The sequence below is a fragment of the Sphaerospermopsis aphanizomenoides BCCUSP55 genome, assembly GCF_001586785.1.
Lineage (GTDB): Bacteria > Cyanobacteriota > Cyanobacteriia > Cyanobacteriales > Nostocaceae > Sphaerospermopsis_A > Sphaerospermopsis_A aphanizomenoides_A.
The window spans coordinates 1-50,819 of record NZ_LUFH02000037.1 but is presented as its reverse complement, the minus strand read 5'-3'; the positions used below and the strand labels follow the sequence as shown (position 1 = coordinate 50,819).

The window sequence follows — 50,819 nt, the reverse complement described above, 5'->3', positions numbered from 1 at the left end:
TAATCACCTCCTTAATGTTTTTAGATATTGTTTAATATACACTATCTATATATACCAAGCAAGGGTAATTTCTAGAATGGCTAAATTTTCTCCAGATGAATACAGGCACGAAGGCAACGCAGTTTCACTACTTAACTACCACTTTGTTTTTATACCTAAACGCCGAAAAAAAGTTCTCACCGGAGTAATAGCCGAAAGACTCCAGCAGATCATCTGTGATGTTTGCAATGAAACCGACATTCCGCACCCCCCAGTGTCACAATCGGTAATTTCGGATTTTTGAATACCTTTGATGATAATTTTGATACAAAATCGTTGAAATCTTAGGTGGCGATCGCCAATCTCAAATCGCCAAACGACCATTTTTCGTTGTGTGACAGTTTAGGGTGCGGAAGGTGGGATGAAAATAGATGGAGAATCATTGCGATGGAAATAATGCCAGACCATGTACACCTGTTTATTAACGCTAAACCAACTGATAACCCATCTCAAATCATGAACAGAATCAAGGGAAGGGCATCTCATTTCTTGAGAAAAGAATTTCCTGAGTTGCTAAAACTTCCTCCAGCTATCGTCTAAATTTTGAATATTGGAATTAGGATGAATAACCTGAATAGTCTGAGGCCAGGTTACAACTACAGAATTAACAAAAATAAGCAAGAGTTTTATTCATATTCAATAATTTTAATACAATCTCAAATACATTCTTCTCTTCCTCCAACTACTAATTCCTATGCAATTTGCTCCTCTATTCCCAACTATTTATCGTATTCTCCAACCAAGTTTTCCTAACTGTCTTTGGAATGGCGATAGTAATAGTAATAAGATTGCTATCACGTTTGATGATGGACCACATCCCCAATACACATCTCAAGTATTAGCAGTTTTAGACAGTTACAATATTAAAGCTAGTTTTTTTTTGTTGGGTGCTTGTGTCAACCGTTCACCACACATTGCTAAAGCGGTTAAAGATGGAGGACATTGGATAGGGCTACATGGTTATGAACATCAATCTTTTCCTCTACTTTCTCCCACTAACCTCAAGTTGAGTTTAGAAAAAACCCAAGCTGCTATTTACAATGCTTGTGGTTTACAACCTGAACAAGTGCGCGATGTTCGTCCTCCTAATGGTTTTTTCACACCCAAGACTTTAAAATTATTTCGGCAGTGGAATTATAAACCTGTGATGTGGAGTGTTGTCCCAGAAGATTGGGTGCGTCCTGGTGTATCTGTTGTTGTTCAGCGCGTGCTTCGGCAGGTAAAAGGTGGTTCCTTAATTGTCCTGCATGATGGGTTTTTTGGTGGACAAGATGTGGCAGAAACTATGCAAATTTTAATTCCGCAGTTATTACAACAAGGCTATGAATTTGTTACTGTTGATAGGTTATGGGAATTAAAAATTAAAAATTAAAGATAACAACAATAATATGAATGATTTTCACACAGGAGAAATAGCACAAACTTGTAATCCTACAGGAGTCTGAATAATTAAGGCTTCTACACCAAATACTTCAGCAATAATATGAGGTGTTAGCACAGTCTCTGGTGTACCAACTTCCCAAATCTGACCTTGTTTTAATAAAGCAATGCGGGAACTATAACGGGCTGCTAAATTTAATTCATGTAATACTGTGACAATGGTTAATTGTTGCTGTTGATTGAGATTTTTGAGTAATTCTAATAATTGCAATTGATAATTTATATCTAAATAAGTTGTCGGTTCATCTAATAATAATACCTTTGGTTCTTGTGCTAAAGCTAAAGCTAAAAAAGCCCGTTGTCTTTCTCCACCAGAAAGTTCTTCAACCAAGCGATCGCTAAAATCTTCTAATTGCGTTTTTTTAATTGCTGTCTCAACTTTCTGTCTATCATTACCAGTCAATTCCCATTGCCACCAAGGTTGATGAGGTGTTCTACCTAAACTCACTAATTGACGTACAGTTAAACCAGGAGGAATGGGTTGTTGTTGTGGTAAAAGTGCTAATTTTTGAGCTACTAAATTGGCAGGTAGTGAGTGAATTTCTTTCCCATCCAGTAAGATTACTCCTTGCTGAGGGGAGAGAATCCGACTAATTAATTTAAGTAAAGTAGATTTACCTGAACCATTAGCACCAACTAAACTCAACCATTCTCCTGTTTGCAAAGATAGATTGACATTTTCAATAATTGGTGAAACAGCATAACCACCCGTAAGATTTTGTAATTCAAGAGGCATTGTTAATAATTGAGAAAAACAATTTTTATGCTTTTTGCATTTTACCAGATAATACGAATTTTTTCCACATAATTACTATTTAATAATATCATCGAAACATGACTTTGGTCATGATTAGATAATGACTTTTTACCTACATGAATATGCAACGATAATTTTATGCTTTAAGTAGGTTGAATAAAACAACCCTCAAACTAATTTCACTGTCAAGAATACTTATTATGAATTTGCACAAATCTCTCATCTTGCTTGGTACACTTGGTTTAGTTACACTAGGTAGTATAGGAATCTCCCCCGCATTAGCTGATAATCCCAACAATTCTAGAGATCAGCGCCAAGAAACTCATCATAGACAAGATAACAACTATAGAAGAGACAACCGTCGAGAAAGAGAATATCGTCATAGACAAGACAACCGTCGAGAAAGAGGATATTGTTATAAACAAGAATCTCGCTCAGGAAGACGATATTAAAATAAAATCCGGGTCTGAGTATTCTTGTTAATTGTTGCAAATACCATCTCATATCAACTTGATTTAAGGAGATAGAGATGGTAGTTTTAATTTGTTAACAGCAACTATAATTTTTGGTACTATCCCCAAAATAACTGATATAAAAATAGTATATCTCTGTTAGATTGATATGTATTTATGGAGTATCAATTCATGAAAAATCAACGGATGTTGAGTATTTTTACTCTACCTGTTGTGGGTTTAGCCATTGCGCTTCTTACTACTGGATGTCAATTATCTTCTCCTAATCGAGTTTCTGTTCCCAATAATTCTACCGAAAGTGGAACAAATCTTCCGTCATCTGAAAATGGCACAAATTATCCATCATCTTCAAGAGATATAAATCAAGCTTCCGAGAAAATGTCAGAACTCAATTTAACTGACACTCAAAAAGCAGAAATGAAACGAATTAGAGAGGAAAGTGAAGCCAAAATATTTGCACTCTTATCTCCTGAACAGCAACAAGAATTACAAGCTAATAGTAATGGCCGCAATAAATTGTCCATGAAGAAACTGCGATCGCTAAATCTGTCAACAGAACAAAAACAACAAGTGAGTGAAATTACCCGCGAACAACGCCAAAAAATTCAGGCAATTCTGACCCCAGAACAACGCGAAATGATTAAACAACGGCGGAGATCTCCCAGCGAAAATAAAGAAAATTAATCCTACTAAGAGTCACTTAACAAAGGCAGGAGGCAGGAGTCCGTTTTTGGAACGGGGATTTATACCCCGATCTAACAACTTTGAACGAAGTCCGGTTTTAGAACCGATTGTTTCCATAAAATTGAGTGTGTAATTATCTCCCTTAATTGGTGATTCAAAAATCTCTGCGTCCGTCCTCATCATCAGTATTTAACTAGATATTAAAACTTATTAACATCACTAGAACGACGATAAAGCAACCAAATAAACAAAGGAGAACCTAACAAAGCTGTCACTGAACCTACAGGAAGTTCTACTGCACCTAATCTAGAAAGTAAATCAGCAAATGTCAGTAACCATGCACCAGCCAAAGCTGATAATGGTAAAACAAATCGGTTATCTGTACCGACAATTAAACGCACACCGTGAGGAACAACTAAACCAACAAAACCGATTAAACCACCGATGCTAACAGCACTTGCAGCTAATAAAGTGGCAACACCACCAATTAATAAACGCGATCGCACTAAGGAAACTCCTAAGCCTACAGTTAAATCATCACCTAAAGCTAAAACATTGAGCGATCGCGCCAACAAACACCCACATAATAAAGCCAAAATAATATAAGGACTAGCTGTAGAAATTTCCGTCCAACCACGACCATTTAAACTTCCTACCAACCAACTCAGGGCAATTTGAACTTGTCCATCTTCTGCCATTAATAACAACGTACTCTGCACAGAACCAAATAAAGCACTAACAGCAACTCCTCCTAAAATTAATCTTTCTACAGAAATTCCCCCACCAGCACGACCGAGAAAAATCACTATAGCTGAAGTTAAAATTGCCCCCAACCAAGCAGCTACAGGAATCGCTATCGGGAAGACTTGCAACACAATCATAATAATCACAATTAGTCCTGCACCAGCGGAAATTCCCAAGATAAAAGGGTCAGCTAAACTATTACGTAACATTCCTTGTAACAGTGCGCCAGACATTCCTAAAGCTGCACCAACAATTAAGGCTGCAACAATGCGAGGTAGCCGTAAATCCCACAGAATTGTTTGTTTAATTGGGTCGCCTTGGCGTGTCAGTGCTTGGTAAAATTCGGACATATTTAAAGGAACTGCACCTTGAGAAAGGGAAACGAAAAGAGTTATTGCCAAGGCGCTAACTAGAAGTAAAATTGCCCAGATTAGGCGATGTTTGGTGAAAACTTTCTGCATTGGTTATTTGCAGTAGAGGCGTAACAGTAAAGAAATTAAGAATTTGGTTTGGTTTCAGGAATCTAAAAGATGCGAATAAAGATTTGACTGTCTTTGATTTCTGAAAATCCCATTTATATTTTAATACAGTTTAGGTATAGCAGGTGACAGGTGACAGGTGACAGTGGTAAAAGCCTTGGAGTGTCTAAGTTTTAGTTTTGGTTAATTTCCTAACCGCTTTGTCTACAGCTATATTGCCGGAAAAAGAATGAAAGCAAAATAAAAATAAATAAAATTTTAGTTTAGTGTAGGTAGTAACAACCCAACAAAAATTAATTGATGTTGGGTTTAATTTATTCAACCCAACCTACATAAATGTGATAAATATGAAAATTACGCCACCTTTAAAGACTTACCTAAAACCTGCGGTTCGGGAAGAGGTTCACCATCTGCCAAACAAGACTCAACCAACATTTCTAACACCTCCTGAGCATTTTTTAAAGCTTCCTCGTAAGTTTCCCCATGAGTATGACAAAACTCTCCCCATTCAGGAAGACTGACAACAAAACATTGATCTTCATCAGACCATTGAATAATTATTGTGTAATGATAATTCATTCTTCTTCCTCTTGAGATTTTTTAATTTCCTCTAATTTTTTGAGTGCGTTACTAACGTCTTTCTCTTGGTATGTTTTAGCATCATTTCCATCTTTACCTGATATAGTCACTCTCCCAGGTAGCAAAGGATGATACCAGTTAGTATGGCTACCTTTACCTGTACGACAAGTAAATCCAGCTTGCAACAATAAACTTTTCAATTCTCTAATTTTCTTGGGCATATCTGTTTCTTATTTTCCCTGAATTCCCTTAATCTTTTCGCTTTCATAAAACCTTTTTACTCCAATACTGAAAACCAAAACCTGCTTAAATATAAAAATTACACAACTTGCAAAGACTTACCTCAAATTTGTGGTTGGGTAAATTGAATGACTATTGTATCTATCATGACTGTGATTTCTCAATGAAGAAGCAATTAAAGAAACTCACGCAAGAACTCAAAGGGATTATCTTCCCAACATGGTTCAGGTACTAACCAAACCAATTTACTTTTAATTTCCTCTTCAATTTCATCGCTGTCGTCTCTTTCAAAGAGGGATATTAAAGCTTCCCAGTCGCGTTCTCTCAGGGTGCTATATGGAGAAAAGTTTACCTGTAGATTATTGGAGTAATTCACAAGCACGTTTTTAAGTTGAGTGATACAAAAATTGAACATATAACATTTGGGTAATCAGCACAGACTTGGTATACTCAGATCCTGAAAGACCTGCACTAAGCTTTGCTATCAGAGAAGAGATTTAAAAAGCTGACTACTGATCACTGATTGCTGATTGCTATATTTTCTGACAAACGAGCCTATTGTAATTTGAACACTGTGATTAATAAGTGACCTAGCTCACAATCTTATTGAAAAATTTATGTAATTCTTCGAGAATTTAACCAAGATTATATATCTTCGTAAAACTGAGATTTGACTAGCTTTACGCCAAATACCTCAGCGAAGCACTCTGCTATACAAGAACGAACTTCTAGACATTGGATACCAGGAATCCAGTTAGCTAGACTACCGACTGCCTTATCAGCAATACCACAGGGAACAATGCGCTCAAAGCCTGTCATATCCGGACAAACATTTAAAGAAAAGCCGTGCATAGTCACCCATCGACTCACTTTAATGCCTATAGCAGCAACTTTATAGCCTTCTAACCACACACCAGTAAAACCAGGAACTCGTTCTCCCTGTAATCCATAATGTGCTAAAACGCGAATGAGGACTTCTTCGAGTTGCCGCAAGTACCAATGTAAATCTTGACGATAACGTTGCAGATTTAAAATGGGGTACCCTACCAATTGCCCAGGACAATGGTAAGTGACTTCGCCACCCCTCTCAACTCTATGCACATCATACTCACTTTTGTCAAGGTCAAATTTAAGAAATTCTAGGTTAGCACCTTGTCCCAAAGTGTAGACGGGGGGATGTTCCAGCAAGATGAGTACGTCTTCTAGGTTCGGGTTGTGGATGCGTTCTATGAGGAGCGATCGCTGCCATTGCAGAGAATCTAAATAGGGCATTAATTCTTTGTTAAATAACAAACAAGGGTGTTGTTGGGGTGCTTTACTATAGATCATGCAAAAAATCAATTGGGTAAATGACCAAATATTTTAAAGAAACCAAGCATTGAGTCAACAAATGTCAAGCTATGCAAAGGATTTTAAAGGAACGTCAAGGGAATTAGCTATGTAAACAACAAAGTGCTAGTTTGAATATATAACCTCAAAGGTGTTAGGAGGAATTCTCTACAACCAGCATCAAGCCAAGACAAGAGAAATAAATAAAATGGCTGATGGAATCTTCAGAAATTGTTGACATTTATCAGAATTAAAACTGCTGCTCCAGGCTTTGATTCTCTATCAACAGTGAGCCATCCAACAGCAGGATATTAAGAGCAACTACTCCTAGATTTGTAAAGGTTGCTCCCACTGAAAAATCAGTTACAAAACAGTTAAGATTAATTGATGGAGGACTTTTCCTAGGACATCCAATTGTATAGTAATCAGTTGGATAGCCACACAGAGTTTAACAAGGTAAATCAAGGCTAGAGGTACTTATCATTAAGATGCAGCAACCTGAGAGCAGATGCTACAGCCGTACATCAAAAGAAGTTAATAATTTGTATTGGCGGCAGTGATAGACCTTACCGCAATCTCTGTTCATAGATAACACATACACATCAAATAAATATTGAGCGGGAGAGTTTACATGAAGCTTGTCATCCACGGCAAAAATATAGAAATTACCGATGCTATACGCGAATATGTGCATCAAAAAATTGAAAAAGCAGTTAATCATTTCCAGAACATCACAAACGAAGTGGATGTCCATTTAAGCGTGGCTCGCAATCCCCGAATTAGTACAAAACAAGCAGCGGAAGTAACTATTTACGCTAATGGTAGCGTCATCCGTGCGGAGGAAAGCAGCGAAAACTTATATGCCAGTATTGACCTAGTGGCGGATAAAATAGCTCGTCAGCTGCGTAAATATAAAGAAAGAAGACAAGATCACAAAACCCAACCCATACCAACTAATGAAGCGGTAGTTCCTGAACCAGTAAACGATTTAATAGGCGATCGCACCCCCGAACTACCAGGAGAAGTTGTCCGCACCAAATATTTTTCCATGCCCCCCATGACCGTTGCAGAAGCCCAAGAACAACTGCAACTAGTAGGACACGACTTTTATATGTTCCGTAACGCTGAAACAGGAGAGATTAACGTTATTTACGAACGCAACCACGGTGGTTACGGCGTAATTCAACCCCGCAATGGTAACGGTTATACCAACGGCAAGAACGGCAAAACAGCTAACGTTGCTCTACCAGAGAAGTCTAAAGCCTAATTAAAACGCAGAGGAACGCTGAGTAAAACGCAGAGAAACGCGGAGAATATACTCTGCGAACCTCCGCGTAAACCTCCGTGTCCCTCTGCGTTGGAAATCCTCTTATTTTGCAGCCAACTGTTGCAACGTTTTCAGGGTTTCCTCAACGTGACCTTTAAAGTTCAACATGGAATCAAACACATATTGAACTACACCATTTTGGTCAATCACATAAGTCACCCGGCCGGGAATAAAACCAAACGCGGTGGTTGCACCGTAAACTTTACGTACTTGATCGCCTTGATCACTCAACAGTGTAAAAGGTAAATTGTGCTTGGCTGCAAATTTTTGGTGCGATTCCCTAGAATCACCACTGACACCAATAACTTCCGCACCAGCAGCTTTAAACACTTCATATTGATCTCGGAAAGCACAAGATTCCGCAGTGCATCCTGGTGTGTCGTCTTTGGGATAAAAGTAAAGGACGACAGCCTTTTTGCCGCGAAAATCTCTCAGGCTAACTGTAGAACCGTTTTGGTCGGGTAGGCTAAAATCAGGGGCTGTATCTTTAACTTTGATAGACATAGTAAAAAATTCACAATTCCAACATTACTTAACAAAAGTTTACCTTGTAACTTAGTCTATACATTTTTCTTGATAACGTGCATCGGCTGGAGTAGGGTAGATATTTATCAAAAAAACTCTTCTGCTTATGCGTCTAACTTCCCTGGATGTGTTTCGTGGTATTACCATCGCGGGTATGATTCTTGTCAACATGGTAGGAGTCGCAGATGATAAATACGCACTCTTAGACCATGCTGAATGGAACGGTTGCACACCTACTGATTTAGTATTTCCATTTTTTCTGTTCATTGTTGGTGTAGCAATGACATTTTCACTATCCAAGTACACCGCCGATAACAAACCTACTCAAGCGGTTTATTTACGTATCCTAGGCCGCGCTGCTATTCTTTTTGTCTTAGGATTACTACTTAATGGTTTTTGGAATAAAGGTGTTTGGACTTTTGACTTTAGTAGTCTGCGAGTGATGGGGGTATTGCAAAGAATTAGTATTTCTTACCTGTTTGCATCTTTAATAGTTTTAAAATTACCGCGCAGAAGTCAATGGATATTAGCAGGGGTTTTACTCATTGGTTATTGGTTAACAATGATGTATGTTCCTGTTCCCGGTTATGGTGCAGGAATTTTGACAAGAGAAGGTAATCTTGGCGCATTTATTGACAGATTAATTATTCCCCAACCACATTTATATAAAGGTGATGGTTTTAATTTCATGGGAGATCCAGAAGGATTATTTAGTACAATTCCCGCTATAGTTAGTGTATTAGCTGGTTATTTTGCAGGAGACTGGATCAGAAATAAAAAACAGGCTAATTCACAAACCAGCATGGATTTAGTTTTATTTGCTTTGTGTTGTTTGGTAATTGGCATTATTTGGGATGTAGCATTTCCCATTAATAAAAAATTGTGGACAAGTTCCTATGTTGTCTTTACCTCTGGCTGGGCATTAATGTTATTAGCAGCTTGTTATGAATTGATAGAAGTCAGGTTAATAAAACGTTGGAGTAAACCTTTTGAGATCATGGGATTGAATGCGATCGCACTTTTTGTTGCTTCCGTCTTGTTAATCAAAATCACAGCCAAAACCCAACTCGGTACAGGTGACAGCGCCATCAGTATTTACAATTGGATTTACCAAAACATTTTTGCATCTTGGGCGGGTAATTTCAATGGTTCGTTTTTATTTGGTTTAGTTACTGTATTTTTATGGTACGGTTTTGCAGTTTTAATGTATCGCCAAAAGTGGTTTATTAAAGTTTAGATCAATAACCCAATTTGCTAGTGATCATCCTGCAAAGTACAAGCAATTGCTAATTCTGCATTCTTAAGGAAAGCCTCTTTTTCTAGTGGATATACTGGATACTGGGGAGTCAGCGCCAATAATTTCTCAATTCTCTCCCTTGCTGTGGCTACAACATTTTCATCTAAGCTACCGTTACTCAAACAAGCAGCAAAATCTTCAGCTATTTGATATGTTCTTTCAATTGCCGAAGAATTGATATTGCGAGAAACAATAAATAAGTCGCAACCAGCATGAAAAGCACGGGCTACTGTTCCCGACTGCATAAACATCTCAGACACAGCTTTCATATCTAAATCATCGGAAACAACCACACCCTGAAAATTTAGTTCTTCCCGAAGAATGTGATTTAAAATTGTTTTTGATAATGTAGCTGGAACTTCAGGATCTATTTGTGGAAACAAGATATGGGCGGTCATAATGAGCGGTATTTGTTCTGCAATTAATGTTTGAAACGGTATCAATTCTCGCTGTCGTAATTCCTCCACAGTTAAATAGAGAACTGGTAACTCAACGTGAGAATCTTGACTGGTGTCTCCATGTCCCGGAAAGTGTTTTGCACAACCGAGAATGTTTCCTTCCTTGAGTCCCCGATAATATTCCCGCGCCAGTTGACCAGCGGTTTCAGGAGTAGTTCCAAAAGCACGAGATCCAATAATTGGATTTTGGGGGTTGGAGAAAATATCAGCAACGGGAGACCAAGAAAGATTGATTCCTAGAGATTTTAATTCTAAAGCTGTTGCTTTTGCTACTTCTTGTGCATGAGATTGTAATAAGTAAGCTTGAGGAAACCGAGTAATTGGTAACGGTGTTCTGACAACTCTTCCACCTTCATGGTCTAGGGTTGTGAAGAGTAAATCGCGTTCTGTATATTCACGAATACTGTGCTGTAATTCTTTAAATTTTTCTAACCAAACCTGATATGGTACACCATCGAGAAAATTTTTGGCGAAAAATATCACCCCAACAGGTTTTAACTCACTCAATACCCGTTTATCCTCATCACTGAGGGTTGTTCCAGAAACACCGAGAATCAAGTGATTACCAAAGCTTTGGATATGTTGTGATCTTGACATAACTTTAAAAAATAACAATTAAAATTCTCTCAGAAGCATTAAGCATTAAGCATTGGGCATTGGGCATTGGTTTATTAACGTCTTCCTACACCCCACGCCCCACACCCCACACCTTACACCCTCTTTTTCCAGAAACAAGGTCAAATGTAACAGAACGCAAAGTATAATGAGAACGACAAAACAATTAAGAAATATTGAAAAACAGTAGGTTTAAATGCTAGTAGCGAACACGAAGTGCAGCGTAGCTATCGCTGGTGCTGGTCTAGCAGGGCTTTCCTGCGCGAAATATCTCGTAGATGCAGGTCATACTCCCATTGTCTTAGAGCGTCGGGATGTATTGGGTGGTCTAGTGGCAGCATGGAAAGACTCTGACGGCGACTGGTACGAAACCGGGTTACACGCCTTCTTTGGGGCATACCCCAATATGCTGCAATTGTTCAAGGAGTTGGGCATTGAAGACCGACTCCAGTGGAAAGAGCATACACTGATTTTTAATCAACCAGATAAACCCGGAACACTCTCACGTTTTGATGTTCCAGATATTCCCTCTCCGTTTAACATCATTGCCTCGATTCTTCGCAACAACGATATGTTGACTTGGGAGCAGAAGATCCGTTTCGCTATTGGGTTGCTTCCAGCCATCGTTCGCGGTCAACAGTATGTTGAAGAGATGGACAAATACAGCTTCTCGGATTGGTTAAAAAGGCAAGGTGTTGGTGAGCGGGTAGCCAGTGATGTGTTTATAGCTGCTTCCAAGGCACTAACCTTTATCAACCCCGACGAAGTTTCCTCCACAATTTTATTAACTGCTCTCAATCGTTTTTTACAAGAACGATATGGCTCCAAAATTGCCTTTTTGGATGGTTCTCCCACAGAACGACTTTGCCAACCCATAGTTGATTACATTACCGAGCGGGGTGGACAAGTCCGACTGAATGCACCCTTAAAAGAGATTTTGCTCAACCCAGATGGTACAGTAAAAGGATTCTTGCTACGCGGGTTAAATGGAGAACCAGATGAAGTGGTGACAGCAGACTTTTACGTATCAGCCATGTCGGTTGACCCATTAAAAGTCATGTTGCCAGAACCTTGGCAGCAGATGGAATTTTTCCAAAAGCTGGAAGGGTTAGAAGGTGTACCAGTAATTAACCTCCATCTATGGTTTGATCGGAAGTTAACAGACATTGATCACCTACTTTTTTCGCGCTCTCCCCTCCTCAGCGTTTATGCTGATATGAGCAACACTTGTCGTGAATATGCTAACTCCTCTCGCTCAATGCTGGAATTAGTTCTAGCTCCCGCCAAAGATTGGATTAGTAAATCCGACGAGGAAATCGTCTTTGCTACTATGGCCGAGTTGGAAAAACTCTTTCCCGACCACTTTACAGGAGACAACCCAGCAAAACTGCTGAAATCTCACGTTGTCAAAACGCCACGTTCAGTTTACAAAGCGACCCCTGGTCGTCAACAGTATCGTCCACTCCAACAAACTCCTATAGCCAACTTCTTTTTGAGCGGGAGTTACACCATGCAACGCTATCTAGGCAGTATGGAGGGAGCCGTACTTTCTGGTAAGCTAACAGCACAGGCGATCTCCGATCGCATAGCGCCATCGGTAGCAAATTCTTCCAACCTGCAAACGCTAACTCGACTGCCCGCAACGAATGCTGCAACTGCCTGATTCCCCCCCGCGCATGAAAACGCTGGTCTCTGTAGACGATTCCTACAAACTTTGTCAGGAACTCACAGCTAAGTATGCCAAAACTTTTTACCTGGGTACATTGCTGATGAGTCCGGCAAAGCGTCAATCTGTTTGGGCCATATATGCTTGGTGTCGCCGAACAGATGAATTAGTAGATGGCCCCGCATCTGCTATAACCACGCCAGAAACCCTAGACCTATGGGAAAAGCAGCTGGAATCAATTTTTGCAGGACACCCATTAGATAATTACGATGTAGCTTTAGTAGACACACTCCAAAGCTTTTCCCTGGACATTCAACCCTTTCGGGATATGATTGCCGGTCAGCGCATGGATTTATATCGCAGTCGTTATCAAACCTTTGAGGAGTTATATCTCTACTGCTACCGAGTGGCTGGGACTGTGGGATTGATGTCAACTACAATCATGGGCATAGATACCAGTATCTATACAGCACCCTGGCATCAAAACCAACAACCTTATGTTCCCACCGAAGAAGCGATCGCTTTAGGCATTGCCAATCAACTTACCAATATTCTCCGGGATGTGGGGGAGGATGCACGTAGAGGCAGAATCTACATTCCCCTAGAAGACTTGGCAAGATTCAACTACACCGAAGAAGATTTTTTTAAAGGTATTGTAGATGACCGTTGGCGTTCCCTAATGCGCTTTGAAATAGAACGCGCCCGCAAATTTTATACCAAAGCCGATAGAGGTATTAGTTACTTAGCGGCTGATGCCCGTTGGCCTGTATGGTCTGCATCCATGCTCTATGGACAAATTTTAGATGTGATTGAGCGCAATCAGTATGATGTGTTCAGTCAACGTGCTTACGTCCCCAAGTGGCAAAAATTAACTACCTTGCCAGCAGCTTGGATGCGATCGCAAGTGTTATAAGATGGTCAGAAGGCAGAAGGCAGGAGGCAGGAGGCAGGAGGCAGAAGGCAGAAGGCAGAAGGTAAATATTTCTCCCTGTTACCTGTTACCTGTTACCTGTTACCTGTTACCTGTTACCTGTTACCTGTTCTCTGACAAAATAACTATTGACCAAATCAAAAACATCTGCTAACATTATTATCTATGACCTGGAGAGGTGGCTGAGTGGTCGAAAGCGGCAGATTGCTAATCTGTTGATGGAATCGTAAGGTCCATCCGAGGGTTCGAATCCCTCCTTCTCCGTTTTTATCTGTCTATGAATCAAGAGGATTCAAAAAGGAATAATTCTCTTGGTTTTCGTGCTTGACAGCAGATGCTTTTGAAGCATTTTTCTAGTAATTCTTTTTTCTTTGAGTTTCAACATGGTAAAAGGCAAAGGGTAAGCTAATTAACCCTTGAGCCTTTTTATTGCCATCAATTAATCAAATTGCCAAATCTTAATTGTATTATCAGCACTGCCACTAATAATCTTATTTCCATCCACACTGAAAGCTACACTATGGACAGTTGAGGAATGCTCTGACAAAGTAGTTATTAATTCTTGTGACTCCAGATTCCAAAGCTTAATTGTATTGTCATTACTACCACTTACTAAAGTTTTACCATCTGGGCTAAAAGCAACACTTGTGACAGAATCAGTATGTCCATCGAATGTGTGAATGAGTTCTGCTGTTGCTAGATACCAAAGTTTAATTGTTTTGTCATGACTGCCACTAGCAAAGGTTTTTCCATCTGGACTAACAGCTAGAGTATTAATTCCATCTGTATGTTCCAGAATACTAATGATTTCTACTCCTTGTTTCACACTCCATATTTTGATAGTTTTGTCAGCATCACTGCTAATTAACTTTTGTCCATCTAAGGTGAAAACTACACAGTTAATATAGTTTTCGTGTTCATTGAGAGTGAACATCAACTTTTCTGTACTTAAATCCCATATTTTAATAGTTTTGTCCAAACTAGCAGTACATAAAATCTGACCATCAGGGTTAAAAGCTACGGAAGTGACACAACCTGAATGTTCAATAAAAGTTTTACTTTTTAAGGAATGCCATAACTTAAATGTTTTGTCATAGCTACTACTAGCAAGTGTTTGTCCATCAGCAGATATAGCGACTGAACAGACATAGTTAGAGTGACCAGTCAAGTTGTGAAGAACTTCACCAGTTTGTAGATCCCAAATTTTAATATTTTTATCTGCACCACCACTCACAAATGTTTTGCCATCAGGATTGACAGCTATCGAAAAAACATAATTTGAATGACCATAAAGTGTATTGATACAATGCCAGAACTTGGGCTTTTCTATTTCCACATTTGCTAATGTTTTTAACTCGTAGTGATAAGCTGCTCTATATCTCTGGAGGATAACTCTGAGTTTCTGCAACATCTCCTCAGTCCAAACTGAAGGAAAGTCTGTGCTTAATTTAAATAGCTGAGGTTCATAATTGGGGTTGATGTTCAAGTAATACCAATCTGCTAAAAATGCTGCTAATAGCTTGTGTAAAATCACAATAGTTTGTCTAATTGCTCGCAAACTCTTAGTCTGATCGCTGCCAACTTCTTCCAGCTGTCCTTTTACTTCTTCCCAGTTCCAAGGTTCAAAAGATAAAGATACTGGTTCTTGTAGACCCCAAAATTTAACATTGAAATAAACTTCGTGGTCTGTAATATCGGTGTAAATAATTGCAGTTGGTATGGCAGATAAAATTGTTTCTAACTGCTTAACTTCAGCATCAAAAATTGAACGCTCAAAATATTTACCATAAAACTCAACAGGGCAATAGTCACCATGCAGCGGATAGTATTTTTCTAAAAATAGTTTTAATTGGTTGCGAATTTCTTTTTTGAGACTATCACGGAATGAAATTGGAAAGTCATCACTAATATCTGGAGGTGGCACTAACATTAGTAAGCGTGGCTTCTTTTGTTCATCTATGAAAATTCTTTGGGCTTCATCACGACTTAAGATACCTGGCCACTTTTGCTGATCGAAAATACCTTGAATCTCTTTTTGTTTAAATTCAATCTCTTTAGCGGTTGTCTCTCGACTTAAATCTAAATATAATGCACCTAACTTGCTTCTATCTTCTATTTCTTCCTGCTTAATTTTTTGTAATTTTTCTTCTCGTTCAAATACTGGTGTGATTTCTATATCTGTATTAACAGGTGTTTCCTGAATTTCTAGAAATTCTTTTCTTCTAGCTTCTCTGCGCTTATAATAATCCATTTCTGCTTGAATTACACGCTGATCTTGTCTAACCTTTTGAACTGTTGCCGGTAAATTAATTTTATTTTCTTTAACAAGTGTTTGGCTAGTAAATGCTGAAACAATTCGATTAGTAGTGAGAGTAACAAAATCGACAGCAGCACCAACAATATCAAATGACATATAAGTTATATGGTTGAGAAAATTAACACATAGTCAATTTTAACCATTAAATTTCCGAATGTATCCGTATAACTTCAATTTAATTAATATTAAGTTTATACTAAAATACGCAAACATACCCCAGAAGGTAAGAAAGATAGGGAGTTTCAGCATCTGCTGAAGTATGTTTGTGGGTGTAGGGTGTGAGGGAACACAGGAGAATAATGTATTATCTCTTGGCTTTTGTATCCTGCCTTTTCCCCTACTGCTGTTATATAGAATAGTAAAGGGGGAAAGATTTTGCGTCTTTGGGCTTGACATATACACGCTCTTGAGCTTCTAACTTTAACTCGTCATAGCGATCGCGTGTTAAGTGAGCGGTAACACTTTGCCCATCATCTAGCTTCAACTCTACTTGAATTTCCCAACCCAAATGAATTACACGACTGACTATAGCAGGTGCAGTTGTCCCATTAGCATCTCTTTCCACGATCACATCTTGGGGACGCAAAAATATTTCTGGATGTGCTGACTCAAAGCCACTGGTTTGGAAAATTTTCGAGCTACTTGGTAACACATTCACAGGCCCGATAAAACTCATGACAAAGGCTGAAGCGGGGTGATCATAAATTTGTGCGGGTGTTCCCACTTGTTCCACTTTTCCTTTATTCATGACCACGATTTCATCTGAGACTTCCATTGCTTCTTCTTGGTCGTGGGTAACGAAAACAGTGGTAACATGAACTTCATCATGGAGACGACGTAACCAAGCACGTAAATCTTTACGTACTTTGGCATCTAAAGCACCAAATGGTTCATCTAGTAATAATACGTTAGGTTCTACAGCCAATGCTCTAGCTAACGCTACCCGTTGTCTCTGTCCACCAGAAAGTTGGGAAGGATAGCGATCGCCTAACCCATTTAACTGTACTAATTCTAATAATTGTTCTACTTTTCCTTGAATTTTCTTTTTTGCGGCTTTACGCAGTTCTAAGCCAAAAGCAATATTCTGTTTCACAGTTAAATGCTTAAATAAAGCATAGTGCTGAAATACAAATCCGATATTTCTTTCTTGTACGCTTTGATATGTAGCATCCTTGCCAGTCAGAAAAATCTTGCCGCTATCTGGCATTTCTAAACCTGATATTAGCCTTAACAGGGTAGATTTCCCAGAACCTGAAGGACCTAATAAAGCAACTAGTGAACCACTATTGATTTCTAGACTGACTTGATCAACAGCGAGGAAACTGCCAAATTGCTTGGATACGTTTTCAACTACTATGCCCACTGGTTTTATACCTCTGCAAATAATCTACGGTTTTTAGGTAGGATTACTGGATTTTATATTTATATCATATACAGTCATTTTTGGATTAAGGAAATTACCAACTACAACCACCACAATCAATGAAACTACAATCAAGGCCGCTGCAATCTAAAGAACTACAATCCAAAGCACCACAATCAGTAGCACCACAATCAAGAAAACCACAATCAGGAGTCATATTCAGTAGTTCTGAACAGTCACAACTCAAATCAGCACAATTAATTCCTAAATCCACAGCATCAAAACTATCTTGACAAGAGGATTTAGGCGCTATTGGTTGAGGTTGTGTTGTTTGAGTATCCTCTTCTGTTTCTGTAGGTGGTTCTAGTTCCTCAGCTTGGGATTTAAGAATTAGATTTGCTTGTTTGCAAGCTTGAAATCTTCGCCGAGATTGGGTAAAAGCAACTTTTAAACCTTCTTGTGCAATTGTTCGTTTAATGAATTGGGAGCAAGAATCACCACCATACAACACTCGATGAGCGCATTGAAAGCCTTTATGCGGGGAAATGTGTCTTTGATAGCCTGCGATCGCTGTTACACTGATTTTTCGTGATAGGGAGTCTAATAAAGAAATTTGCATATTTTGTTACATACAACCATGCTATTAGGTAGGGAGCAGGAGTTTTGGATGAATCCAGGACTTACGCACAGAAGTTATCTGTTAGGGCTGGGTGTAAGGGTGTAAGGGTGTAGGGGTGTAGGGGTTTTCGTCTCTTCAACCTTGATTTATCCACCACTTTACCCCTTTGTCAAAACCCTTAATTTTTCGTTTTTCTGCGTAAGTCCTAGAATCTATTCCCTGTTCCCTGTTCCCTGTTCCCTGTTCCCTTTATTTTTTATCATTGACCTTTATCTATTGAGCATAAAGAAATTTATTATGGTAATAAGGATAAATATGTCGAAATATTAAGGAATATTGCAATTCTGTCAAAACCCCAAGCTTGAGCGCCAAATCAACTAAAAGTACATGATAGGATGCTTTCGGTAAACGTGAAGATTGGGAGAAAACCTTTGACACTACGGGTTGCTGTTGTTGGTTCTGGCCCAGCTGGTTCATCTGCTGCTGAAACATTAGCAAAAGCTGGGATTGAAACTTATCTAATTGAGCGCAAGCTGGACAACGCCAAGCCTTGCGGGGGTGCTATTCCCCTATGTATGGTGAGCGAGTTTGACCTACCACCAGAGATTATCGACCGTCGAGTACGGAAGATGAAAATGATTTCTCCCTCTAATCGTGAGGTAGATATCAATCTGGTAAATGAAGAAGAATATATAGGAATGTGCCGCCGTGAGGTGCTGGATGGGTTCTTGCGAAATCGGGCGGCAAAATTAGGTGCTAATTTAATTAACGCCACTGTTCATAAAGTTGATATACCCACAAACAACACCGACCCTTATACAATCCATTACGTTGACCATTCTGAAGGTGGGGCGCTAGGGATTGCAAAAACTTTAAAGGTAGATTTAGTAATTGGGGCTGATGGTGCAAATTCCCGCATTGCCAAAGAAATGGATGCAGGGGATTATAATTATGCGATCGCTTTCCAAGAACGTATTCGTCTACCCCAAGACAAAATGGCCTACTACAACGACATGGCCGAAATGTATGTAGGTGATGACGTTTCCACTGACTTCTATGCGTGGATTTTCCCCAAATATGACCACGTAGCAGTGGGTACTGGCACAATGCACGTTAACAAAGCCAGCATCAAACAGTTGCAAGCTGGTATTCGCGCCCGTGCTACGGAAAAATTGGCTGGTGGTCAAATCATCAAAGTCGAAGCTCACCCCATCCCTGAACATCCCCGTCCTCGTCGTGTAGTAGGACGTATTGCGTTGGTAGGTGATGCTGCTGGTTACGTTACCAAGTCTTCTGGTGAAGGTATCTACTTTGCAGCTAAATCTGGCCGGATGTGTGCAGAAACCATTGTGGAAGTTTCTAACAGCGGTGCGCGTATCCCCACCGAAAAAGAATTGAAACTTTATCTCAAGCGTTGGGATAAGAAATACGGACTCACCTACAAAGTATTGGATATTCTCCAAACCGTTTTCTATCGTTCCGATGCTACCCGCGAAGCATTTGTAGAAATGTGTGATGATTTGGATGTACAACGGCTGACATTTGATAGCTATTTGTATAAAACAGTAGTTCCAGCTAACCCCATCACTCAATTGAAGATTACTGCTAAAACAATTGGTAGTTTATTGCGCGGTAATGCCCTGGCACCTTAATAGGTGGCTATTCACGGAACTAGGGTGTAGGGGTTAGAGTGTAGGGTGTAGGGAATAAAGAAAAATTTGAGTGTTAAAACTACGACCCTAGTCTACGCCCCATCCCCTACATCCTGCTTAATTTCCTAATTTGCTTGATCTTTCTTTGAGTATATTAATATAACCATCAAGACCATGATCTCTAAATCTGGCAGAAATGAAATTTAAACTAAATCTTGAACCTATACGAAATTCTTTGTCTACATCATCATATCCCTGCCACCATCTTGGTAATGCTGGTACTATATCCATACCATGAACAAATCTATAACTTTTGGGAACTCTTTCATTATAAGATTTGCAAAATCCATTATTTCCTACCTTTGGCGCTCCAAAAGTATAGGCTTCTATGGAAGTTAATTGTTGAGCAAAGTTGTATTGAATATCTACTGCACATAAAGTTGCTAATGCACCTCCTAAACTGTGTCCAGTTACAGTCACATTAGAAATATTGTTATTTTTGATATATTCGTGAATCTGATCTCTGACTGAACAGTAAGCATTAGCAAAGCCACGATGCATTAATGAGCCAGAAGTATTATCTGTTTTATATGGGTAAGTTTTATCTTGTTGGGCAACAATTTGACCGCGAATTATTGCCTGATCAAATTCCTTCTGTTCTTGACTTGTATCAAAGTTGGTTTGCCAGTCAAATGATGAATTACTACCTTGAAAAACAATAGTAATTCCTGATGAATCTGCTAAAATAGCTAGTTGGGTATCAGTAGATTGTTCGTTAATTAAAATGGGGTTTTCCTGCCAACCACCGCTAAAAATAATTTTTGAAAAATCTTGATAAATTTCTTTGCTGCAAATAGCCATTTTTAAGGCTTTAGAATAATCAACTGTCATAAATTTATCCTGTGGTTATAAAAAATTGATTTCGACAAATAACCGAGAATCGGAAAAGCTGAATTAATAATTTATTCAAAAGCAAAACATGACATTTCGGAAAAAAGTCTGTCTTTTCCGTGATGCCTTTCTTTGTCCAGCAGAAAGAAGCTACAATCTTCTGGATTTATTCTGGTCAATCCAAAATCCAAAATCGGAGGACTTTTTTCTGTCTAATCTAAACTCTAGATAGGTGATGTAGCAAATATATTTTTGGAAATGAAGAAGTTTGATTTTTTTATTTAGCAACTATGTGTAATCACAAATTGAATTACTTCGTTTAAACCATCCTTGGTTTTTAAGTTAGTAAAAATGAAAGGCTTATCACCACGCATTTTCTTTGCGTCTCGTTCCATCACATTTAAATCAGCACCAACATAGGGTGCAAGGTCAGTTTTATTAATGACTAATAAATCCGATTTAGTTATACCTGGGCCACCTTTGCGGGGAATTTTATCACCAGCAGCAACGTCAATTACATATAGTGTTAAATCTACTAATTCAGGACTAAAGGTAGCAGCTAAATTATCACCACCACTTTCTAAAAAGACTAAATCTAAATCTGTAAATTTTTCTTCCAGTTGTTCAATTGCGGCTAAATTCATGGAAGCATCTTCACGAATAGCAGTGTGGGGACAACCTCCTGTTTCTACTCCCAAAATGCGATCGCTCTCCAAAGCCTGAGAACGTACCAAAAACTGGGCATCTTCTTGAGTATAGATGTCATTTGTCACCACTGCCAAGTTATATTTTTCCCGCAGTGCTTTACATAAAGCATCTACTAAAGCCGTTTTTCCCGAACCTACAGGGCCAGCTACCCCAACTCGAAAAGCATTCATAAGTGATTGATAATTGGTGATTGGTGAAATTATTACATATTCTCTGTTCCCTGTTCCCTGTTCCCTGTCACCTGTCACCTGTCACCTATTTCTTAACTCCTAAATAACCTTGTATATTGGGTTTCATGCTGCATACTGGCTAACGATAATCCCCAACTACAACAAGTCAGGTCATCATCCTCCAAAGCGAGAATTTCCAACATGGTATCACTTAATAAAGCTTGTGATTCTAATAGTAATTCTTGTCCAGCAGTTTGACCGAGAGGAATAAGTTTGACTCCAGCAGTAATCAAATTATTGACCCAACTATGCAGATATGCTAATAATGCAGCTTGGTGGTTAATTTGCCAGTGAGAAGAAGCAATACCAAAAGCGATCGCATAATTGCAAGGATAACCCACCGCAGCAGCCAAGGGAACAGTTGACGGTGCGAGTTTAGTTAACAATTGTAAGAGCGATCGGCCCATTTGCCAACTAGAAGCCCGTAACTCCTCCGTATCTCTCACCGCAGACAACCACAAATTCCAGCGTTTTATACCTTCCCAATCTCCCAAATTAGCAGCTTGTAAACCTCTCATCATCACCGCTGCATCTAGGCGAATTGATCCATATTTCAACTCAGCTTCTAGCCAATCTTTTAAATTCTTACTATTAGAAATAGTGCCATTTTCCACCAACATTTCCAAACCTTCAGAATAGCTATAAGCCCCCACAGGTAAAGCCGGACTAGCCAATTGCAGAATAGATAAAAAATGAAAATTAGTGAGCGTGATGAGTTCCATAAGCTCCTAATTCCGGTTGAAAAGGTACAATTTCCTCCTTAACTTCCAAACCTAATTTTATCAACATTGCCTGTAAAATTGGATCAGGAGACAAACGTAAATAATTCACTGTAATTTCCACAGGAACATGACGATTTCCCAAATGATAAGCAGCCCTTAATAACAAAGGAGTATTTGCAACCACAGTTAAAACCGGTTCAGATTTAGCAACAACTTTCAGAAAATTACTTTCATTTTCATCAGTCAAAATATCACCATCATGTAAAACCGTACCTCTAGGTAAACGCAAAAACACCTCATTACCATCAGCTAAAGTAAATCGGTGACGGCTGCGGGTGCGTTCTTCTGCACTTAGTTCCAGAGTAAAATGAACCGTGATATTAGCATCAGGTAGTTTACGTTGCGTCAGCGTCAGCATATTTGAGAAATTTATAACAGGGAATAGAGAACCTCTTTCCTTCGTGTTCTTCGTGTCTTCGTGGTTCATTTACCTGAAAATAGCTGTAATTACCAATTAATCCAACTCCCGTCGTCCTTCCAAAGCCCTAGCCAGAGTCACCTCATCAGCATACTCCAAATCACCACCCACAGGTAAACCAAAAGCAATCCGTGTAACTTTTGTAAAAGGTTTTAATAACTGACCTATATATAAAGTAGTGGTTTCCCCTTCCACACTAGGACTAATAGCCATAATTACTTCTTTTGGCTGTTGTTGACTGACTCTCCTTACCAAAGCTTGGACGGTCAACTGTTCGGGTCCAATACCATCCATAGGAGAAATTACCCCACCCAAAACATGATATTTACCTTTATACTCGCGGGTTTTTTCCAATGCAATCACATCACGAGAATCTGCAACTACACAGATAGTTGTATTATCTCGGTTGATATTGCGGCAGATATCACACACAGGTTCAGATGAGAGGTGATAGCAAACCTGACACAAGCCTACCTGTTTTTTAGCATCAATTAGAGCCTGTGCAAGAGCTTCAACTTCTGATTCTGGGCGCTTCAAAATATGCAACGCTAGACGCTGGGCGGATTTGGGACCAACTCCGGGGAGACGTTGCAGCTGTTCAATTAACCGGGCTAAAGGGCGTGCGTAAACCGTGGCTTTATCTCCAGTGAATTTTTACCTTTATTATGATGACATTTTTGGGGAGTTTTGGAGAATCTGTCAGAATCAGGATGTCCAGGATTAAAGGATTAGCAGGATGAAAAAAGCGATTTGATTAGTAAATAGGGTTTAGAGTTTTCATCCCCTTTCGGGGAAGCGGGTTTATAAAGAAAAATGAATGTATTAGCAGTTTAATATCAATCAATTTTCTTGATTGCTTGATGTTAGATGTATTACTCCCACTATTTATATTACTATAAAGTAGGAAAAATATAATTACCTTTTGGTAATACTATGCAAGCTGAAAAACTTTCCATTTCCTTACCATCCTCTTTGGTGCAGTTTATTGAAGATTATAAATTGACTAAAGGCTGTAAATCTCGTTCTCAAGTAATTGAGTTAGCCATAGAATTACTGCGTTATCAGGAGTTAGAACAAGCTTACCGGGAAGCAGCAGCGGAATTTAACCCAGAATGGGATTTAACTGTAGGTGATGGGCTGACAGATGAAACGTGGTGAAATATACTTTGCAAATCTCAGTCCCGCAGTGGGGTCAGAAATGAATAAACGCCGTCCTGTACTCATTGTTAGTAATGATGCTAATAATAATGCCTCTACTACGGTGACGATTTTACCAATTACATCTAATATGAGTCGTGTTTATCCTTTTGAAGTTTTATTAAATCCAGAAGATTCGGGTTTGTCTAAAACTTCTAAGGTACAAGCGCAACAAATACGGACAATTTCTAAACAGCGCATTTTAGGAGATGTGGTAGGGTGTTTAAGTCAAGAGTTGATCCATTTGGTCAATGATGCTATCAAGCTACATTTAGGTTTGGACTAGCAGATATTAAAACTATTCCATAGTGTCAAACTTCTAGAGTTCCCTTAAAAGATGAAGACTCAAGTCTCGAAGTTAATTGGTGCGAAGTTGAAATCAATTCTTCATGTCTGAATTTTTCAAGATTTTTAAAACCCTATCTATCTCCAGCATCGGATGATAACTATCTACCAAAAAATGATAATTTGATACAAGTTTTACACTTAAATTAAGAGAATTTCATTTTATTTTTTTCAAAATGAGAATTGCTGGTAATTAGGGTATTGGGTTTCCATCCCCTTTCGGGGAAGTTGGTTTGTAAAGAAAACGCCCTTACGATGCGTGCTTGCATGGCTTGAAGTTTCCATCCCCTTTCGGGGAAGTTGGTTTGTAAAGGTGTAGTAGGCGTAAAAACCTACGGTGGTCAGTTTGGGTTTCCATCCCCTTTCGGGGAAGTGGGTTTGTAAAGCTGGCGATCAAAACACCTATATTGCACCGATTACGTTTCCATCCCCTTTCGGGGGAGCGGGTTTGTAAAGAGTTTTTATAGAAACCACCCAGGCAGATTACGTCTGCCGTTTCCATCCCCTTTCGGGGGAGCGGGTTTGTAAAGGTGGTTTATTAAATGTCTCTGAGAACGGTTTTAGGCGTTTCCATCCCCTTTCGGGGGAGCGGGTTTGTAAAGTTCCTTTTCCTGCGGGGATGTAAGGACAACCCCAACAGAAGAAGTTTCCATCCCCTTTCGGGGGAGCGGGTTTGTAAAGGATTCAGGTTTTCCTGCGATGCAGTTAGTGATGACGGTTTCCATCCCCTTTCGGGGGAGCGGGTTTGTAAAGAGTTCACTTCTGGAAACCTTACAGAGCAAGGGTTTCAGATACCCTAATCGACACACCTCTGGAAAATGGAAAAAAAATTTCTAGAAATGGTCAAAATCGCAGCCTGAAAGCCTTATGGTGCAAGCAATCGACACACCTTAACGAAGTTATGCGGTTTTCAAGGTTCGGGCGAGGTGTGTCGATAAATTTGAACACACCACATTAAAATAGATGATTTTACTGAAATTGTCAAGCCGATAATGTAACTAAACCTAACATCGTTTCCGCCACTGCCGATACAATCCATTTAAACCTAACACTGCTAAACCGATTACTGGCGAAGATTGAAAAGGTACTGCTACTGGTTGGACGTTGAAATTTTGAACAGTAAATATTCCTAGACCACCTAAATTATCTACGGTTGCAACTCGAAAACCAAAGGTGTCACCAGGGTTGAGTAAAAAGGTGACAGGTGCAGTGCTGGAGTCTCCATCTGTTGCAGCTAATTGGTAAAATATGTTATTGAGCAAATAACCTGCTGTATCGTTACCAGGAATATCTAGGGAAAAGTAACTCCAGTCAAAACTCACAGAACCTGCTCTAGAAGGAGTTATATTAATAGTCCAGTCAGTTGTACCTGGAGATTCGCCACCATCATCTCCACCAATTAAATCAATTGAACCACTAGCTGCATTAGTTGTATCAACACTACCATCAGCGTTGGTGTTTGTCAGTGTCCAGTTACTAGGGTCATAATCACCAGTGAAACCAGTTAAAGCCAAAGTTTTGGCAGGGAGACTGGCAATAATGGTAAGAGTAGCAGAAGTTGCTAAACTCCAATGGAGAATTCGACGATTGAGAAAATGAGTTTTAGTTAGCATTTGCTGTTGAGAGTTGATTTGATTAAGTGTGCAAAAAAGTTACAAAAGACAAGGAGAGAATAAACTATTGCCTATTCCCTCTTTCCTGCTTCTGTGTCCTATTCTTAAATTGCAAAATAGTCAAAATAGTTACTTGCTGTTAATGCTCCTGTCGGTAGAGTTCCCACTAAACCAGTCACCTCGATAAACAAGTCATTGCTGGCATTAAAGCCTTGTGTATTATTGTTAACTGATAGATACGTGCGTCGGGTTGCAGCACTACTACCAAAGCTAAAAAATACAGCTTGATTAGTTCCTAAAACCTGTGAACCTGCTACTGTGGGATCAGCATCACTGTAAGCAGCGACAACAGCATTACTTAAATTGCTGGAGTTGATGATGCCAGCATTGAAGACAGCAGTGGGAAGATTATTGAGAATGATCCGGTCTCCAGCACCAGGATTAAAATCACGAATCCGGTCAGGGTTTGCGAATAGAGATTCATTAAAGTTGTTATGGATGAAACTATCAGCACCCGAACCCCCAGTCAAAATATCTGCTCCTAACCCACCGTTGATAAAGTCATCACCAGCACCACCATTGAGGGTATCATTACCATCCAACCCAAAAATATTGTCGTCACCATCTCCACCCGTGAGAGTATCTTTACCAGATGTTCCTGTGAGAGTGACAGATGTAAATGCATCATTATCAAGAATAGTAACAACACCTTGACTATTAGCCAGGGTAGCTCCACTAACATTGCTAAGATTCAGATAGAAGCTTTCATCTGATTCTAGTTGAGAATCGCCCACAATAGGAACACTAACAGTTAGTAAGGTACTTCCCGGTGCAAAAATTAAAGTTCCACTGGTGGGAGTGTAATCATTATCAGCAACTGTTGCAGTTCCGTCTGCTGTGGCATAGTTAACAGTGACAGTTTGACCAGAAGCTGTAGACAAATTCACATTAAAGGTAGCAAAGCGAGTACCACTATTTCCTTCTGCCACACTAATGTTATTGATACTCAAACTAGGTGCTGCATCGTCATTAATAATTGTGCCAGTTCCAGAACCAGTATTGATGGTAGCATTGCTGGGGTTACTCAGTTGTAGTTGGAAAGTTTCGTTACCTTCGTGGTATAAATCTGCAATTACAGCCACATTAACAACTTTAGTGGTTTCTTCCCCAGCAAAGGTGAGTGTACCACCAGCAGCAGTGTAATCATAACCAGAGTAGGCAGTACCATTGACTGTGGCATAGTTAACAGTAACTGGAAGATTACTAGCTTTGTCTAAACTGACGGTAAATGTTAAAGAAGTTGTACCGCTATTACCTTCAGTCACACTTGGATTATTGATACTGATGATAGGAAGTGCAGATAAAAGATTCAGTCCTATAATTACCGGATCATGATCAGAAGCACGATATTGGTCAGCATTGTATAAGCTGGTTTGTTGTCCTACTGATTTAAAGTTGGTGTTGTAGTCTAAAACCGTAGGTTCGTCACTGTTGATATGCCATTTTTCCGCCCCTGTCACCTGTGCTGCTAAACTGCTATTAGCTAAAGCATGATCTAAAGAACCCCATTGTCCATCAAATACGTAAGAGTAAGATGTATTTGGTAGTAGGTTGTTATATCCAGCAGTTGCTAAAGTTGTCAGGGGATTTTCTTGGGCGTAGGCATTCAAATCACCGATGATTAAATAATCTGAGTCAGTTGTACCTGTAGGATTGGTTGCTAACCATGCAGCTAAATCTTGTGCTTGACGAGTGCGTGTCCCATTAGAGAAACCTTGACCATCTCCAATGTCGTTATCACCAACACCACCAGAACTTGAACCTTTAGATTTGAAGTGATTAACAACGACAGTAAATTGTTCACCATTAGAATTTTGCTGGAATGTCTGCGCTAAAGGTTTACGGCCAACTACATCAAATGCACCTGTACCATAACCATCAGCCATTGTTGCTGCTGCACCTACAAAAGTTACTTGGCCTGGTTTGTAGATTAATGCAACTGTAATTTGATCTGTTCCCAAACTAGTACCAGGATTAATGAAAGCATAAGTACCAGCACCGGCGATCGCATTGAGTCCATTGACTAAATCTTGAATCGCACTAGTAGAACCATAACCATCATTTTCCATTTCCATTAATCCCATTACATCTGCACCGGAATTAATGATTGCTTGGATAATTTTGTCCCGTTGACGGTTAAACTCCGTCAGATTTTCTGCACCTCTGGGAGTGGGGAAACCTCCACCAGCACCATTACCATTAAAGTAATTAAGAACATTGAAACTAGCAACCTTTAAAGTTCCACCCACATTTGGGGATGTATGAGGACGGGAATTAGTACCTGTAAAGTTAACTCCTGTGGATGTTTGAATGCGATAACCTTCAAAACGCTGGTCTAAAATTCCCGTAATGCTATCTACAGTATCACCACCGCGCAGAGTATTAGATGCACTCAAAGGTTGACCGTTACGACCAAAAAGAATTGGATCAGGGTTTTGTGTGCTGCTACCATCATCAAGAATAATTTCCCGTTTAGCAATCTCAGCTAAATAGGCAGCATATCCACTGACACTAGGAGCATTAAATTGTGTATATTGTTCCAGCCTGCCATCTGTACCTGATTGGTTACTAGCACCTGTAGCTGAAAGTAAAACCTGGCCAAAACGACCTAATTGGAAATGTTCAGTAACTGTCAAACTCCCAGTTCCCGCACTGAGATTAACTAACATTCCTTCATAGCTTTCTAAGTCAGTGACACTAGTAACAGGAAGCTGAATATTTGTGACTGTGGGTAGAACATTAGCACCTAAATCAACAACACTGGTAATACTAGAAAGTTGGGTTAAACTGCTGGTGACACCGCTACTGGTGCTAGTGTATTCTCCTACAGTACCTGTGACTCGGACTTTATCACCCACATTACCTGTAAATAATCCCGTTGGGTCGTAAACAAAGATAGCTTCTGAGGTCGTAGAATCACCATCAGCATCAGCATCTTCTTCTTGAACATAAAAACCGTTCAGTTGAGAAGCACCAAGAAATGCACGAGTAACAATACCTTCAATTGTTTGTGTCCCACTAAAAGCAGTGTTAAAAGTTGCACCATTACCTTGAATATCATGGATTTTGGCAATAGCAAAATCATTGTCAGTCACTGTTATATTAGCTGTAGCACCAACAAAGTTATTGGCATTGGCGGCAATAACAACGTTTTGAGAACCATCAACTACAGCATCATCTACAGCATTAACGTTAAAAGTAGCACTGGTTTGTCCTGCGGCAATAATTACAGTAGTGGGGACAGTTACTTCTGATGTATCATTGCTACTCAAATTAACAGTCAAAGCGTTAGTTGTGTCACCTGTGCGAGTAACCGTAGCTGTAGCGGCATTAACACCTGCATTTTCTGAGAATGTATTTGGTGAAATACTTAAATTAAGAGTATTTGTTCCTCCACTTCTTAAATCGCTCAAATTTTGACTGGGATTAGCATCTCCTGGTGTGGGAAAATTAGTAGTATTGGCGGGAAAATCATACCTAATCCAGTTACTAGCAGAATCATTACCAGAGGCAGTATTACCTGTATAGTAAGCATTATCAGCCAGACTGGGGAGGTTAAGGTCAACTAATCCAGTAGGTGCATCACCACCATCAGATTCAAAAGAAATAAAGTCTAGGTAAATATTGTCAGTTCCACTACTGTTACCATCTCCTCCCGGTAAATAGAGGTAAAGAGCTTCACCACCAGTAGATAAACCTGTATTAATGCTACCACCCAGTCCATCTACACTAGTAGTTACACCTGTTCCTGGTGCAAGTACCATTTTCCAGTCATTAGCGGCAGGATTGACAAGAGTATCTGTGGAAATTCCGGTTGTTGCTGTCCAAACTGCAATCACTGTACCTTTGGGAACATTACTCAAAAATGAATCATTACCAAAGACAAAAACTGATTCATTATTATTGAGAACCCCACCAACAAGTTCATTATCACTAACTCGTAATCCCCGCAAGTCAGCATTATCTTTGAGAACTAGTAATTCAAAGAAATCATTGCCATTAGCATCATTATCGGAGACGTATTCATTAAAGATAATGTCTCCTGGTGCAAGGTTGGCAGGAGGTGAGGTGCTATCGTTGTCAGCAATGGTAACTGTGGCAGTGGTATTTGTCCCCAAGGTGTAGCTAGGATTGTTATTCAGAGTGAGAGTTACTGTTTCATTACCTTCTACATCTAGATCATCAATAGGTGTGATGGTAATATCCACAAAGGAGCTATTTGCCGCAATTGTGGCAGTACCCGTGAGATTTGGGTTGTAGTCTGTACCATCATTGGCAGCTTGACCTACACCTGTAGCAATGGTGTAATTAACAGTCAGGGCTGAGGAGGTATCGCCTGTACGGGTAATTCTCAAAGTTCCTGGATTAGCATTGGCTTCTGCTGCGTCTGCATCTGTGGCAGCAATTGTGACTGTGGGGGAAGATAAGACTTCTGCACCTATTGTCACTATATCACTACGGAATTTTTTGAAGTTGTTTTGAGTGAGTTCTTTGGCAATTGTGCCGTCGTTGTACCAAACTTTATCACCATTATCTACAAGTATCTGGATTTGACTAGTGTCGGTGAGAGAGTTGGGTACTTCAACAATTGATTCAAAGCTACCTCCAGCATTCAAAGCTGTTAAATCTGCTGCTCGAAGTACGGGTGCATCAATGGGATTGCCTGTCCAAGTGTATAATCTGAAGTCATTGGGGGCTGCTCCGGCATCTCCGGCGGGGCCAGCAATGATAATGTATTGGTTGGCGGTATTTTTTCTAATTTCCCGAATGCCACGACCACCTAAATCTAACTCAATGGGAGCGCCAAAAGTTGCGAATCCTTGTGTACCACCAGTAGAGGATAGTAAACTGGTAAAGTTAGTAACAGGAACAATCAGGGCTTTTGTTCTGTTAGTGGTGGGTTCTTGAGGAGCGCGGAAGGCAACATAAGCAGTGGTATGATCAGGAGCCATTTCTAGCCCTTCAATGTTATAACCGTCACCTTGTTTAGAACCTACACCAGATGCTGCACTAGCAGCTAGTCCGTAGTAATTTGTACCTTTACCGTGGAGGTTATTGACATCCCAAGCAATGATATCTTCTTTGAGAAAATCGTATCTACCAGCGTAACTTAAAGTTGTATTCGCGCCTGTGCCGGAAATATCGGTGGCAAAAATGCGATCGCGGTTAGGACGAGAACTACCTGAATCACTATTACTTTCTGAACCCATCCAGAAAATTCGATTTCCTACACGGGTAGAAGCTTCAATGTCTACCTCTCTGGGTACACCACCAGATAAATCTGTCAGTCCTAAAGAAGATGTAAAGTCAAAACCTGCAACGGCTAAACCAGAATTATTGCGATTGTAAAGTCGCAAAACTTGATTTTCATCGTCTCCCACCAGCATATACTGGGAGTCTACAGCAATGGCGGTGGAAGCATCGGCAGTTCCTGTTAGAAAGCGGCTGTTAGTTGTTCCTGCTTCCGAAGCAGCATACTTAATTATATAGGAATTAGTGAGTGTACCATCACTCACGGTAACTGTAATATCTGCAAAACCTACACCTACTGGAGTAATTTTGAGATTTCTATCACCTCCACTTCCCGAAATGACCAAATTACTATCAGCTACAACGCTTTGATTACTACTGACTGCTGTTATGGTGAGGGAATTAGGTGTTTCTGCATCATTAATATCAAACTCAATCCCAATTGTACTAGCTGGATCTGTGGGATCATTAATTACACCACTAATATAAGTTGCAGGATTTGTACTGGGACTACTGGCAGAAACATTCAGGAAAAGTGTGGTTATTTCCGGATCATCAACTGTATTAATAATATCAGCCTGAATTGTGGGGGCTGTGTTGGTAACACTACTAGAAACGCTAATACTACCAGTTGGTAAACTAGTTCCATTATTATTAAAAGTCCAATTAGCTGCATTATTAATTGCTGCTTGCCAATCAGCTTTTGTGCCACCGCTGAGGGTGTTAAGATTGAATGCTGCGTAAGTTGCTAAATTGTTAAATAAGACTGCCGTATTACTACTTTGGGATAAGCCAGGAATTACATTACCTTCAGATGAACTAGTAGCATTTTCAAATGTTCCTGTATTATCAATTTGATATATACCTGTAAATCCCGAATTCATCGGGTTTGATGTATTTGTAGATTGAAATGCTGCTATTTGTTCACCCGATTGACCCAAAGATAAATCATTATAACTGCCTGATGTAGTAGTTCCAATTTGTCCTGTTTTTGTCCAAGTAAAATTAGCAGATGTGTCAATACTACGAATAACTGTTCCCGCCGCAATATCACTATTAGCTGTAAATTTTATTAAATTTTCATTGCCATCACCATCGGTTGCAGATGAACCTCTAAAACCTGTACCAGTCCAACCATTATCAGTGAAATAAATTATAGTACCTGCGCTGATTGGCACTAAATTCACAAATGAGAAGGAATCAGGGCTACCATTAGTCGTGTAACCAATAATCGCAATATCACCGGGAGTTAAAGTTGTAGCTGCCATAAATCACCTATTTATCCTTGATTGACTGTGTTGTTTTATTTTCAATTTGTCTTCCTAATTAGCAAAACCTAAAAAATAGGTACTGCCATTTTCGGGAAATTTATCAATGCAGAAAAAGATGGACTAAAAAATGTGCTTTGTAGTCTATAAAAGCATTCTTTAAATAGGCATTTATAGATTTTAAATATGGACTCTTAATGCTTGATGAAATTACTTAATACCAATTCGTGATTAGAAACTAGTATTAAAATTTTCCAAAAGCGACTGGATATAAATCAGCTAACTTATCAAATAAGTAGCTGTAAATACTGTTGAATACTATTGACTTTTACTGTATCATTTGGAATTTTATATCAATAAAATTATAACTAGACTATTGATTAGTTAATTTAAGATTAAGTATTAAGTACCTAAGCAAAATTAATTGTACATATTGATTGAAAACAAAAATGTCTGTATTCCTTACCTATTCCCTATTCCCTCTTCCCTATTCCCTCTCCTAACTATAAAATTTATTTTGCACGACTACTTAATACCAATTCTGTATAAAGATGCGCCAAATTTAGAAAGAAACGAACCACAGAGGCACAGAGAACACAGAGGAAGAAAATAGAAAACCAAAAATTCGGCGCAGCCTCATCAGGAAATGGTATAACCCTATAGGTTTGGTTAAGAATTTTTGTAGGTTGGGTTAAGCTGTAGCACCACCCAACAAATGCTTATAATCTAATCACAACCTAAACCATCATCATCTCCGGCTGTTTTTGCGACAAACCACCAAAAAAGTCATAATAATCCAACGCTTCCAAAATACCCCAAGCATAATGACCTTGAGCAAAATAAATCTGTGGATAACCCCGCAGTTTTTCAATTTCTTGGCTGTAATTGCCTACTACAACACCTAAAGTCTGACCACCAAGCATGGTTTCATCATTACCTGATGCCCCTGCCACTAAGAAACGTTGCACAGGTAAACCCCATTTCAAAGCTACATAACGAATTGCATCTCCTTTAGAAGCCCGAATAGGCAATAAATCCAGATACATATTGTGGCTGTAAATCCCTTTCACAGGCAGTTGATGACGACGCAAATGGCGGATAATTTCTCGGTAGTTAGGTGCTTTGGCTTCATCAACAAAATAGCTGATTTTAAACTGGCGTTGAGTTTCTGGTGGTTGCAATTCTACACCGGGTATATCTTTCATGGCTTGACGAATTGCTTGGGCTTGCCATTGATAACCGATGTGTTTTTGCCAACTTGTATCTGTGACTATCTGGGGTCCATAATAGATTTCACTACCTGCGGATGTAATTAATAAATCTGGCATGGGGAAGCGCCATTCTTCCAACATACTCAAGGTGCTTTCTAATGTGCGTCCTGTGGCAATTCCTACTCCGGTTGTATGTCCTTCTTGACGAATGCGCTGAATCAATTTTTCTAGGGCTGCTTTGTCACCCAAAAGGGTGTTATCAATTTCGCAAACGAGGAAACGGTCAGCGGTTGGTAAACGGTTTGTATCTGGTACATTCCATTCTGGATGTTCAGCAGCTGGAGATGCGGGGAGAGGACTGAGTAAAGATTGAATTCGTCGTTGGGGGAAAAGGCTGATTTTTTCTAGATATTTGTCAACGTGACTATTCCAGGAGAAATGTTTGCGGACGTTAACTAAGCCATTTTTAGACCAACGTTGCCATTTTTCAGTATCTTTTAAGGCTGTGCGGAGGGCATTTTGTATTTCTTGGATATTCAAGGGGTCAATCAATAAACCATTTTCGCAAGCTGCTAAAATATCTCTGGGTCCACCATCAGCAGTTGCAATAATCGGTACACCGCAAGCACTGGCTTCAATTAAAGTTAATCCAAATGGTTCTGTTAGGGCTGGATTAATAAACACTCCTTTGGTTTTAGCTGTGAGTCTAAATAAATCTGGCACATCGTCAGCATTATGGTGTTTAGGATAAGCCATCAGACCATAGAGGTCGTAGCGGTCTATTAGTTGCAATATCTCGATAAATACTTGACGGGGACCAGATTCCATGGTCATGATGTCATCTCGTTTTCCCAATATAATTACCAGGTTAGCGAGGTTACGCAATTCAGGATCTTCGCCATAGGCTTTGATTAAACTACTGACATTTTTCCGAATAGCTGGGCGAGAAATCGCCATAATTATCGGTTTTTGGGGTTCTTTGAGAAAGCGATCTAATTCTTTTTGAATGGGTGGGTTGTGCCAATTATCTGCGGCTGAGTAAAAGCGATCTAAGTCTACACCAGGGGGAATCACTACCATTCTTTCCGGTTGATAGCGATCGTATATACTATATTGCTGCTCAACTTCTTGATTCGTACTGGCTATAACTAAGGCTGCACCACCCAGTGTAATTTCTTCGGCTTCAATTCTGGTACTGATATGAAAATGTTCTTCAATTGCTTCTTGTTTGGTTCCCTGTTCCAGTAATTTTTGTTGCTTGACTCGTCCCAGGGAATGACCAGTATGGACAAGGGGTGTTCCTAACCACCCAGCCACCCGACTACCAACATATCCTGCATCTGCATAGTGTGTATGAATGACATTTGGTATTCTTCCCACTTTGCGGATATGTCGCAGTAATTCATCTGCAAAGGTGTCTAAATGTGGCCAGAGAACTTCTTTGCGGAGGTAGCGTTTTGGACCGCAAGCAAGACGAATAATTTGGGCTTTGTCTGAAAGTATTTCTATTGGTTGGGCATAGTCAGGACTAACTTTGGAATCATTAACCAACCGGGTAACTAAATCAACTCTTTCTACTTGGGAATTTTTGGCTAATGTGTTGGCCAGTTCGACTACATATTTTGTTTGTCCACCGGTGTCTGCATCTCTTCCTAGTTCTAGATTATGACCTCTTATTAAACCGTGAACACTGACGAGTATAATGTACAGTCCTGGGCTGTGTGACATTTGTCTTCCTCCATGATTGACTGTATAGCAGGCTATGTCTAGTCTTTTGATACCAAATGGACTTTTTGTTACTAGTGATTTATCATACAGGGAAGTGGAATAATTGGCAAAATTGGCCAAGGTTATTTCTATCTTTTATTTGCTCGGCTAAAGAATAATTAAACCATTTTGCATCGCTGGTATTACATGATCTAAAGTCATATTTTTGATATTTGATAGTCGAATATACAGCGTATTGCAGGTATATGTAGTCAAAAAGTCGAGTCTTGAGAATATACATTTAGAGGATTTTACTGCTGAAAGGAAGTTGCTTGATGATGTTGATGTTATTGATTAATTCCAACAAAAAAAAGCTTAAAAATCCTTTCATATTCAGCGTTATGATGCAGACATTCTGATCTGCCAGGAAACAAATAAATAACTACAATATAATTGATTTGGGTGCTTTTAGGGTTTTGAGAAAATGACACTAACAGAAAAACTAGAACAATTAAAAACCTTATTTACAGAAATGGGACAGGCTTTGATCGCCTACTCAGGGGGGGTTGATAGTACATTAGTAGCCAAAATTGCCTTAGATGTGTTGGGCGATCGCGCTTTGGCTGTAACTGCTGTTTCTCCTTCCCTATTACCAGAAGAATTAGCAGACGCTTCAGCGCAAGCCGTAACCATGGGGATAGCCCATAAAATTGTCCAGACTCACGAAATGGAAAATCCCAACTACACCTCAAACCCAGTGAACCGCTGCTATTTTTGCAAAAGTGAACTGCACGATACACTCAAGCCTTTAGCATTAGAGTTAGGATATCCTTATGTAGTCGATGGGGTCAACGCCGATGATTTGCATGATTATCGCCCCGGAATTCAAGCAGCAAAAGAAAGAGGTGCGCGATCGCCTTTAGCAGAAGTCGGCATCACCAAAGCTGAAGTCCGTCAACTTTCCCAACAATTCGGTTTACCTTGGTGGGACAAACCCGCCCAACCCTGTTTAAGTTCGCGCTTTCCCTACGGTGAAGAAATTACCATAGCCAAATTGCAACGAGTTGGTAGAGCAGAAATTTATTTAAGAAATTTAGGTTGGGATAACTTGCGAGTACGGTCAGAAGGAGACACGGCCAGAATTGAATTACCACCCGAAAAAATTCCAGATTTTGTCTTAAAAACAGATTTACCTACTCTGGTGAGTACATTCCAGAATTTAGGATTTATTTACGTCGCCTTAGATTTAGAAGGCTATCGCAGTGGCAAATTAAATCAAGTTTTACAGCAGATTACAGCTAAATGAAGTATCAAAATTAGTTACTTTCCTCTTGCCTCTTGCCTCTTGCCTTCTTCTTCACAGACTTTGAGCAATCTTGTACTCTATTTGTTGCAGGGCAAATCGCCATACATCATATCCTTGTGGTGACAAATGCAAACCATCAGTGGTTAAGTCTGAGCGCAGATTACCATCTAGGTCAGTAAACCAATTGTGGATATTTAGATAATAAGCGCCTTCTTGCTTGGCAATTACGGCAATTTTAGAATTGAGATAACGAATCCGGCGGTTAGAAATTTGAGCGCGGTTAACAGGCAAAATGGATTGCACCATAATCTGACTTTTTGGGTGAGTCTGGCGCAAACTGCTAATAATCCGGCGATGATTAACTAAAATCGTCTGGTCACTAGCACCATTGAGTAAATCATTAATGCCAATCATCAGATAAATTACTTCTGGTCTGGTGATTGAAAATGCACTTAGTCTTCTCAATACACCTTCTGACCTGTCTCCAGATATGCCTTGATTCAGCCACAGCTTACCAGAAGGGAGTTTTTCTTTAGGAAACCACATACTCAAAGAATCACCCACCAAGATACTCAAACGATTTGCACCTTGTCCTTGGGAAATTGCCCTGGCTTCCATCGCTAGTAAACTTTTCCAATCTTCATAACTAAGTTTCTGTTTTTTACTCGACTTCCAGAAAGACTGGATATCTTCATCATCCACACGGGTGTATATCTGACCAGTTTTCAAAGACGCTAATCTTAAATAATACAGTTGACTTCCAGTTACCAAATTTTGTTTAATTTTTTGAGAACTGAAGTTCAGTGACATTTTTTTAGGTCTGGGCGAAACATAGTGAGTTAACTCTGCTGATATCTTGTCAGCACTCAGGGTAACTTTATGGCTGGCTTTTAGCTGCGAACTGGTTGAGGTTAATACAGGCTGACCACTAAATTCTGGCTTAGAGATAAATTTTTCACGTACTCGTGGTTTTGACCTTCCTGCTTTGGAGACAGCTTGACTGCTAAATTCAGGTAAAGAAATGTCAACATTCGAGGGAACTTTTTTCTCCACTGGTAACTGTGAACTTGGTTTTAAATCTTCCAGGAAACCAGTATTTTCTGGTGGGGGACTCGACATCTTGGGAATAGCTGATGTTGGTACTGCTAATCCTGTCAACAAGCTTGCTGCCAACAGATAAGGTTCCTTCATCGTTGTTTGTTTCCTTGTAAGTATTCACTGCTTTTCCTTATGACAGCCGCATCTGGCTGAATTCAGGAAAATTTTACTTTCCAAGTGCTGTATCAATATCCCCCGTCAGAACGTTATTTTGCCGCTGCTAGTATAAAAAGGACTGCAAAAAAAAAGTTTGTTAAATTTTTTTATATAGACAATAACGTCGTTTAAAGTGCTAAGATTTATGCGAAGTCATTAATGTTTCCATTTATTTCCGTGGCTAGAGCAAGTACTGCAATTGGTGTAAGTCCAATTATTAAAGAGATTGTGCAAAAACAGGCACATTCTACCCGTTTGACCTTAAAAGAGGTTATCCTCATGGGAATGTTAGCAATTGATAGGCTTGATGATCAAAGCCGTCAAGAGTTAGCAGATCAAGTGCATCAAAGACAAGTAACTGGTGACATCTGATTCTGCATTGAGTAGTCTAAACTCTAGAGTCTTTAGTGCCACACTATTAATGGCACTCCAGACAATAGCAGAACGGCGACTATTCAACTATCGACTCTTACCTAAATCAAGAGCATTTTCCCATTCCATCCACCTCATTGAGTTCACAAAGTATGCAGCGGTGTTGTTGAATTTCCTCAGCAAATACCGTTTTTCCACAGACTGTGAAGGGATTTCCCACTAGATTCCCTTCATTAGTAAAAAACTGAATAAGAACGAGTGTGAAACTCTGAGGTTTGCTAAAAAATAACGCACTAGATGGCGTTAAGTTGCCGCTGGTTTACAGCGGCGTAAACAACATCAAATGCAATATTGGCGATTGTTACTAAAAAAAGCAAAATTGCGCTGTGCTTATCTTTTAGAAGATTCTCGCAAATATCCCGTCCATCAGGACAAATATGGACTTTATAGCCATACTTGATTGCATTTTGCAGACTGTGGCTATAAAGCTAAAACGATTTTTTGATTAACCAGAAGATGCGGTATTTTCAGCGATTCCCAAATCGCTTTTCCTGCATCTTCAACATTAATGTCAATAGTACGTATTTATTAATTTTGTAATATATTTTACTTATTTTTAGTTATTTAAACGCAGAGGAACACGGAGGTTAGCGCAGAGGTACACAGAGGATGAAAGGATGAAAAACAAAATCTTTTTTCATCCTTCAAGGTGGTTAGGGTGTTCCCACTGCACCAGAGTAAATTAAACCCCGTTGCATATCTAGGGTCAAAATCACTCCATCTTTGATGACTTGTGTTGCTTCTTTAACACCGACAATCACTGGTACACCAAGACGTAAACCAATGACTGCTGCGTGACTGGAGAGACTTTCCTCTTCTGTAATAATACCGCCGGCTTTGCGAATTGCTTCTACAAACTCAACTCCAGTACGGGGTGCGACTAAAATATCACCTGGGTTAAAGTTACTCGCATCCATCCCAGTGTGAGCTACCCTTGCGCGGCCACTGACTGAACCTTGTCCTAGTCCTATTCCCTGACCTAGTATTGCTGTCACTACTTCTACTTTAATCAGGTCTGTTGACCCAGAAACGCCTTGCAGGGTGCCAGCAGTCATTACTACTAAATCACCTTCTGTTAAGAGGTTTTTTTCCTGAGCGACGTTGATGGCGGCTTGGAATGTCTGTCCAGTGGAGGGTAATTCTAGCACCAGTAATGGTTTAACTCCCCATACCATTTGTAGCTGCCTAGCTACGTTGACATGGGGTGTAATGGCTAAAATTGGGGTTTTAGGACGGAATTTAGAAACGTTGCGAGCTGTAGCGCCTGTTTGGGTTAAGGTCATAATTGCTGCTGCACCGAGATTTTCGGCAATTTGACCTACAGCTTGACTGATAGCGTTGGGAATGGAACGTCTGTTATCTCTTGTCTGACGAGAGGAGTTTTGTGCTTCTTCTTGTTCGATACGTTCTGCTATTCTCGCCATTGTGGCTACTGCTTCTACTGGGTAGCTACCAACTGCGGTTTCATTGGAAAGCATGACTGCATCTGTACCGTCCAGAATGGCGTTGGCTACATCGGATACTTCTGCACGGGTAGGACGGGGGTTGCTGACCATGCTATCTAACATTTGGGTGGCGGTAATGATGGGAATTCCCAAACGGTTAGCTGTGGCAATTAGTCGCTTTTGCAACACTGGTACATCTTCGGCTGGTAGTTCTACTCCTAAGTCACCTCTAGCCACCATTACACCGTCACACAAGGATAACACTGCTTCCATTTGCTCGATGGCTTCGTGTTTTTCAATTTTGGCAACGACGGGGACGTTTTTGCCGGTGCTGGAAATAAGTTCTTTAATTTCGATGATGTCTTGGGGGTTGCGGACAAAGGAAAGTGCTACCCAATCTACGCCTTGGTCTAGACCGAACATCAGGTCTTCTCGGTCTTTGTCGGTCATGGCTTTGATGGATAGGTAAACTCCGGGAAAGTTAACGCCTTTGTTATTAGAAAGTTTACCGCCTACGGTGACTTGACAGTGTAAATCTCCTTTGTCACTGTTAATTTCCTCGACTACCATTTCTACTCGTCCATCATCGAGGAGTATTTTGGCACCGACGGGGACTTCTTGCGCTAAATAATCGTAGGTAACGCAGCTAATTTCTTGTGTACCGACTACTGGACGATTGGTTAATGTAAAGCGATCGCCCTTGGCCAAAATTATATAACCATTTTCAAATCGCCCCAAGCGAATTTTTGGACCTTGCAAATCTTGGAGAATGGCTACTGGTCTATTGAGTTCAAACGCGGTTTGCCGAATTAACCGAATACTACGCTGATGGTCAGCATGGGTTCCGTGGGAGAAGTTGAGCCGTAGGGTGGTTGCACCAGCTTCAATGATTGCTTTGAGCATTTCTGGACTGCTGGTAGCAGGTCCAATAGTAGCAACAATTTTGGTTCGGCGCAGAGAATCTCTTAATTGCGTCATGGGGTGGTTTCAGGATTTTTGGATCTATCTGGGTAATAATCGTAAGTTCAGCGACCGCTCTTTTCAGTCACTGTTTTATCATCAATGGACAATTGATAATTGACAATTGATAATTGGTTAATTTGGCTTCAAAGCTCTCTTTTGAAAGAGAAAGTTTCTTTCCTCCCTGCTGCTTATATTTAAGGCTCTTAAGCGAGCAGTGTTGAAAGTGGTAGTTGCGGTATAGATTTGAGATCGTACACCAATCTGCTCTGCAACCTGACTTTAGGAGAGCTTTTTTTATCCAAGCACTGTTATAGTCTGGGATCATAGCTCCATTTATTTGCTAATCGGCAAGTTTGGGGATAAAACTTGCTATACAAAGCTTTACATAACTTTACTCTTTACTAAGATTTATCTTATATTTGTAATATTTGCTCATATTTGTAATATTTGCTCAACAAGGAGATAATAATGCTCACGTCGGAGGCACAAAAGCCACTGACAATCCCCCCCAAGGAACTTTTAGCACCTCCCGGTGATTTTAATCCCACACTACTGCTGTTTTTTGTGGTGGTTATGATGTTGGTATTATCTAACTTTGGTTACTGGCTGTGGGATTGGCCGCATTGGTTATGTTTTAGTATTAATACTCTGGCCTTACATTGTTCTGGGACGGTGATTCATGATGCTTGTCACCAGTCTGCTCATCGTAACCGCATTATTAATGCCATGTTAGGTCATGGTAGCGCCTTAATTTTAGCTTTTGCGTTTCCAGTATTTACACGGGTACATTTACAGCATCATGGTAATGTCAACCACCCTAAAGATGACCCTGATCATTATGTGTCTACAGGTGGTCCGTTATGGTTGATTGCGGTGAGGTTTTTATACCATGAGGTATTTTTCTTTCAGCGCAAATTGTGGCGTAAGTATGAGCTACTGGAATGGTTTATTAGCCGTTTAATTGTGGTTTCTATTGTTTATATTTCTGTCCAGTATCACTTTTTGGGGTATATTCTCAATTTCTGGTTTATTCCGGCGTTTGTAGTGGGGATAGCATTGGGGTTGTTTTTTGATTATTTACCCCATCGTCCCTTTGTAGAAAGAAGTCGCTGGAAGAATGCTCGCGTTTATCCTGGTAAAATTCTCAATGTGCTGATTTTGGGGCAGAATTACCACTTAATTCATCATTTATGGCCTTCGATTCCTTGGTATAATTACCAACCTGCTTATTATGTGATGAAGCCGTTATTGGATGAAAAGGGTAGTCCGCAAACTTCCGGTTTGTTGCAGAAGCAGGATTTCTTGGAGTTTGTTTATGATATTTTTGTGGGAATCAGATTTCATCAGCATCACGATTGATGTGGGTTGATAGTTCTAAGTTTGTAATTTGGGCTGGTTGTTCAGCCCATGCAATGATATTTGTTGAGAGTGATTGAGTTTTGTTTTCGAGCGAATCAGCTAAAATTCTATCGCTTGGTTAATATCTTGCTGTTGACTAATTTTATCACTACCACATAGTAAAAGTATAATATTTGTAGCATTTTTGTTAATCTCTGGTTTGGTGTTGAGGTTTATAAGGAATGAACCACGAAGAACACGAAGAGCGCGAAGGAAGAGTAAGAAGAAGAGGAGAGAGTAAAAAAGTAAAATAAATATACTCTCTCAGCTAACATCAGGGTTCTATATTTTCTAATATAAAGTTTTCTAATTTTGATAATTCAACTCCTAAATTCTCCAAAACACGTATTGCTACACCTTCACCTTCGGAAAGTAAAGCTAACAAAAGATGCTCTGGAAAAATTCGCTCATTCATCATTGGGATAGATAGTTGATGTGATAGCTCTAAAACTCTGACTGCACGTGGGGTAAATTGCACTTCTTCTATGCGAACCCCTGAACCTCTACCAACAATTTTTTCAACTTCAAGACGTGAATTTTCTAGTGTTACACCATTGTTCTTTAGTGCAGATGCAGCTAATCCAGTATTTGCATTAATCAAACCCAAAAGGATACTCTCTGCTCCAATAAACTTATGACCCAATAGAGAGGTTTCTCGATATGCTAAATTGATTACTTTTAAAGTTTCTTCGGTACATTTTGATAACAGTTCAATAAATTTTGATCTATTTTCTGTTTCCAGAATATATGATACTATTTCGTCTGGTATCTTTAAAAGCTTTAACCAATCTTGCACAGACTGAGGACGCTTTTCTGATTTCAATTCTAGTCCTTTGAGAATTGCTCTATTGACTCTATCACTAATGTTTGGATTGAGTTTATTTGGTGGTGCTAGTGGTTCACCCATCGTTCTAGATACAGCACCTTCTGGTTCTTTTCCTGTCAAGACTTTATATAGTGTTGCTGCTAGGGCATAAACATCAGTAAAAGCACCTCGTTTAGCACGCGGATTATATTGCTCAGGAGGTGCATAAAACAATGTTTTATGTGTCGTATGTGTTTGTGTTAAATTAGGTGTAAAATCACGTGCAATCCCAAAATCAATTAATACTGCTTCTGATTTACCAGAACGTATCATTATATTTTGTGGTTTAATGTCTCGATGCAAAAAACCATTACTGTGAACTACGGTTAACGCTTCACCAATTTGTTGAATGTAATTTAGTGCCAAATCTTCAGATAAAATGCCGTGATTTCTTACTAAAATTCCTAAATCTTCCCCTTTTATATATTCCATTACCATTCCCCAAATATCACCCTCTTTGATACATTCATAAATTTTGACAATGTGAGGATGATGGCTACACTTAGCTAGTTTTATCGCTTCATTGATGAAATCTTGCAGACATTTATCAAAATCATCACTGTCTACATCTGTATCTTTAAGGGTTTTTATCACAACTGGATTACCCTTTTTGTCTTTAGCAAGGTAAGTGATTCCAAAACCACCATGTCCCAGTTTCTTTTCTATGGTATATTTACCGTTTTGTAATTGCTGTCCTGATAACCAAACCATAATCTGTAGAATGATAGAGTTATCAGTTTATTTTGGCACAATTTTAGATGTAAGTGCTAATTAAAGGTTGTGATCGGTTTAAAATAATAGAAAATCCTAATGTGACAAACTAAGAACCTATGCCAAAAACTCTTCTGAATGAAATTATTAACCAGCTAAATAGTTTAGAACAGGATGAACTACAGCAGCTTAATCAAGCCATTCAAATATATCTGACTGATAAAGCACAAGCTCATCAAATCACACAATTTCACCAAGCACTTTTAAATTCTGGTTTGGTGAAAGAAATTAAACAACCCACTGCACAACCACAGGAAAGAACACTAATTCAGGTACAGGGTAAACCTGTTTCTCAAACTATAATTGAGGAACGCTGCTAAATGACTGTTTATTTCTTTGATAGTAGTGCTTTAGTTAAACGCTATGTTGCGGAAATAGGTTCAATTTGGGTTGAGAGTTTGTTTCATCCTAGCTTAAAAAATAATGTGTTTATTGCAGCCATTACTGCTGTAGAAATTACTGCGGCGATTAGTAGACGTGCAAGGGGTGGAAATATCTCTCCTACAGATGCTAAAGCGGTATATTCTCAATTAAAAAATGATCTCCAATCTGAATATCAAGTGATTGAAATTACAGATAACATCATTAATTCAGCTATGACATTAACAGAAAAACATGGTTTACGCGGCTATGACGCAGTTCAACTCGCTGCTGCTCAAGCCATAAATAATCTTTGCATAGCAAATAATTTGCATCCGTTAACTTTTATATCCGCTGATCAAGAATTGAATAATGCCGCAGTTCATGAGGGTTTAGTTGTCGATAACCCCAATAACCACCCCTAAACCTCAAAAACACTCTTGCTAGTTCTTGTCAAAACAACAATATTTGTGACAATTACGCTAGAATTATTAAAGGTTCGTTACAGAATTGGCAAAACATCCCCACTTCTGTTAGAACAGCCAAACATTGTATTTCTTAATCTAAAAACACTAAAGTACACCCAAACTCTCTATGACGCTCCCAATTCGTAACGTCGCCATTATCGCTCACGTTGACCACGGTAAAACCACTTTGGTTGATGCTCTCCTCAAACAGTCCGGCATTTTCCGCGAAGGCGAAGACGTTCCGGATTGCGTCATGGACTCCAACGACTTGGAGAGAGAGCGCGGAATTACGATTCTTTCCAAAAATACTGCGGTTAAATATAAAGAAACCCTGATCAATATTGTTGATACCCCTGGACACGCTGACTTCGGTGGAGAAGTAGAACGGGTACTCGGCATGGTTGATGGTTGCATCCTCATTGTTGATGCTAACGAAGGACCGATGCCTCAGACTCGCTTTGTACTGAAAAAGGCTTTGGAGAAAGGATTGCGTCCTATTGTTGTAATTAACAAAATTGACCGCGCTAAAGCTGATCCTCATGTTGCCGTTGATAAGGTGTTGGATCTGTTCTTGGAATTAGGCGCTGATGACGATCAGTGTGATTTCCCCTATCTGTTCGCTTCCGGCATGGCAGGTTACGCCAAGGAAACCTTGGAAGCAGAAGCGGTAGATATGCAGCCTTTGTTTGAGGCTATCCTCCGTCATGTTCCCGCACCTGTGGGCGATGCTAACAAACCTCTGCAATTGCAAGTAACCACCCTGGATTATTCTGAATATCTGGGACGGATTGTCATTGGTAGAATCCATAACGGTACGATCCGCGCTGGACAACAGGCAGCGTTGATAACAGAAAATGGTACTATTGTCAAGTCTAAAATTTCCAAGTTAATGGGATTTGAAGGCTTGAAGCGGGTGGAATTACAGGAAGCAACCGCAGGCTATATTGTGGCGGTCGCTGGTTTTGCTGATGCTTATATCGGGGAAACTATTACAGATCCTAATGAACCCCAAGCGTTACCACTAATTAAAGTGGATGAACCAACTTTACAGATGACCTTCTGGGTGAATGATTCACCCTTTGCAGGTCAGGAAGGTAAACTGGTTACATCTCGTCAAGTGCGCGATCGCTTGTTCCGGGAATTAGAAACCAACGTAGCTTTGCGAGTGGAAGAAACCGACTCCCCTGATAAATTCCACGTTTCCGGTCGGGGTGAATTACACCTGGGTATCTTAATTGAAACCATGCGTCGGGAAGGTTACGAATTCCAAGTTTCTCAGCCTCAAGTAATTTACCGCGAAGTTAATGGTCAACCTTGCGAACCTTACGAACTTCTGGTTTTAGACGTTCCTGGTGATGCCGTTGGTAGCTGTATTGAACGTTTAGGACAACGGAAAGGGGAAATGCAAGATATGCAACCCACTGCGGGCGATCGCACTCAATTAGAGTTTGTCATTCCTGCCCGTGGTTTGATTGGTTTCCGTGGTGAATTTATGCGGATGACCCGTGGTGAAGGCATCATGAACCACAGTTTCCTTGACTATCGCGGACTTTCTGGTGATATTGAAGCCCGCAACAAAGGCGTTTTAATTTCTTTTGAAGAAGGCGTTTCTACTTTCTACGCCATGAAAAACGCAGAAGATAGAGGTTCATTCTTCATTACTCCAGGAACCAAGGTTTATAGAGGCATGATCGTTGGTGAACACAACCGTCCTCAAGACTTAGAATTGAACGTTTGCAAAACCAAGCAGTTGACTAACCACCGTGCAGCAGGTGGTGATGAACTAGTACAGTTGCAAGCACCTATAGATATGAGCTTGGAACGTGCATTAGAGTACATCGGACCTGATGAATTGGTAGAAGTAACACCTCAATCTATTCGTCTCCGCAAGATGGCGAAGAAGTTAGCGAAACGCTAATTTATCCAGGGTGGGAAAAACAAACCCACCCTCATTTTTTATCTGCGTTTATCCGCGTCCATCTGCGTTCTATTAAATCAACTTATCTCTGGGTTTCCAAAAAAAGTTTAAGAACTCCCGGTTCGCAATAATTACCCCTATTCTCAATAATATTGATATAGATTCCTAATAATTTTACGAGTTTTGGTTTTTTGGGCGATTGATATTGACATTGTTTTGACTTTTTGATATTTTTGTTTAAAATCCCAAGGGATTGATATGAGGTTTTTCTCACGCAGAGACGCAGAGGCGCGGAGAGAAGAAAAAGAGATTTATACTAATTTTATAGAATATTGAAAGTTCGCTATTTTGCCAGGAGTGGAAAGGATGTTGTTGGAATTAAAGCGCATTCATGTACCACCAGGACAAAGGGTTTTATTAGAAAATGTCACTTGGACAGAATTAGAAGCAATTCTGGAAGAATTGGGAGAACATCGTGCAGCTAGAATTGCTTATTATCAGGGAATAGTAGTAAGTAGGACTCCTTTACCAGAACATGAATTTGATAAAGAAATTATTAGTGATTTAGTTAAAGCTTTACTAGAAGAATTGTATATTGAATTTCTCAGTCTTGGTTCTACGACTTTCAAAAATCAATTTATGGAAAAGGGGATAGAACCCGATCAATGTTTTTATATTCAAAATGAGGCTTTAGTTAGGGGTAAGAAAAGGTTAGATTTAACTATTGATCCTCCTCCAGATTTAGCTTTAGAAATTGATGTTACCTCTCGCACTCATCCAAATATATATCAAGCTTTGCAAGTTCCTGAGTTGTGGAGGTTTGAAAATGGGAAGTTGCAAATTAATGTTTTAGTAGATGGTAATTATGTGGTGTCTCAGTCGAGTTTGAGTTTTCCTGGTTTACCTTTAATTGATGTGATTCCTCGATATTTGGAAAATAGTGGAATTAATGGGAGGAATGCAACTATTAAGAGGTTTAGGAGTTGGGTGAGAGAGCAGGAAAAGAGGTAGTTGGAAAGCAAAATGATAACTGAATTTACTCAAGATATGCCAACGCATGGAGTATTAAAAGTTTTTATAGTCTAGTTAAATATCGTGTCATGGGTTAATATAATTAAATACCAACCTATGAACAATAAATTGTTTACATGAACGAACAAAACCGTAATATTACTTATAACATACATTTATCTTCGGGTGGCAACTTTAACCAGTCGATAGAAGGACCTTACTTGCAAGTACATGGCAATGTCAATATTAGTCAGGACTTATCCCAAGCGGCTGTTCAGATACAAGAGTTATTACGCCAGCTAGAAAATCAGGGCTATCATCCCCAAGACGCGCAACAGAAAGTAGCGAAAGACTGGGTAAATGAAATTAAAAAGAATCCTCAAGAGAAAGGTAAGCTAATTAAATTAGGTCAATCTATACGTGATGCTTCTGCAAGTGCTGTTATAGGAGAAACTACAGTAGGTGTCATAAAATTAGTTTTTGCGTTATTGGGTATTCCTTTGCCATTTTAAGGTTTGGATTACTAGCAATAAAGCAATGATCAGAAGTTGATCTATGAAAATTACTGTAAAACAAATTGTCCAAATACTGAAACAATTCTATCTTCTGATCAATCGGCTTTCTTGGGTAGAGAAAATTATATTGCTGGTTTTTAGTATAGCTTTCATTAGGGCTGTATACATAACAATTATTAATTTTGTAAAACAATTGCTCGATTATATTTTTGCAAACTATCAAATTATTATTACTATTGTTTTCGGAATCTTAGGAATAATTATATTTGGGTTAGGATTATATTTATATATTGTTAGAGTTAGAGGTAAAGACCAACAAAATATTTTGGAGGAAAGCTATTTAGATGATGATATACATGAAAATATAAATATTTATAGTGAAGGTAACTACAACGAAAATATTAATGGCGATTATATTGAGATACAAGGAGATTATATTAGTATAAATCAAAATTTTTCAGAATTTGCTACTGAACTTCGTGAGTTGGTTAATCATCTAAAAAATCAAGGATATAGTGAAGAAGAGGCTAAAACACAAGTTGCAAGTGAATTAGCAGAGGAAGCTCGTAAAAAGCCTCAAGTGAGAAAAAAGCTTTTCACATGGAAAAAATCTTTTGGTGTCAAGGCTGCAAAAACTAATGATGAAACAGAGGTAGCGAAAGAAGCTGTAAGAAGTGCTACAAGTTATAGTTATACGTCTTCTAAAGATTTCACTGAAGTAGTATCTGGGTATTATAAGAATCTGGATGAATTATTGCAAGCTAGAAAATGGCAAGAAGCTGATTTAGAAACAGCTAAAATTATCTATCTCATAGCTCAAAAAGAATTACCTAACACTTCACCATATAAAACTTATCTTCAAAATCATTTTGATGCAGAACATATTAAGGTTCTTCCTAGAAAGGACTTAAATAATATAAATAAACTTTGGTTAAAATACAGTAATGGACGTTTTGGTTTTAGTGTTCAAAAACGCATTTGGAAAGAAATTATAGGTCGCCATGACAGAAATTATATGACTTATAATAAATATGAAATCAAAAAAAACTTTGCTGATCAAGTAGGTTGGCGTAACGCAGATGAGTGTATATATTACTCGGATATTTATTACTCAAATGTAGCACCACCCGGACATCTTCCAATACGTTTAATGCTATTATCAGGTAAATCAGAACGATGCAATATAGATTTTGAAAGATTAGAAGTTATTGTTGGACGTATATATGGACGTATATAAATCCGATACGTAGGTTGTTTTGAGGAACGAAACCCAATAAAAAACAAAATTTTGATAGTTTCGCGCAAAGACGCAAAGAAATTAAAATTTTACCTCATGAATATCTTTCAGGTAAATAATCATCATCTAACAACTTACCCAAAGAATAAGGACATTTTTCTGGTAAAATAGATAAATCAGTCTTACTCTCCACAAAATCAACCGCACTGTGATAAATATTATCTAAATCATCCTCTAACTTATTTCTTAAATTTGTAGTCAAATGATTATTTAAGTCATACCTAAAAGTTTTAACTTCCCCTATCCAATGACGATGGTTTCTGTCATATTCTACCTGCCAAAATTGCAATAATAATAAATGAATAATAATTTGTCTCAAAAGACTTTTCACCTTCGCTAAATCTCTTTTTCCCAAACTAATTAATTCCTCAATTAAATTTTCTATATCTAGTTGATTAAACTGTCTTTGTTTTAATAACTCTATAGTCTCCTCCAACCATAAACTTTCATCACTTTCATAGAGTTGCTTTAAATTAGTAATAATAGTCATAACTTCACCCTTATCTCTAATACCATCATACCTCTTAATCTCTCTCTGCGCCTCTGCGTGAGATAAAAAAATCTAACTATCAACAATTTCCAAATCTGCAAAAATCCCAAAATGATCCGAAGGATAAAGATAACGATTATTCGCTGCTGGTTGATTAAGAATAACTCGACAATCTCGCACCTGTAAACGCTGATTAATAAAAATATAATCTAAAGTACCCTTCCAAGGTTTCCAACTTCTATCAAAAATCAAACGTCTCCAAAAGTATTTTAATCTAGTTTTCCAACTCAGTTTGTCTTGACCTAAAAGTGTGGGACAAGTATATTCTGGCTCAATTCCATGATATACTTCATAAGCTGAACGATATTTTTCTTTAATCATTTTTATTCCCGAAGTATCAGGAGTACCATTAAAATCTCCTACAGAAATAACAGGTATTTGATCATCAAACTCTGATAACCAATCTAACATTAATTTTATTTGTTTATTGCGTTTTTTATGTGAACCGGGATACCAAAAATAATGACCATTACAAATAACAAAAGATGTGTTATCATTTAACTGAATTTGTGCATACTGAGCAATTCTTCCCTGATGTTCTAAATTTATTGCGGCTGTTTTTTAAATCGGATAACGACTGAGAATAGATAAACCAAAAGGTAAATCACTACCACATACTTCTTTAGGTACAGCTTTATAAATATGGGGAATATTTAATTGTTCTGCAATCCAATTAGCTGTATCTTCTGGTAAACTCACCTCTTGTAAAGCAACGATATCAGGATTTTCAGCTTTTAGTCCTGCTATTAATAATTCTCGGCGTTGTTGCCAATAATTAAGTTTAAAAAGAATATTGATTGTAATGATTTTCATAAATAAATAAATAAATTAATTAATAACATTATGCTTTGCTAGTAGTTTCGCCTCAGCATCAATCTTTCTCTGTCATTTATGCAAAATCTTGAGTTAACGCATTATTAGAGATGAGTTAAGTACCTGAGCAAAATTAATTTAACATGTTTGAGACAAACAAAAATCTCTGGATTCCTTACCTGTTAACTGTTCCCCGTTCCCTGTTCCCTCTCCAAAATATAAAATTTAGTTTGCACGACT

Annotated in this window: 42 protein-coding genes, 1 tRNA gene, 3 pseudogenes and 1 CRISPR repeat array; of the genes and pseudogenes, 22 read left to right on the top strand and 24 right to left on the bottom strand. The window is 39.1% G+C overall.

Translation table 11 applies throughout. The features are described 5' to 3' along the window. Positions 1 to 76: 76 nt before the first annotated feature. The 3 genes and pseudogenes from A0J48_RS11515 to A0J48_RS11505 all read left to right on the top strand — a co-directional run. Positions 77 to 229 (top strand): annotated as a pseudogene (locus A0J48_RS11515) (transposase); the annotation flags it as partial. A gap of 158 nt (positions 230 to 387) precedes the next feature. After that, positions 388 to 564 (top strand): annotated as a pseudogene (gene tnpA / locus A0J48_RS11510) (IS200/IS605 family transposase); the annotation flags it as partial. A 169-nt stretch (positions 565 to 733) separates the two neighbouring features. Next, the gene (locus A0J48_RS11505) at positions 734 to 1,411 is read left to right on the top strand and encodes a polysaccharide deacetylase family protein (protein WP_200323193.1); all 678 of its coding nucleotides are present in this window, start codon (positions 734 to 736) and stop codon (positions 1,409 to 1,411) included. 27 nt (positions 1,412 to 1,438) lie between these two features. Here A0J48_RS11505 and A0J48_RS11500 read toward each other — a convergent pair whose 3' ends face one another. Next, entirely contained in the window at positions 1,439 to 2,215 is a 777-nt protein-coding gene (locus A0J48_RS11500) for an ABC transporter ATP-binding protein (protein WP_200323192.1), read from the bottom strand. 221 nt (positions 2,216 to 2,436) lie between these two features. Between A0J48_RS11500 and A0J48_RS11495 the strand changes: the two genes are divergently transcribed. Both A0J48_RS11495 and A0J48_RS11490 read left to right on the top strand, forming a co-directional pair. Further along, a complete protein-coding gene (locus A0J48_RS11495) occupies positions 2,437 to 2,688 on the top strand; it encodes a hypothetical protein (RefSeq protein ID WP_200323190.1) in 252 nt (83 codons plus the stop codon). A gap of 192 nt (positions 2,689 to 2,880) precedes the next feature. Further along, positions 2,881 to 3,393 (top strand): Spy/CpxP family protein refolding chaperone, encoded by a 513-nt coding sequence (locus A0J48_RS11490; protein ID WP_200323188.1) that lies wholly within the window; start codon positions 2,881 to 2,883, stop codon positions 3,391 to 3,393. 200 nt (positions 3,394 to 3,593) lie between these two features. Here A0J48_RS11490 and A0J48_RS11485 read toward each other — a convergent pair whose 3' ends face one another. The 5 genes from A0J48_RS11485 to lipB all read right to left on the bottom strand — a co-directional run bounded on the left by A0J48_RS11485 (position 3,594) and on the right by lipB (position 6,764). Beyond that, positions 3,594 to 4,598: a FecCD family ABC transporter permease gene (locus tag A0J48_RS11485; protein ID WP_200323187.1), complete on the bottom strand. Its 1,005-nt coding sequence runs from the start codon at positions 4,596 to 4,598 to the stop codon at positions 3,594 to 3,596. Between the two features lie 372 nt (positions 4,599 to 4,970). Next, entirely contained in the window at positions 4,971 to 5,195 is a 225-nt protein-coding gene (locus tag A0J48_RS11480) for a type II toxin-antitoxin system HicB family antitoxin (protein ID WP_200323185.1), read from the bottom strand. Further along, positions 5,192 to 5,416: a type II toxin-antitoxin system HicA family toxin gene (locus A0J48_RS11475; protein ID WP_200323183.1), complete on the bottom strand. Its 225-nt coding sequence runs from the start codon at positions 5,414 to 5,416 to the stop codon at positions 5,192 to 5,194. Before A0J48_RS11475 ends, A0J48_RS11480 begins: the two co-directional genes overlap by 4 nt. Positions 5,417 to 5,610: 194 nt before the next feature. Beyond that, complete coding sequence (locus A0J48_RS11470) at positions 5,611 to 5,811, bottom strand: hypothetical protein (RefSeq protein WP_200323181.1); 201 nt, start codon at positions 5,809 to 5,811, stop codon at positions 5,611 to 5,613. A 269-nt stretch (positions 5,812 to 6,080) separates the two neighbouring features. After that, positions 6,081 to 6,764: a lipoyl(octanoyl) transferase LipB gene (gene lipB, locus A0J48_RS11465; protein WP_200323179.1), complete on the bottom strand. Its 684-nt coding sequence runs from the start codon at positions 6,762 to 6,764 to the stop codon at positions 6,081 to 6,083. Between the two features lie 631 nt (positions 6,765 to 7,395). Between lipB and hpf the strand changes: the two genes are divergently transcribed. Continuing rightward, entirely contained in the window at positions 7,396 to 8,031 is a 636-nt protein-coding gene (gene hpf / locus A0J48_RS11460; RefSeq protein WP_200323177.1) for a ribosome hibernation-promoting factor, HPF/YfiA family, read from the top strand. Between the two features lie 102 nt (positions 8,032 to 8,133). Here the strand turns inward: hpf and A0J48_RS11455 are convergent, their stop codons facing one another. Next, entirely contained in the window at positions 8,134 to 8,595 is a 462-nt protein-coding gene (locus A0J48_RS11455) for a peroxiredoxin (RefSeq protein ID WP_200323175.1), read from the bottom strand. Between the two features lie 127 nt (positions 8,596 to 8,722). Between A0J48_RS11455 and A0J48_RS11450 the strand changes: the two genes are divergently transcribed. Next, positions 8,723 to 9,853, top strand: coding sequence for an acyltransferase family protein (locus A0J48_RS11450; protein ID WP_200323174.1), 1,131 nt, complete (start codon positions 8,723 to 8,725; stop codon positions 9,851 to 9,853). 17 nt (positions 9,854 to 9,870) lie between these two features. Here A0J48_RS11450 and nagZ read toward each other — a convergent pair whose 3' ends face one another. Continuing rightward, a complete protein-coding gene (nagZ, locus tag A0J48_RS11445) occupies positions 9,871 to 10,968 on the bottom strand; it encodes a beta-N-acetylhexosaminidase (protein ID WP_200323173.1) in 1,098 nt (365 codons plus the stop codon). A 214-nt stretch (positions 10,969 to 11,182) separates the two neighbouring features. On the opposite strand from nagZ, the gene pds reads away from it, so the two are divergent. The 3 genes from pds to A0J48_RS11430 all read left to right on the top strand — a co-directional run bounded on the left by pds (position 11,183) and on the right by A0J48_RS11430 (position 13,847). Next, positions 11,183 to 12,649, top strand: a complete 1,467-nt coding sequence (pds, locus tag A0J48_RS11440) for a 15-cis-phytoene desaturase (protein WP_200323172.1) — start codon at positions 11,183 to 11,185, stop codon at positions 12,647 to 12,649. Then, positions 12,633 to 13,565 carry a 15-cis-phytoene synthase CrtB gene (gene crtB / locus A0J48_RS11435; RefSeq protein ID WP_200323171.1) on the top strand — a complete coding sequence of 311 codons (933 nt, stop codon included), beginning with the start codon at positions 12,633 to 12,635 and terminating at the stop codon, positions 13,563 to 13,565. Before pds ends, crtB begins: the two co-directional genes overlap by 17 nt. Before the next feature lie 190 nt (positions 13,566 to 13,755). Then, a tRNA-Ser gene (locus A0J48_RS11430) sits at positions 13,756 to 13,847 on the top strand. A 175-nt stretch (positions 13,848 to 14,022) separates the two neighbouring features. Here A0J48_RS11430 and A0J48_RS11425 read toward each other — a convergent pair. The 3 genes from A0J48_RS11425 to yidD all read right to left on the bottom strand — a co-directional run bounded on the left by A0J48_RS11425 (position 14,023) and on the right by yidD (position 17,882). Continuing rightward, positions 14,023 to 15,996, bottom strand: coding sequence for a WD40 repeat domain-containing protein (locus tag A0J48_RS11425; protein WP_200323170.1), 1,974 nt, complete (start codon positions 15,994 to 15,996; stop codon positions 14,023 to 14,025). A gap of 250 nt (positions 15,997 to 16,246) precedes the next feature. Next, positions 16,247 to 17,263: a sulfate/molybdate ABC transporter ATP-binding protein gene (locus tag A0J48_RS11420; protein ID WP_200323169.1), complete on the bottom strand. Its 1,017-nt coding sequence runs from the start codon at positions 17,261 to 17,263 to the stop codon at positions 16,247 to 16,249. A gap of 94 nt (positions 17,264 to 17,357) precedes the next feature. Beyond that, a complete protein-coding gene (yidD, locus tag A0J48_RS11415; protein ID WP_200323167.1) occupies positions 17,358 to 17,882 on the bottom strand; it encodes a membrane protein insertion efficiency factor YidD in 525 nt (174 codons plus the stop codon). A 395-nt stretch (positions 17,883 to 18,277) separates the two neighbouring features. Between yidD and chlP the strand changes: the two genes are divergently transcribed. Continuing rightward, complete coding sequence (gene chlP, locus A0J48_RS11410) at positions 18,278 to 19,534, top strand: geranylgeranyl reductase (RefSeq protein WP_200323165.1); 1,257 nt, start codon at positions 18,278 to 18,280, stop codon at positions 19,532 to 19,534. Between the two features lie 117 nt (positions 19,535 to 19,651). On the opposite strand, the gene A0J48_RS11405 is transcribed toward chlP, so the two are convergent. The 5 genes from A0J48_RS11405 to recR form a co-directional block, all read right to left on the bottom strand. Beyond that, positions 19,652 to 20,425 (bottom strand): lipase family protein, encoded by a 774-nt coding sequence (locus A0J48_RS11405; protein WP_200323163.1) that lies wholly within the window; start codon positions 20,423 to 20,425, stop codon positions 19,652 to 19,654. Between the two features lie 281 nt (positions 20,426 to 20,706). Next, entirely contained in the window at positions 20,707 to 21,303 is a 597-nt protein-coding gene (gene ureG / locus A0J48_RS11400) for an urease accessory protein UreG (RefSeq protein ID WP_200323161.1), read from the bottom strand. A 92-nt stretch (positions 21,304 to 21,395) separates the two neighbouring features. After that, positions 21,396 to 22,085 (bottom strand): urease accessory protein UreF, encoded by a 690-nt coding sequence (locus tag A0J48_RS11395; protein WP_200323159.1) that lies wholly within the window; start codon positions 22,083 to 22,085, stop codon positions 21,396 to 21,398. Further along, positions 22,063 to 22,503, bottom strand: coding sequence for an urease accessory protein UreE (gene ureE, locus A0J48_RS11390; protein ID WP_200323157.1), 441 nt, complete (start codon positions 22,501 to 22,503; stop codon positions 22,063 to 22,065). Before ureE ends, A0J48_RS11395 begins: the two co-directional genes overlap by 23 nt. Before the next feature lie 96 nt (positions 22,504 to 22,599). Continuing rightward, positions 22,600 to 23,157, bottom strand: coding sequence for a recombination mediator RecR (recR, locus tag A0J48_RS11385; protein ID WP_234300861.1), 558 nt, complete (start codon positions 23,155 to 23,157; stop codon positions 22,600 to 22,602). A gap of 339 nt (positions 23,158 to 23,496) precedes the next feature. On the opposite strand from recR, the gene A0J48_RS11380 reads away from it, so the two are divergent. Continuing rightward, positions 23,497 to 23,721 (top strand): ribbon-helix-helix domain-containing protein, encoded by a 225-nt coding sequence (locus tag A0J48_RS11380; RefSeq protein ID WP_200323155.1) that lies wholly within the window; start codon positions 23,497 to 23,499, stop codon positions 23,719 to 23,721. Beyond that, positions 23,708 to 24,046, top strand: a complete 339-nt coding sequence (locus A0J48_RS11375; RefSeq protein ID WP_200323153.1) for a type II toxin-antitoxin system PemK/MazF family toxin — start codon at positions 23,708 to 23,710, stop codon at positions 24,044 to 24,046. The genes A0J48_RS11380 and A0J48_RS11375 overlap by 14 nt, the downstream gene beginning before the upstream one ends. A 264-nt stretch (positions 24,047 to 24,310) precedes the next feature. Beyond that, positions 24,311 to 24,858: a CRISPR direct-repeat array (repeat unit 36 nt; unit sequence GTTTCCATCCCCTTTCGGGGGAGCGGGTTTGTAAAG). A 251-nt stretch (positions 24,859 to 25,109) separates the two neighbouring features. On the opposite strand, the gene A0J48_RS11370 is transcribed toward A0J48_RS11375, so the two are convergent. The 3 genes from A0J48_RS11370 to A0J48_RS11360 form a co-directional block, all read right to left on the bottom strand. Then, the gene (locus tag A0J48_RS11370) at positions 25,110 to 25,718 is read right to left on the bottom strand and encodes a hypothetical protein (protein WP_200323151.1); all 609 of its coding nucleotides are present in this window, start codon (positions 25,716 to 25,718) and stop codon (positions 25,110 to 25,112) included. A 104-nt stretch (positions 25,719 to 25,822) separates the two neighbouring features. Next, positions 25,823 to 32,296 (bottom strand): ExeM/NucH family extracellular endonuclease, encoded by a 6,474-nt coding sequence (locus A0J48_RS11365; RefSeq protein WP_200323148.1) that lies wholly within the window; start codon positions 32,294 to 32,296, stop codon positions 25,823 to 25,825. Between the two features lie 737 nt (positions 32,297 to 33,033). Continuing rightward, positions 33,034 to 35,235, bottom strand: a complete 2,202-nt coding sequence (locus A0J48_RS11360) for an HAD-IIB family hydrolase (protein ID WP_200323146.1) — start codon at positions 35,233 to 35,235, stop codon at positions 33,034 to 33,036. Between the two features lie 463 nt (positions 35,236 to 35,698). On the opposite strand from A0J48_RS11360, the gene larE reads away from it, so the two are divergent. Then, on the top strand, positions 35,699 to 36,520 hold the full coding sequence (gene larE / locus A0J48_RS11355; RefSeq protein ID WP_200323144.1) for an ATP-dependent sacrificial sulfur transferase LarE: 822 nt from the start codon (positions 35,699 to 35,701) through the stop codon (positions 36,518 to 36,520). 51 nt (positions 36,521 to 36,571) lie between these two features. Here larE and A0J48_RS11350 read toward each other — a convergent pair whose 3' ends face one another. Further along, entirely contained in the window at positions 36,572 to 37,711 is a 1,140-nt protein-coding gene (locus A0J48_RS11350) for an SGNH/GDSL hydrolase family protein (protein WP_200323142.1), read from the bottom strand. A gap of 222 nt (positions 37,712 to 37,933) precedes the next feature. Here A0J48_RS11350 and A0J48_RS11345 point away from each other — a divergent pair, with 222 nt between their 5' ends. Next, a complete protein-coding gene (locus A0J48_RS11345; RefSeq protein WP_200323141.1) occupies positions 37,934 to 38,146 on the top strand; it encodes a hypothetical protein in 213 nt (70 codons plus the stop codon). 713 nt (positions 38,147 to 38,859) lie between these two features. Here the strand turns inward: A0J48_RS11345 and pyk are convergent. Then, positions 38,860 to 40,629 (bottom strand): pyruvate kinase, encoded by a 1,770-nt coding sequence (gene pyk, locus A0J48_RS11340; protein ID WP_200323139.1) that lies wholly within the window; start codon positions 40,627 to 40,629, stop codon positions 38,860 to 38,862. Positions 40,630 to 41,082: 453 nt separating this feature from the next. Here pyk and crtR point away from each other — a divergent pair, with 453 nt between their 5' ends. Next, positions 41,083 to 41,973: a beta-carotene hydroxylase gene (crtR, locus tag A0J48_RS11335; RefSeq protein ID WP_200323137.1), complete on the top strand. Its 891-nt coding sequence runs from the start codon at positions 41,083 to 41,085 to the stop codon at positions 41,971 to 41,973. Between the two features lie 313 nt (positions 41,974 to 42,286). Here the strand turns inward: crtR and A0J48_RS11330 are convergent, their stop codons facing one another. Beyond that, positions 42,287 to 43,588, bottom strand: a complete 1,302-nt coding sequence (locus tag A0J48_RS11330) for a serine/threonine protein kinase (protein WP_200323135.1) — start codon at positions 43,586 to 43,588, stop codon at positions 42,287 to 42,289. A gap of 119 nt (positions 43,589 to 43,707) precedes the next feature. Between A0J48_RS11330 and A0J48_RS11325 the strand changes: the two genes are divergently transcribed. The 6 genes from A0J48_RS11325 (at position 43,708) to A0J48_RS11300 (ending at position 49,156) form a co-directional block, all read left to right on the top strand. After that, positions 43,708 to 43,968 (top strand): hypothetical protein, encoded by a 261-nt coding sequence (locus tag A0J48_RS11325; protein ID WP_200323133.1) that lies wholly within the window; start codon positions 43,708 to 43,710, stop codon positions 43,966 to 43,968. Then, positions 43,969 to 44,433, top strand: a complete 465-nt coding sequence (locus A0J48_RS11320) for a type II toxin-antitoxin system VapC family toxin (protein ID WP_200323131.1) — start codon at positions 43,969 to 43,971, stop codon at positions 44,431 to 44,433. A 169-nt stretch (positions 44,434 to 44,602) separates the two neighbouring features. After that, entirely contained in the window at positions 44,603 to 46,393 is a 1,791-nt protein-coding gene (typA, locus tag A0J48_RS11315) for a translational GTPase TypA (protein WP_200323129.1), read from the top strand. Between the two features lie 366 nt (positions 46,394 to 46,759). Continuing rightward, entirely contained in the window at positions 46,760 to 47,404 is a 645-nt protein-coding gene (locus tag A0J48_RS11310) for a Uma2 family endonuclease (protein ID WP_200323127.1), read from the top strand. 137 nt (positions 47,405 to 47,541) lie between these two features. Continuing rightward, on the top strand, positions 47,542 to 47,916 hold the full coding sequence (locus A0J48_RS11305) for a hypothetical protein (RefSeq protein ID WP_200323125.1): 375 nt from the start codon (positions 47,542 to 47,544) through the stop codon (positions 47,914 to 47,916). Positions 47,917 to 47,959: 43 nt separating this feature from the next. Further along, positions 47,960 to 49,156: a GUN4 domain-containing protein gene (locus A0J48_RS11300; protein WP_200323123.1), complete on the top strand. Its 1,197-nt coding sequence runs from the start codon at positions 47,960 to 47,962 to the stop codon at positions 49,154 to 49,156. Between the two features lie 94 nt (positions 49,157 to 49,250). Here the strand turns inward: A0J48_RS11300 and A0J48_RS11295 are convergent, their stop codons facing one another. Together A0J48_RS11295 and A0J48_RS27590 are read right to left on the bottom strand one after the other, a co-directional pair. Further along, positions 49,251 to 49,706, bottom strand: coding sequence for a DUF29 domain-containing protein (locus A0J48_RS11295; protein WP_200323121.1), 456 nt, complete (start codon positions 49,704 to 49,706; stop codon positions 49,251 to 49,253). Positions 49,707 to 49,778: 72 nt separating this feature from the next. Then, positions 49,779 to 50,579 (bottom strand): annotated as a pseudogene (locus A0J48_RS27590) (endonuclease/exonuclease/phosphatase family protein). Positions 50,580 to 50,819: the final 240 nt, after the last annotated feature.

Excerpts from the sequence above, each read along its gene's own strand:
- A0J48_RS11505 (WP_200323193.1), top strand. The coding sequence starts at position 734 with ATGCAATTTGCTCCTCTATTCCCAACTATTTATCGTATTCTCCAACCA.
- A0J48_RS11500 (WP_200323192.1), bottom strand. The coding sequence starts at position 2,215 with ATGCCTCTTGAATTACAAAATCTTACGGGTGGTTATGCTGTTTCACCA.
- A0J48_RS11495 (WP_200323190.1), top strand. The coding sequence starts at position 2,437 with ATGAATTTGCACAAATCTCTCATCTTGCTTGGTACACTTGGTTTAGTT.
- A0J48_RS11490 (WP_200323188.1), top strand. The coding sequence starts at position 2,881 with ATGAAAAATCAACGGATGTTGAGTATTTTTACTCTACCTGTTGTGGGT.
- A0J48_RS11485 (WP_200323187.1), bottom strand. The coding sequence starts at position 4,598 with ATGCAGAAAGTTTTCACCAAACATCGCCTAATCTGGGCAATTTTACTT.
- A0J48_RS11480 (WP_200323185.1), bottom strand. The coding sequence starts at position 5,195 with ATGAATTATCATTACACAATAATTATTCAATGGTCTGATGAAGATCAA.
- A0J48_RS11475 (WP_200323183.1), bottom strand. The coding sequence starts at position 5,416 with ATGCCCAAGAAAATTAGAGAATTGAAAAGTTTATTGTTGCAAGCTGGA.
- lipB (WP_200323179.1), bottom strand. The coding sequence starts at position 6,764 with ATGATCTATAGTAAAGCACCCCAACAACACCCTTGTTTGTTATTTAAC.
- hpf (WP_200323177.1), top strand. The coding sequence starts at position 7,396 with ATGAAGCTTGTCATCCACGGCAAAAATATAGAAATTACCGATGCTATA.
- A0J48_RS11455 (WP_200323175.1), bottom strand. The coding sequence starts at position 8,595 with ATGTCTATCAAAGTTAAAGATACAGCCCCTGATTTTAGCCTACCCGAC.
- A0J48_RS11450 (WP_200323174.1), top strand. The coding sequence starts at position 8,723 with ATGCGTCTAACTTCCCTGGATGTGTTTCGTGGTATTACCATCGCGGGT.
- nagZ (WP_200323173.1), bottom strand. The coding sequence starts at position 10,968 with ATGTCAAGATCACAACATATCCAAAGCTTTGGTAATCACTTGATTCTC.
- pds (WP_200323172.1), top strand. The coding sequence starts at position 11,183 with ATGCTAGTAGCGAACACGAAGTGCAGCGTAGCTATCGCTGGTGCTGGT.
- crtB (WP_200323171.1), top strand. The coding sequence starts at position 12,633 with ATGCTGCAACTGCCTGATTCCCCCCCGCGCATGAAAACGCTGGTCTCT.
- A0J48_RS11425 (WP_200323170.1), bottom strand. The coding sequence starts at position 15,996 with ATGTCATTTGATATTGTTGGTGCTGCTGTCGATTTTGTTACTCTCACT.
- yidD (WP_200323167.1), bottom strand. The coding sequence starts at position 17,882 with ATGCAAATTTCTTTATTAGACTCCCTATCACGAAAAATCAGTGTAACA.
- chlP (WP_200323165.1), top strand. The coding sequence starts at position 18,278 with ATGCTTTCGGTAAACGTGAAGATTGGGAGAAAACCTTTGACACTACGG.
- A0J48_RS11405 (WP_200323163.1), bottom strand. The coding sequence starts at position 20,425 with ATGACAGTTGATTATTCTAAAGCCTTAAAAATGGCTATTTGCAGCAAA.
- ureG (WP_200323161.1), bottom strand. The coding sequence starts at position 21,303 with ATGAATGCTTTTCGAGTTGGGGTAGCTGGCCCTGTAGGTTCGGGAAAA.
- A0J48_RS11395 (WP_200323159.1), bottom strand. The coding sequence starts at position 22,085 with ATGGAACTCATCACGCTCACTAATTTTCATTTTTTATCTATTCTGCAA.
- ureE (WP_200323157.1), bottom strand. The coding sequence starts at position 22,503 with ATGCTGACGCTGACGCAACGTAAACTACCTGATGCTAATATCACGGTT.
- A0J48_RS11380 (WP_200323155.1), top strand. The coding sequence starts at position 23,497 with ATGCAAGCTGAAAAACTTTCCATTTCCTTACCATCCTCTTTGGTGCAG.
- A0J48_RS11375 (WP_200323153.1), top strand. The coding sequence starts at position 23,708 with ATGAAACGTGGTGAAATATACTTTGCAAATCTCAGTCCCGCAGTGGGG.
- A0J48_RS11370 (WP_200323151.1), bottom strand. The coding sequence starts at position 25,718 with ATGCTAACTAAAACTCATTTTCTCAATCGTCGAATTCTCCATTGGAGT.
- A0J48_RS11365 (WP_200323148.1), bottom strand. The coding sequence starts at position 32,296 with ATGGCAGCTACAACTTTAACTCCCGGTGATATTGCGATTATTGGTTAC.
- A0J48_RS11360 (WP_200323146.1), bottom strand. The coding sequence starts at position 35,235 with ATGTCACACAGCCCAGGACTGTACATTATACTCGTCAGTGTTCACGGT.
- larE (WP_200323144.1), top strand. The coding sequence starts at position 35,699 with ATGACACTAACAGAAAAACTAGAACAATTAAAAACCTTATTTACAGAA.
- A0J48_RS11350 (WP_200323142.1), bottom strand. The coding sequence starts at position 37,711 with ATGAAGGAACCTTATCTGTTGGCAGCAAGCTTGTTGACAGGATTAGCA.
- A0J48_RS11345 (WP_200323141.1), top strand. The coding sequence starts at position 37,934 with ATGTTTCCATTTATTTCCGTGGCTAGAGCAAGTACTGCAATTGGTGTA.
- pyk (WP_200323139.1), bottom strand. The coding sequence starts at position 40,629 with ATGACGCAATTAAGAGATTCTCTGCGCCGAACCAAAATTGTTGCTACT.
- crtR (WP_200323137.1), top strand. The coding sequence starts at position 41,083 with ATGCTCACGTCGGAGGCACAAAAGCCACTGACAATCCCCCCCAAGGAA.
- A0J48_RS11330 (WP_200323135.1), bottom strand. The coding sequence starts at position 43,588 with ATGGTTTGGTTATCAGGACAGCAATTACAAAACGGTAAATATACCATA.
- A0J48_RS11325 (WP_200323133.1), top strand. The coding sequence starts at position 43,708 with ATGCCAAAAACTCTTCTGAATGAAATTATTAACCAGCTAAATAGTTTA.
- A0J48_RS11320 (WP_200323131.1), top strand. The coding sequence starts at position 43,969 with ATGACTGTTTATTTCTTTGATAGTAGTGCTTTAGTTAAACGCTATGTT.
- typA (WP_200323129.1), top strand. The coding sequence starts at position 44,603 with ATGACGCTCCCAATTCGTAACGTCGCCATTATCGCTCACGTTGACCAC.
- A0J48_RS11310 (WP_200323127.1), top strand. The coding sequence starts at position 46,760 with ATGTTGTTGGAATTAAAGCGCATTCATGTACCACCAGGACAAAGGGTT.
- A0J48_RS11305 (WP_200323125.1), top strand. The coding sequence starts at position 47,542 with ATGAACGAACAAAACCGTAATATTACTTATAACATACATTTATCTTCG.
- A0J48_RS11300 (WP_200323123.1), top strand. The coding sequence starts at position 47,960 with ATGAAAATTACTGTAAAACAAATTGTCCAAATACTGAAACAATTCTAT.
- A0J48_RS11295 (WP_200323121.1), bottom strand. The coding sequence starts at position 49,706 with ATGACTATTATTACTAATTTAAAGCAACTCTATGAAAGTGATGAAAGT.